Source organism: Aureimonas sp. Leaf427 (assembly GCF_001425485.1).
Lineage (GTDB): Bacteria > Pseudomonadota > Alphaproteobacteria > Rhizobiales > Rhizobiaceae > Plantimonas.
In genome coordinates this window covers 55,510-113,180 of sequence record NZ_LMQW01000003.1, presented here as the reverse complement: position 1 = coordinate 113,180, position 57,671 = coordinate 55,510, and the positions used below count along the sequence as shown (strand labels likewise).

The following is a 57,671-nucleotide window of genomic DNA, read 5'->3' as shown; positions in this document are numbered from 1 at the left end:
TTCGCCTGCCAGTCGGGCGTCGCGGCCTATGTCGCCTCCAAGGGGGCGATCCACGCGCTGACGCGGGCCATGGCGCTCGATTTCGCCAAGGACCGCATTCGCGTGACCTCGGTCAGCCCCGGCTCGGTTCGCACGCCCATCCTCAAGCTCGCGGCCGAGACCTTCGACGGGCCGGACGCGGATGTGGACGCGGTCTTCGCGCGCTTCGGAGCGGCCCATCCGCTCGGCCGGATCGGCGAGCCCGAGGAGGTGGCCGAGCTCGTCGCCTTCCTCCTCTCCGATCGCGCCGCCTTCATCACCGGCACCGATCACCGGATCGACGGCGGACTGACGGCCGGCATCGGAGTCGCCTGAAATTCAAGCGTAGGGAAGGCAGATGCGCCGGACGCCGAGATGGGGAATGTCCAGCTCGCGGACCTGCATCTGCATGCCGTAGATCGCGTGCAGCGCCTCGCTCGTCACGATCTCCTCGGGCGGGCCCTGGCGGCAGACGCGGCCGTTCTTCATGGCGACGATGTGGTCGCAGTAGCAGGAGGCGAAGTTGACGTCGTGGAGCACCACGACGACCGTGCGCCCCAGCTCGTCGGCGAGGCGGCGCACGAGCTTCATCATGGCGCTGGCATGGACCATGTCGAGATTGTTGAGCGGCTCGTCGAGAAGCACGGCCTCGGTGTCCTGCGCGATCAGCATGGCGACGAAGGCGCGCTGGCGCTGGCCGCCCGACAGCTCGTCGAGGAAGCGCTCGGCCAGATCCTTGAGGTCGAGATAGGCCAGGGCGCTCGAGACGTGGACGAGATCCTCGCGCGTCGTGCGGCCCTTGGAATGGGGATAGCGGCCGAAGGCGACGAGGTCGCGCACCGTCAGGCGCGAGCCGACGTGGTTGTCCTGGCGCAGGATCGAGAGGTGGCGCGCCAGGATGTCGCCTCGCGTGGTCGTCACGTCCAGCCCGGCGACCTCGACGCGGCCCGCCGACATCGGCACGAGCCGCGCGACCAGCGAGAGAAGCGTGGACTTGCCCGCCCCGTTCGGTCCGATGATGGCGGTGACGCCGCCGGGTGCAAGGGTCAGCGAGACGCCGGCGACGACGGAGGCCTCGCCGTAATGTTTGCAGACGCTCTCGATCGCGATCAACGGGCGGCTCCGCGCAGGAGGAGGACGAGGAAGACGAGACCGCCGGCGAACTCGACGATGATGCCGAGCGCCGTGTCGAAGGCGAAGACGCGCTCCAGCAGCGTCTGGCCCGCGACGAGGCAGAGGATGGCGACGAGCGCGGCGGCAGGCAGGATGTGGACGTGCCGGTGCGAGGGCGTCAGGCGGTAGGCGAGACTGGCGACGAGCAGGCCGAAGAAGGTGACGGGCCCGACCAGCGCCGTGGAGACCGAGACGAGCACGGCGACGAGCGGGAGCACCATGCGCACGCTCGCGCGGTGATCGACGCCGAGGCCGATCGCGGCGCTTCGGCCGAGCGTCAGCACGTCGAAGGCCGCCAGATTGCGGGCGACCGGCACGAGCGATGCGGCGACGAGGATCGCGGCGACGAGGAGGAGATCGCCCGGCACCGTGTTGAAGCTCGCGAAGAGCCGATCCTGGAGGACGACGAATTCGTTCGGATCGATCAACCGCTGCATCAGGCCGGAAAGGCTGCGGAACAGGATGCCGGAGACGATGCCGACCAGCATGAGCAGATGCAGCGAGCGCACCGCGCCCGAAAAGAGCCCGCGATAGAGGAGGAGCGAGAAGCCCATCATCGCTCCGACTTCGCCGAGGAAGAGGAGCCGCGGCTCGATCGCGCCGACCGCGGCCGAGCCGAGCGTGAAGACCAGGGCCGTCTGGAGGAGCGCGTAGAGCGCGTCGAAGCCCATCAGCGCGGGCGTCAGGATGCGGTTCTCGGATACGGTTTGGAAAAGGACGGACGAGACCGCGATCGCGACCGCGACGATGACGAGAGTGGCGAGCTTCTGCCCGCGATAGGCGAGGACGAAGCTCCAGCTGCCGCGCGCGCCGAGCGTCAGGAAGAGGGCGCAGGCGAGAAGCGCCAGGAGGCCGAGAAGCGCCAGCCGCGCGGCGGGGCTCTGAAGGATCGCGCGCTCAGCCAAGCCTGTCGCGCCTCGCAAGGAGAAGGCCGAGGAAGAGCGCGGCCCCGGCGACGCCGACGACCGTGCCGACGGGGAGTTCGTAGGGCGCCGCGATCAGGCGGCCGGCCATGTCGCAGAGAAGCACGAAGCCGGCGCCGATGAGGGCGACCCAGGGCACCGAGCGCCGGGCGTTGTCGCCGAGGAAGAGAGCGACGATGTTCGGCACGATCAGGCCGACGAAGAGGATGATGCCGACCGTCGCGACGACGACGGCCGTGACCAGCGAGACGATGACGAGGCCGAGGAAGACCGTCCGGCCATGGTCGAGCCCGAGGCCGATGGACAGATCGCGGCCCAGGCCGGCCAGCGTCAGCCGGTCGGCGGCGAGATAGGCGACGACGGTCAGCGCGAAGGCGAGCCACAGAAGCTCGTAACGGCCGCGGAGCACGCCGGAGAAGTCGCCCATCGTCCAGGCCTGCAGCGACTGCATGAGGTCGAAGCGATAGGCGAAGAAGGTCGTCGCCGCGTTGACGACTCCGCCGAGCATGATGCCGACGAGGGGCACGACGAGGGGGGAGCGCAGCGGCACCCGGGCGAGGATCGCGAGGAACAGGAGCGTGCCGGCGAGCGCGAAGGCGGCGGCCGCCAGCATCTTGGCGATGACCGGGGCGCCGGGCGCCAGAAGCATCATGACGAGAAGGCCGGCGCTCGCCGATTCCACCGTTCCGGCCGTCGAGGGCTCGACGAAGCGGTTCTGCGCGAGCAGCTGCATGATGAGGCCCGCCACCGCCATGCCGGTGCCCGCGAGAAGGATGGCGAGCGTGCGGGGCACGCGGCTGACGAGGAGAAGCTCGCCCGCCTCGCCGCCGAACCCCTCCGTCCAGAGGCGCGCGGGCGTGACCTCGCCGACCCCAACGAAGAGGCTGGCAAGCGCCAGCGCGGCGATCGCGATCGCGGCGAGGACAAGGCGCTGCACGGGCGGGCGCTGCAGGGGAGGCGCTTCTGCGACCGATCAGCCGCCGGTTCGGGTGCCGGCCGCGTCCAGCGCTTGGGAGAGCTGATCGACATTGTCCTGAAGCGCGGTCAGCCCGCCGGAGACGAGATACCAGCGGGCGGGATCGAGATAGACCACGCGCTTTTCCCGCCAGGCCTTGGTCTTGGCGACCAGTTCGTTGTCGAGCATGGCGGCCGCCGCGCCCTGGCCGATCGCCGCGTCCCGGTCGATCACGAAGAGCCAGTCGGGATCGACCTTGGCGATGAACTCGAAGGAGACGGCCTGGCCGTGATTGGCGACCGTAAGGGTCGGGTCCGCGGCCTCGAAGCCGAAGGCGGAGTGCACGATGCCGAAGCGCGAGCCCGGCCCGTAGGCGCTCATCTTGTTGCCCGTGGTCAGCACGATGAGCACCTTGCCGGCGCCCGCGGCCTTTTCCTTCAGCGCGGCGACGGAGGCGTTCAGCTTGTCCACATGCGCCTTGGCCTCGGGCTCCTTGCCGAAGATGCGACCGAGCGTCTTCGCATTGCGCTCGGCGCTCGCCAGCGGGTCGGTCGCATCCGTGGTGAGGTCGATGGTGGGCGCGATCCCGGCGAGGTCGTCGAACTTCGGCGCGGAACGGCCGCCGACGATGATGAGGTCGGGCGCGGCGGCGTTCACGGCCTCCAGATCGGGCTCGAAGAGCGAGCCGATCTTGGGCACGGAGGCCTCGCCGTATCGGGCGAGATAGGGCGGATATTTCACGCTCGGCACGCCCGCGACGGAGACGCCGAGCGCATCCAGCGTGTCGAGACTGGTGAGGTCGTAGACGAGGACGGTCTTCGGCTGCTCCGCCACCTTGGCCTCGCCGCGGGCCGTCGCAACGGTGATCTCGGCGGCGCTCGCGGGCAGGGTCGAGGCAAGGCCCGAGCAGGCGAGAAGGGCTGCGAGGACGAGGCGGCGGGACAGGGACAAGCGGGCGCTCCGTGACGATCCAACGGGTTCGGTACAGGGCGTCATAGAATGTTGACCGGTGGCGTCAACAATAAACGCGCTTGAGCATGCCAATTCAGAATCGTTCTAAGTCACAGAGAATGATGTGCTTTTTGAATTATGTCTAAATTGCGCTTCATTCTTGACTCTGAAGTTCATGTTTCCTAGTGCGGTTCCCGTGAACCTGGAGCCGATGATGATCAAGCCTTTCGCAACCATGCGCCCGTTGATGTCGAACGCCACTCTGGCCGCCGGCGTCGCGTTGTCCTTCGGCTCGACGGCCTTCGCTCAGACGGCGCCGGTCGGCGCGGGCGAGCCCATCGTTCTCGACACCGTGACGCTGCAGGGCGGCTCGCTCGCCCAGGTGCCCAACACGAACCGCGCCTCGACGAAGATCGCCCGCCTGCCCGCGACGGTCCGCGAGACTCCCCGCACGGTCAACGTGGTCCCGCAGGAGGTTTTGGAGAAGCAGGGCGTCACCTCGCTGGAGCAGGCGCTGCGCAACGTTCCCGGCATCACGCTCTCGTCCGGCGAAGGCAATGGCGGACAGAACGGCGACCAGTTCCGCATCCGCGGCTTCCAGTCCAAGGGCGACGTCTACACGAACGGCCTGAAGGACTTCGGCGCCTATGTCCGGGACAGTTTCAACACAGAGTCCGTCGAGGTCTTCAAGGGGCCGACCGGCGGCTATTTCGGCGCGGGCAATGTCGGCGGCGTCATCAACCAGTCGACCAAGGGTTCCTTCCTCGAGGACCGCTACGGCGCGGACTATTCGATCGGCTCGGGCCCGACCCATCGCGGCACGTTCGATCTCAACAAGACGCTGAGCGAGACGAGCGCGGTGCGCGTCAACGGCGTCGTCCATCGCCAGGACGTCGAGGACCGCGACCGGGTGGAGACGGACCGCGAGGGCATCGCGGTCGATCTCGGCCTCGGTCTCGGCACGCCGACCGAGTGGCACTTGAACTACAGCTACCAGGGCGGAGACCGCACGCCGGACATGGGCGTGCCCATGCTGCGCCGGCCGGGCACGACCGGCGCGCCGGCGACCGAGTTCGGGCTCGACCGCTCCACCTCCTATTCCCGCGTCTACGGCAATAGCGAGGATCGCGACGAGACGAACGTCCACACGTTCACCTCGAATCTGACGCACACGGTGAACGAGAACATCGCGATCCACAACGACACCCGCGTGCAGTTCTACGACCGCGACTTCCTCTCGACCAATCCGAGTTGCGAGGGCGCCTGCGTCACGACGTTCTTCAACGGCGGCAATCCCCTGATCAGCTACGGCGCCGGCGGCGGCATCGCCTATCGCCAGGACGGCACGGGCGTTCAGAACGTCACCTCGGCCGATGTGAACGGCACGATCGGAGGGCTTCGGAACGAGCTGAAGGTCGGCCTCGACGTCAGCCACCAGAGCGAGGATCGCGAGCGCGGCAGCTTCCTGCCGGCCCGTCCGACGAACGTGCAGCGCCTGCGCGATCCCGTCTACGAGTTCCCGACCGCGCTTCTCACCTACGACAACGCGATCAAGACCGAGGGAACGGCCTTCAATGCCGGCCTCTTCGCCACCGATCGGATCTGGCTGACGGAGGAGTTTTCGCTGCTCGGCGGCGTGCGGGCGGACTATTTCGAGTCCACGTCGGTCTTTTCCGGCGTCGAGGCGAAGGACGACGTCACCGCGCTCAGCCCCTCGATCAGCGCGATCTACGAGCCGACGAAGGCGACGCAGTTCTACGCGACCTTCGCGCGCTCCTATGCGCCGGTCGGCGTCAATCTCTCGACCCAGCAGATGATCTCGACCTCGGAGGCGCCGCGGGCCGGATCGAACTTCGATCCCGAACGAAGCGATCTCTACGAGATCGGCACGAAGATCGATCTTCTCGGAGAGGCGCTCGGCTTTTCCGGCTCGGTCTTCCAGATCGAAAAGAAGAATTCGGTCGACACCGATCCGACCTCGGGCATCGCCTATGCCTTCGGCGACGCCGGCGACACGCGCCGCGTTCGCGGCTTCGAGCTCGGGCTCAACGGCGAGGTGCTCACCGGCTGGACCGTCCATGCCGGATACGCCTATCTCGACGGCGAGATCCTCTCTACCGCCTATCCGGAGGATCAGCGGATCGTCGGGGACGTCGCGCCCTACGTCTCGCGCCACAATGTCACGCTCTGGACCGACTACGACCTGACGCCGCACCTGCCCGATATCGGCGGCGATCTGTCGATCGCGGGCGGCCTGCGCGCGGCATCCTCCTATGCCGTCTACACGCCGACCGTGGACAAGAACATCGTTCCCGACAGCTTCTCTCTCGATGCCGCCATCACCTACGACGCCAAGCACTTCAAGGTCGCGCTGAACGGCTACAACCTGACGGATCATCTGAACTACGATGCGGCCTTCGGCGGGCGCGCGGTGCCGGCCTCCGGCCGCAGCGTGCTTCTGACGATCGGAGCGAAATTCTAAAGCTTCGCTCCTTTATTCGGGGGCGGCCGCTCCCCGCCGTTCAGCGCCGCCCCGTGCCATAGGAAGTCGCCATGCTGATCCACATCCCCGCCGTCCTGACGCCGGACGAGGTCCGGCACTGCCGGCATGTGCTGGAAAGCTCGCAATGGGTCGACGGGCGCGTGACGGCGGGCGACCAGGCCGCCAAGGCCAAGCGCAATCTCCAGATCCCGGAGGATTCGGCGGAGGCGCGCGAACTGGGCGGGCTGATCCTCGGCAAGCTCGCGGCGAACCCGACCTTCAATTCGGCGGCTCTGCCCTTCCGCGTGCTGCCGCCGATGTTCAACCGCTACGATGTCGGCATGACCTTCGGGGCGCATGTGGACGGCGCGATCCGCGCCATTCCGGGCACGGGCGGCATGCGCATGCGCGCGGACGTGTCCTCGACGCTCTTCCTGACCGACCCGGAGGACTACGACGGCGGCGAGCTGGTCGTGGAGGACACCTATGGCAGCCAGGCCGTGAAGCTGCCGGCCGGCGACATGATCGTCTATCCCGCCACCAGCCTTCATCGCGTCGAGCCGATCACGCGGGGCAGCCGCTGGGGTTCGTTCTTCTGGACGCAGTCGATGGTGCGGGACGACGGCCTGCGCACCATGCTCTACGATCTCGACATCGCCATCATCGGCGCGCGCACCAAGCTCGGCGACGCGGACCCGGCGGTGCTCGGCCTCGTCAATCACTATCACAACCTGATCCGCCGCTTCGCGGATCTGTGACGAGGGCACCGGGGCCGCCTCCAGCGAGCCTCGGTGCCCTCTCATCTTTTGTCGGCGCCGGCTCTTGCGGCGAAGCCCGTCCGCTCGACGGGACAGGCTTCAGGCTCAGTCCGTGAGGTCGGCCGGCACCTTGCCGCCGTTCTCGGCGAGCTTCTTCATCAGCGCCTTCTGCAGCCAGACGTTCATCGTCGCGCTGTCGTTCGTGTCGCCGGTATAGCCGAGCTCCTCGGCCAGTTCCTTGCGCTCGGAGAGGCTGCTGTCGAGATGGAGCGCCTTCATCGTGTCGACGATGGACTTGCGCCATTCGAGCTTCTGGCCGCTGTCCTTGACGGCCTTGTCCATGATCGCGGCCACATCGACCGCCGTCGCCGGCGTGGAGGCGGGAGCCGTCCCGGCCGGTTGAGCGCCCGGCGCCGGAGCCGAGGTCGGCGATGCCGGGGTGGGGGAGGCGGGTGCCGGGGCCGCCGTCGTGGCGGGGCCGGCCGGCGGCGGGGCGTTGACCGTTGCGGGCGCGGGCGCTGCAGGCTCGGCGGCTTCCGCCTTGCCGAAGATGGCGTCCTTGATCTTGCCGAAAATGCTCATCGCGTCGATCTCCTCTCGTGTTCACGGTCGTGTGAACGTCGAAGCGCTAACGGTCCGCACGCCATCGGCGTTCCGTCGCGAGACCGATCGACGCGAGAGGATCAGGCCGGCGTGCCGTCGCCCTCGATCATCTGCCGGATCTTCGTCGCCAGCGTCTCGAAGACGAAGGGCTTTGTGACGATGTCCATCCGGTCGCCGAGGAAGTCGCCGCGGACGGCGGCCTTTTCGGCATAGCCGGTGACGAAGAGGATCTTCAGCTCCGGCCGCGCCTCGCGGGCGACCTCGGCGAGCTGGCGTCCGTTCATGCCGGGCAGGCCGACATCGGTCATCAGGAGGTCGATGCGCCCTTCGGCCTTCAGGTAGGGGATCGCCTCGTCGGCGCTGCCGGCCTCGATGGCGCGATAGCCGAGGTCCTCCAGAACGTCGACGACGAGCATGCGAACGAGCGCCTCGTCCTCGACGACGAGCACGGTTTCGCCGTCGCCCTTGGGTGCCTGCATGTCCGCTTCCTCCTCGATGGCCACGGCCCGTTCCGCATAGCGCGGCAGCACGAGCCGGATGACGGTGCCCTGTCCCTCCGTGCTCTCCACGGTGACGTGCCCGTTCGACTGCTTGGCGAAGCCGTAGATCATGGACAGGCCGAGGCCCGTTCCCTGGCCGATCGGCTTGGTCGTGAAGAAGGGCTCGAAGACCTTCTGCAAGGTTTCCGGCGACATGCCGATGCCGGTATCGGCGACCTCGACGATCACGTAGTTTCCGGGCGCGAGGCCCTCCATCTTCAGAACCTGCGCCGGGCCGAAGCAGCGATTGGCCGTCGTCACCGTCAGCTTGCCGCCTTCGGGCATGGCGTCGCGCGCATTGATCGCAAGGTTGAGCAGCGCGCTTTCTAGCTGGTTGGCGTCGGTCCAGCCGGGCGACAGGTCCGGCGCAAGCCGCGTCTCGACCTGCACGTTCTCGCCGAGCGTGCGGCGCATCAGCTCCTCGAGCCCCGCGACGACGCCGTTCACGTCCGTCGCCTTGAGGTCCAGCGACTGGCGGCGGCCGAAGGCGAGGAGGCGCGCGGTCAGGCCTGCGGCGCGCTGGGCCGAGGTCATGGCGGCGTCGAGATAGCGCGGCACGCGCTCCATCTCGCCATTGGCGATCCGCCGCTTCATGAGGTCGAGCGAACCGACGACGCCGGCCAGCATATTGTTGAAGTCGTGCGCGATGCCGCCGGTGAGCTGGCCGATCGCCTCCATCTTCTGGCTCTGGCGAAGCGCCTCTTCGGTCGTGCGCTGTTCGGTGATGTCGCGGCCGATGGCGTAGACGTTTCCCGCGTCTGGCGAGGCGGTCCAGGAGATCAGCCGATAGACGCCGTCGCGGGAGCGGAAGCGGTTCTCGAAGCGCAGCGTCGTCGTCCCGCGTTCGAGCCGCTTCATCTTCTCCTGAGTCGCATCCACGTCGTCGGGATGGACGAGGTCGAGAAAGCTCGAGGCCAGCAGTTCCGCCTCGGTCCAGCCCAGCATCGCGGTCCAGGCATGGTTGACGGCGATCAGCCGGCCCTCCCGGTTGCAGACGTCCATGAGGTCGGTGGAGAGGTGCCACATGCGGTCGCGCTCGGCCGTGCGCTCGGCGACGCGCTGTTCCAGCGTCTCGTTGAGGTCGCGAAGGTTCGCCGCCGCCGTCTCCTCGGTGGCGAGCATGGCGCGCGCCTGATACTGCCGCCGCCGCCCGCGGATGGCCGAGCGCGCCGCGCTCATCAGCGTCTCCGCGTTGATCGGGCGCTCCAGGAGGATGACGTTGCCGAGCCGCTCGATGATCTGCGAGGCGCGGGGCGGGCGCGGCCCCGTGCGCTTGGTCGCGAGCACGACGACCGGCAGGTCCGACCAGGGCGGCTGGCGGTCGATCCAGGCGAGAAGCTCTTCGAGGCCTTCGGCCGCCAGCACCTCCTCGGTGATCAGGATCCCGCCGGCGTCGCCGTGGAGCAGCCCGCAGAGCGAGGCGAGATCCGGGCAGGCGAGCGCCTCGACGCCGCCCTGCGCCAGCACACGGCTCGCCACTTCGCCGTCCCGGCCCCGAGGCGCCAGGATAAGGACACGCTCGCTCAACCCGTCTACTCCGTCCGGCTGCCCGTATCGCCGTCGTTCAGCATTCTCATGATGCCTTTGTAGGACGGAAGGCCGGTCAGGACACCCTCGAAGTCGTGCAATGCCTCGCCGACGGCAAGGCCGTTCTGCCCGAGACGGAACTCGCGGATCGTTCTCTCGTGCGCACTCGTCCGGCTCTTCACCACCGAGACGGCCGTGCGCACCTCTCCGTGCGCCTCGAAGAAGCGGAAGAGGAGGATGGCGTCGCTGAGATAGCTGAGATCGACGTCCGAGCGCATGTCGCCGACGAGCCCGTGCTGCCCGAGGACGAGGATCGCGGTCACGCCCTGCTGGCTGAGATAGGTCAGGATCTCGTGCATCTGGAGGATCAGGAACTGCTCCCCGGGCATGGCATGGAGATAGGCGTTGAGACTGTCGATCACGAGGAAGCGAGAGCCCTTCTCCTCCACGGCCTTGCGCACGCGGCTCGTGAACTCGCCGGGCGACAGTTCGGCCGGATCGATCTGCTGGAGCGAGAGCTGGCCGCTGTCGATGAAGGGCCGGATGTCCATGCCGAGCGTGGTCGATCTCGACAGAAGCGTGCCCAGCCCCTCGTCGAAGAGGAAGTAGGTCGCGGTTTCGCCGCGCTCGAGAGCGGCCATCATGCAGCGGATGGCGGTCGTCGTCTTGCCGACGCCGGACGGGCCGGAGAGGAGCGTGTTCGTTCCGGGCGCGAGGCCCCCGCCGAGAAGGGCGTCGAGCCCCGTGTTGCCGGTAGATACCGGGCTCGCGTCGAAGGCGAGATGGTGCTCGGCCGCGACGAGACGCGGGAAGACGGTCAGGCCGCCCGTGTCGAGATTGAAGTCGTGATAGCCGCCGCGGAACTTGATCCCGCGCATCTTCATGACCCGCAGGCGCCGCCGCTCGGAGCCGAAGTCGCGCGCCGCCTGCTCCAGCGAGATTACGCCGTGGGCGATCGAATGGAGCTGGAGATCGTTGGCCTCGGAGGTGCGGTCGTCCAGCATGAGGACCGTGCAGCGCCGGCTGGCGAAGAACTGTTTCAGCGTCAGGATCTGCCGACGATAGCGCAGCGGGTTCTGGGCGAGCAGCCGGAGTTCGGACAGGCTGTCGAAGACGACGCGGCGCGGGCGCATCTCCTCGACCATGCGCATGACGCCCTTGGTCGTCTCGCCGAGTTCGATCTCGGACGGGTGCAGGATCGACTGCTCGGCGTCGGGATCGAGGCCCTCCTCGCCCACGAGCTCGAAGATCGACAGCGCGTCGAGCGTCCAGCCATGTGTCGCGGCCACGGCGCGCAGCTCTTCGGCGGTCTCGGACAGGGTGATGTAGAGCCCGCTCTCGCCGGCCTCCACGCCCGCCAGGAGAAACTGCAGCGACAGCGTGGTCTTGCCCGTGCCGGGCGTGCCCTCGACGAGATAGAGGCGATCCGCCGTGAAGCCGCCGCCGAGAATGTCGTCGAGACCGGGAATGCCGGTCGAAATGCGGCCTTCGGTGGAGATCGCGCGTGTCTCTGGCATGGCTTGACTCGTGATGGAACCCAAGGTTCCCTAACATGGCTTTTTGCCGGTTCCGCATGAAGGGTTACGACGAGAAGGCTCGTTTTCGTAGCCAGCAACCAGTATCCGTGCGGTTTCGTGCGGTCGGCTCCGCCGCTCTTCCGGCGAAGAGGCCGTGCGGATCGGACGTCCCTTCGATCTTTCCGCCTTGCGCCGGAGCCGGCGGAGGGGCATCGACGGGCCTGTCCGACCGTCCTTCCGGAGCGCCGAACGTGACCCTCGATCCTGCCCCCGCTTCGCCCGCCGCCCCGGATGCCGCCTTCGCCTCCATTCATGCCCATGGCTTCGTGCGCGTCGGCGTCGCGACCCCGCGGGCCTACGTGGCCGATCCCGGCCGCAATGCCGAGGCCGTGCTGGAGTTCATGGCGCGGGCGGAGGATGAGCGGATCGATCTCCTGATCTTTCCCGAACTGAACATCTCCGCCTATGCGATCGACGATCTGCACCTTCAGGAGGCGCTGCTCGACGGGGTGGAGAGCGCCATCGCGCGGATCGTCGCGGCCAGCGCCTCGCGGGACGCCGTGCTTCTCCTCGGCGCGCCGCTGCGCCGCAACGGGCGGCTCTACAACTGCGCCGTCGTGGTCAAGGGCGGCGCCATCCTCGGCGTGGTGCCGAAGACCTTCCTGCCGAACTACCGGGAATATTACGAGAAGCGCTGGTTCGCATCCGGCGCAGGGCTGGCGGGGCTCTCCATCGACGTCGCCGGCCACACGGCCCCCTTCGGCACCGACCTCGTCTTCGCCTGCCGCACGCTGCCGGGCTTCGTCTTCCATGCGGAGATCTGCGAGGACTACTGGGCGCCGACGCCGCCTTCGACGCTCGGCGCGCTCGCGGGGGCGCTGATCCTCTGCAACCTCTCGGGCTCGCCGATCGTCGTCGGCAAGTCGGAGGATCGCCATCTCCTCGGCGCCTCGCAGGCCATGCGGACCTTCTCGGCCTATGCCTATTCGGCGGCGGGGGCGGGCGAGAGCACCAACGATCTTTCCTGGGACGGGCAGGGGATGATCTACGAGATCGGCGACCGTCTCGCCGAGACGCCGCGCTTCCAGCGCGAGCCGCAGCTGATCGCGGCCGATATCGATACGCAGCGCTTGTCGCAGGAGCGGCTGCGCGTGCCGACCTTCAACGACGCGGCTGCTCTCGCCGGCCATCCCGAGACGCGCTTTCGGCGCATCGGCTTCGACCACGCGCCCGCATCGCCGCCGGAAGACCTGCGCCGTCCGCTCCGGCGCTTTCCCTATGTGCCGAACGCGCCGGAGCGGCTCGACGCCGATTGCTACGAGGCCTTCAACATCCAGGTGCACGGGCTCATCCGGCGCTTCGAGGCGACGGCCGGCGAGCACATGGTCATCGGCGTGTCGGGCGGTCTCGACTCGACCCATGCGCTGATCGTCGCCGCCAGGGCCTGCGACATGCTGGGCCTGCCGCGAACGACGATTCTGGGCTTCACCATGCCGGGCTTTGCGACGGGCGAGGGCACCAAGGCCAATGCCTGGACGCTGATGCGCGCGCTCGGCATCCAGGCGGACGAGATCGACATCCGCCCCGCCGCCCGGCAGATGCTGGCCGATATGGGCCATCCCTTCTCGGCGGGCGAGCCGGTCTACGACATCACCTTCGAGAACGTGCAGGCGGGCCTTCGCACCGACTATCTCTTCCGCCTCGCCAACCAGCGGCGCGGCTTCGTGATCGGAACGGGCGATCTCTCGGAGCTGGCGCTCGGCTGGTGCACCTACGGCGTCGGCGACCAGATGAGCCATTACGGCGTCAATTCCGGCGTGCCGAAGACGCTGATCCAGTATCTCATCCGCTGGACCGCGGCGACGGGGCAGTTCGACGAGGCGACGGGGCGGGTGCTCACGGCGATCCTCGCCACCGAGATTTCGCCCGAACTCGTGCCGGCCGATGCGCAAGGGGCGATCCAGAGCACGGAGGCCAAGATCGGCCCCTACGAGCTGAACGACTTCTTCCTCTTCCACACGATGCGCAACGGCGCCCCGCCGGCCAAGGTCGCCTTCCTCGCCTGGCAGGCGTGGCGCGACGTCTCGGCGGGGGAGTGGCCCGCGAACTTCCCGGAGGAGAAGAAGAACCGGTACGATCTCTCCACGATCCGCCTCTGGCTGGAGCGCTTCCTCGTCCGCTTCTTCCAGACCAGCCAGTTCAAGCGCACGGCCATGCCGAACGGGCCGAAGGTCTCGGCCGGCGGGAGCCTCAGCCCGCGCGGCGACTGGCGGGCGCCCTCGGACGGAACGGCGACGGTCTGGCTGGAGGATCTGGTGCGCGTGCCGAAAGGCTGATGGTCACGGAGACGGCGTGAGAGGCCGTCAGGCGACGAGCGACTGCGAGACCTCGTCGAGATCGAGCGCGATATCCTCCACCGGAGTGGAGTCCGAGAAGGTCTGCGTGAAGCGCAGCACGTCCTTGGCGGGCATGGGGCGGCTGATCAGGTAGCCCTGGCCGGCGTCGCAGCCGATCTCCTGAAGGCGGCGCAGCTGCGCATGGGTCTCGATGCCCTCGGCCGTGACCTTCGTGCCGAGCCGGACGGCCAGATCGCGCACGGTCTGCACGATCACGGCCGCCTCCTTGTTGTCCACCATCTGGGCGACGAAGGAGCGGTCGATCTTGATGCGGCCGAAGGGGAAGCTGCAGAGATAGCTCAGCGACGAGTAGCCGGTGCCGAAATCGTCGAGCGAGATGGAGACGCCGAGCGCGACGAGACGGTGGAGCGTCTTCTCGGCGGAGGGGTGGTCGAGCAGCACGCTCTCGGTGATCTCGATTTCGAGGCGCGATGGAGCAAGGCCAGTTTCGGCCAGGATCTCCTCGACATCGGCCGCCACGTCGGAGAGCTGCATCTGGACCGCGGAGAGATTGACCGCCACGCGGATGTCGTCCGGCCAGGTCGCGGCCCGCCGGCACGCCTCGCGCATGACCCAGCGCCCGAGCGGCCCGATGGCGCCGGTTTCCTCGGCGATGGGGATGAAGGTCGAGGGCGAAACGGGGCCGCGCACCGGGTCGTGCCAGCGCAGAAGCGCCTCGAAGCCGGTGAGGCGGCAGCTGCGCAGATCGACGATCGGCTGGTAGTAGAGCTGCAGCGTCTCCTCCAGGACGGCTTCCTGCAGATCCTGGGCCAGCGTCTTGCGCTCGACCTTTTCCGCCTGAAGCTCGGCCGAGAAGAAGCGGATCGTGCCACGGCCGAGCGCCTTGGATTGGTAGAGCGCCATGTCGGCGTGGTCGAAGAGAAGATCGGCGCCCTCGTTGGCCGCGCCGAGCGCGATGCCGAAGCTCGCGCCGACATTGACCTGACGCTCCCGGATCGGGAAGGAGGCGTGGAACGTGGCGAGCGCGGCCGCGGCAAGACGCTCGACGTCTTCGCGGCCCTTGATGCCGCGCTGGATAATGGCGAACTCGTCGCCGCCGAGGCGCGCCAGCGTGTCGGAGGGGCCGAGGCAGCCTCTCAGCCGCGCGGAAACGAGCTTCAGGAGCAGGTCTCCGGCCTGGTGGCCCTGGTTGTCGTTCACCTCCTTGAAGTTGTCGAGGTCGATGAGGACGAGGCCGAAGGGAACATCGTCGGCCTCGGCGAGTGCTTCGTCCAGCGCCTCCTGGAAATGGGCGCGGTTGGGCAGGCCCGTCAGGATGTCGTGACGCGCCGAATGCCGCTCGGCCTCGCCCGCCCGTCGGCTCTGGCGCAGGTGGTGGAAGCCGAGCATGCCGGCGACGAGCACGCTGAGATCGACGAGGATCACGAGGGCGGCGACGAAGAGCGCCCGGTTGTACCAGTCGCCGAGCACCAGGCCGACGTCGTACTGCGCCATGACGAGGACCGGGTAGGCTTCGAGGCTCGCCGTCGCCGTCCTGTAGGGGGCGCCATCCTCGCTCATCGGCACCATGCCGGAGCTTTGCTGCTTTTTCGCCAGCGCGCCGTAATAGTCGACGATCGAAGCCGCGTCCGGCTCGCCCTCGCTCTTTCCCTGGTTGGAGAGGACGACGCCGTCGGCGCGGGCGAGGACGATCGTCCGCGTCGTGTCGAGATCGATGCCGCGATAGAGCTGCTGGAAGGACTCGATGGCGATCCCGGCGATGAGGATGCCGCTGAAGTCGCCCTTCGCATCCGACAGCCGCCGGGCGAGGTAGATCGTCGGCTGTCCGGTCCGGCTGTTGACGATCGGTTCGCTGACGAAGGTCTCCGGGGCACCCTTCACGGACAGGGCCTTGAAGTAGTCGCGCTGGCGCAGGTCGAATTCGGGGGCGGGGAAGGCGAAGGAACTGGAGACGAGCCGGCCCTTCGTATCGACCAGCGAGATCCAGTTCACGAAGTTCAGCGGCGCGGCATCCGCGACGAGCATGTCGTGGACGTAGCGCTGGCGCCCTTGCCCGCTCAGGGTTTCCGCGTCGTTCAGGCCGAGCCTCGACAGGTGGTCGACGACGTTGCGCTGGATCGCGTCGATGGCCTGGAAGGAGCGGTCGGTCTGCTTGGCGAGGAGGACGGCGAGGTTCTGGATGTCGCGGTCGGAATGGACGAGCATGTCGTTGCGCTGCGAGGCCATGACGGCCACCGCGCCGATGTTGATGCCGAAGGTCACAAAGGCCACGAGCGCCAGGATGACCGCGATGGTCGGCGTCATGTACGACATGCCGTTTTCGGACTCAGGTCCTCCGCTCGCCGCCTCCGCCGTCTTGTCCGATGCCAACGCTCCGCCCCCGAGCCAACCGCAACCTTGAGCGGAACATGACGGATGAAACCTGAAGGCCGCCTTAAATTACCGTCTGGGTGCCCTTTTAATTAGACGAGACGCGACCGATCGGCTCGCCTTCGGGGCCGGACTCGAGCGATGCGAGGAAAGCGATCAGGCGCTCGTTGAAGGCGGCGGGATCGTCGAGCTGCGCGACATGGCCGACGTCGAGCACGATGCGGCGGGCCCGCCGGAGCCGTCCGGCGAGGTCGCGCCCCTGGCTGCGGATGGAGCCGGCATCCTCGGCGCCCTCCACGACGAGCGTCGGGCAGCGGATGCGGGCGGGATCGACGGGGTGGTAATCGACGATCGCGCCGTAGGTCGCGACGATCGCCTCGTCCGGCATGGTGGCGAAGCCCTTGATGAAGTGGTGCCGTGCCGTCCGGCCGACCCATTGCGGCCCGACGAGGACGCGGGCGAGGGCGAGGCCCGCCCGGGCGCTGCGCTCGCGCCCGATGAGGCGGAAGATCGGAAAGAGAAGCCGCTGCGGATCGAGCGCGGCGAGGCTCTTGCGAAGCCAGGGAAGGGCGGTGAGGGAGCGCGGCGTGTTGGCGAGGACGAGGCCCGCGATCCGCTCGGGCGCCCGCGCGGCCATGTCCAGCGCCACCATGCCGCCGAGCGACACGCCGCAGACGGCGGCGCGCTCGAGGCCGAGATCGTCCATCAGTCGGAGCACGTCCTCGGCCATGCCGCCGATGGTGAGCGGAGCCTCTCCGAGCGGCGTCTCGCCATGTCCGGCAAGGTCGGGCACGACGATGCGGCGCGAGCCGGCGAGCGCCTCGACCTGCGCCGCCCAGACGGCGCGCGTCTGAACCGCGCCGTGGACGAGGAGGACCGGCAGCGCCGATCCGGCGCCGGCGGCGGCCGGATGGTCGTCGCGGCGCAGAGCCCGGTCGCTCAATCCTCCACGAGGATCGTGCCGGCCACCTCGATGCCGAAGCCGGTGAGGCCGACATAGGAGCGCTCGTGCGTGGCGAGGACGGAGATCGAGCGGACGTCGAGATCGCGCAGGATCTGCGCGCCGATGCCGACCTCGCGCCAGCGCTGCATGCGCTTCTGCGCGCTCACATGGCGCTCGCCGTCGCGCGGGCCTTCCTCGGCGTCGGCGAGCGGCGTCGTCTTGGTCTCGAAGTCGTCGACATGGGGCTGGCGCAGCAGCATGAGGACGCCGTGGCCCTCGACCTTCAGCCGCTCCAGCGCGATCTCGACCCAGGACTTGGCGCCGCCCGAGCCGAAGAGATCGACCACCGGCTGCTCGCGATGGATGCGCGTCGGCACCCGTTCGCGGCCCTTCACGTCCCCGAAGACGGCGACGACGTGCTGCATGTCGTCGAAGGGCGTCTCGTAGATGCGCACGACGCCATCGACGCCGCGCACGGTCGTCTTCTCCTCGCGCACGCAGGTGACGAAGGATTCGCGCCGGATGCGGTAGGAGATGAGATCCTCGATCGAGACGATCTTCAGCCCATGCTCGCGGGCGAAGGGGATCAGCTCCGCCATGCGCTTGACCGTGCCGTCGTCGTTGACGACCTCGGCGAGGACGCCGAGCGGTTCCAGGCCCGCCAGTTGCGCCAGATCGCAGCCGGCTTCGGTGTGGCCGGAGCGCGTGAGGACGCCGCCGGCTCGCGCGATCAGCGGAAAGATGTGGCCGGGCTTGATGAAGTCGCCGCCGGTGCAATTGTCGTTGGCGAGCGCGCGCACCGTGTTGGTGCGCTCTTCGGCCGAGATGCCCGTCGTCATTCCGACCCTGTAGTCGACCGAGACGGTGAAGGCGGTGCGCATCGGGTCGATGTTGTTGGCGACCATGGGCGGCAGGTTCAGCTTCTCCGCGCGGTCGGCCGTCATCGGCACGCAGATGATGCCGCTCGTGTGGCGGATCATGAAGGCCATCTTCTCCGGCGTCGCCTTGGCGGCGGCCATGATGAGATCGCCCTCGTTCTCGCGGTCGGTGTCGTCCACCACGACCACGAGTTCGCCCGCCGCGATGGCCGCGATCGCGTCTTCGATGCTGTCGAGTTCCATGGTCATGTCCGCCCCCGGGGTGCCTCCCGCTGCCGCAGTCCTTAGTCCCGTGGCGACCCTTGAATCAATCGCCGGGGTGGTGAAAGGCCCGTTCATGCTAGAAATGCGCCCATGATCGACAAGCTCGACTACTTCATAGCGCTTGCCGCCGAACGCCATTTCGGGCGCGCGGCCGAGCGGCTGGGCGTGACGCAGCCGACTCTCTCCGCCGGCATCCGCCAATTGGAGGAGCGGCTCGGCGTGACGCTGGTCAATCGCGGCTCGCGCTTCCAGGGGCTGACCGAGGAGGGCATCCGGGTCCTGAGCTGGGCCCGGCGCATCGTCGACGACGTGCGCACCATGCAGGACGAGATCCGCGCGGTCCGGCTCGGCCTGTCCGGGCACCTGCGCATCGCCGTCATTCCGACCGCGCTCGCCGTCGTCTCGCGCCTGACGACGCCCTTCTTCGAGAAGCATCCGGGCGTCACCTTCGAGATCCAGTCGCGCACCTCCTCGGAGATCGTGACGGGCCTGGAAGATTTCGCCATCGATCTCGGCATCACCTATCTCGACGACGACCGGCTGGCGCGGCTGGAGACGCGGGCGCTCTACGAGGAGCGCTACTGTCTCGTGACGACGGCGGGCAATCCCTTCGCGGATGCGGCGCGCGTCACCTGGGCCGAGGCCGCCTCGATCCCGCTCTGCCTTCTCTCGGCCACGATGCAGAACCGCAAGATCCTGAACGGCCTTCTCGGCCGGGACGGCCAGCCCTTCCGCACGGTCCTGGAATCCAATTCGATGATCGCGCTGATCGCCCATGTGCGCACGGGACGCTTCGCCACGATCATGCCCTTCCGATCGGCCGAAATCCTCGGCTTCGGCGAGCCGATGCGGGCCATTGCCATCACCGAGCCGGATGCGAGCTACACGATCGGCCTCGTCGTCACCCGCCGTCATCCGCGCCCGCCGCTGGTCGAGGCCTTCTGGAAGGAGACGGACGCGGCGCTTCTCTCTTGATAGAAATCCTCTATCGTTGGACGAAGGTTGCGCATTGATCTTTGCGTGAGACAGGTGTCCTCTGGTTTGAAACGGTTCCAAAAACCGCCGGGGAGGCCGAGCTTGACTCTGCATGTGGCATTCGACGCCGAGGACGCTGCCGAGATCATCGAGGAGCACAAGGATCTCGAAGGTCCGCTGCTGCCGATCCTCAACGCGCTCCAGGCGCGGTTCGGCTTCGTCGGCGAGGCGGCGGTGCGGCAGATTTCCGCGGCGCTGAACCTGTCGCGTGCCGAGGTCTACGGCGTCGTCTCCTTCTACCACGACTACAAGGCCGAGCCGCATGGGCGCCATGTGCTGAAGGTCTGCCGCGCCGAGGCCTGCCAGTCGCGCGGCTCGGACGCGGTGGCGGACGCCGCCGAACGCGCGCTCGGCATCGCCTTCGGCGAAACCACGGCGGACGGGCGCGTGACGCTGGAGGCGGTCTACTGCCTCGGGCTCTGCGCCGCCGGCCCCTCCGCCATGATCGACCATGGTCGCATCGTCGGCCGGCTGACGCCCGACAAGGTCGCGGCCCTTGCCGAGGAGATCCGGCTGTGATCCGCATCTTCGTTCCGCTCGACAGTTTCGCCGTCGCCTGCGGGGCTGACGAGATCGCCGAGGACATCCGCCAGACCGCCGCTCACAAAGGGCTCGACGTCGCCGTCGTGCGCAACGGCTCGCGCGGCTTGGCCTGGCTGGAGCCGATGATCGAGGTCGAGACGCCGGAGGGGCGCATCGCCTACGGGCCGATCGAGCCGGAGGACGTGGCCGGGCTGTTCAAGGCGGGCTTCCTGGACGGCAAGGCGCATGAGAAACGTCTGGGCCGGCCGGAGGACATGCCCTTCCTGGCGAACCAGACGCGCCTGACCTTCAGGCGCTGCGGCATCACCGATCCGCTGTCGCTCGACGACTATCGGGCGCATGGCGGGCTGAAGGGCCTGGAGCGCGCCGCGGCCCTGCAGCCGGCCGAGATCGTGGTCGAGGTTACCGCGTCCGGCCTTCGCGGACGCGGCGGCGCGGGCTTCCCGACCGGCATCAAGTGGAAGACCGTCCTCGAGACCGAGGACGCGCGCAAGTACATCGTCGCCAATGCCGACGAGGGCGACAGCGGCACCTTCGCCGACCGCATGATCATGGAGGGCGATCCGTTCTGCCTGATCGAGGGCATGGCGATCGCGGGCCTTGCGACCAAGGCGACAAAGGGCTTCGTCTATCTGCGCTCGGAATATCCGGTCGCGATCCGCGTCATGAACGAAGCCGTTCGCATCGCGCGTCAGGCCGGCGTGCTCGGCGCTTCGGTCCTCGGATCGGGCCGCGCCTTCGACATGGAAATCCGCGTCGGCGCCGGCGCCTATGTCTGCGGCGAGGAGACCTCGCTTCTGGAAAGCCTGGAGGGCCGGCGCGGGCAGGTCCGCGCCAAGCCGCCGCTGCCGGCGCACAAGGGCCTCTTCGGCAAGCCGACCGTCATCAACAACGTGATCACGCTCTCTTCCGTGCCGGTGATCATGGGCGAGGGGGCGGAGGCCTACAAGAATTTCGGCATGGGCCGGTCGCGCGGCACGATCCCGCTGCAGATCGCCGGCAATGCCCGGCATGGCGGGCTTTACGAGACGGCCTTCGGCCTGACGCTCGGCGAGATCGTGGACGGGATCGGCGGCGGCACGGCTTCGGGCCGTCCGGTGCGCGCCGTGCAGGTGGGCGGACCGCTCGGCGCCTACTTCCCGCGCGAGCTCTTCGACACGCCCTTCGACTACGAGGCCTTCGCGGCTCGGGACGGGCTGATCGGCCATGCCGGCATCGTCGTCTTCGACGACACGGTGGACATGCTGAAACAGGCCCGCTTCGCCTTCGAGTTCTGCGCGGTGGAATCCTGCGGCAAGTGCACGCCCTGCCGCATCGGCGCCGTGCGCGGACGCGAGACGGTCGACCGCATCATCGCCGGCGACCGCCCGGCGGAGGCGCTGACGCTGGTGGAAGACCTCTGCAACACGATGAAGTTCGGCTCGCTCTGCGCGCTCGGCGGCTTCACGCCTTATCCCGTGATGAGCGCCATCACGCATTTCCCCGAGGACTTCCACGGCCGCGAGCCGATGCGCGAGGCGGCGGAGTGATGGGCATGGTCATGGGCGGACGGTCGATCCGTGGGCTGACGCAAAGGGCGGGGATCGGCGCCCCCCTCTGCCTCCCGAGTCCTGGACGAGGGGCGGCATCTCCTCCTCAAGGGGGGAGATCAGGCTTGTCTCTGCCGTCGCAACTGCCGATCTCCTCCCTCGAGGGGGAGATGTCCGGCAGGACAGAGGGGGGCGCCTCGCGCCTTCCTTTCCGCTCTGCCTCTGAAACACACCGGAACGGAGCCTCCCGATGAGCCTGATCCACGAGACCGACTACGGCACCCCGAAGTCCAAGGCCGAGGCCGAGGTCACGCTGTCCATTGACGGGTTCGACGTGACCGTGCCGGAGGGCACGTCGATCATGCGGGCGGCGATGGATGCGGGCATCCAGGTGCCCAAGCTCTGCGCGACCGACATGCTGGAAAGCTTCGGCTCCTGCCGCGTCTGCGTCGTCGAGATCGAGGGCCGGAACGGCACGCCCGCCTCCTGCACGACGCCCGTCATGGCCGGCATGAAGGTGTCCACGCAGAGCGAGCGGCTGAAGCGCATCCGCAAGGGCGTGATGGAGCTCTACATTTCCGACCATCCGCTCGACTGCCTGACCTGCGCGGCCAACGGCGACTGCGAGCTGCAGGACATGGCCGGGGCCGTCGGCCTGCGCGACGTGCGCTACGGCTACGAGGGCGAGAACCATCTCAAGAAGGAGAAGGACCAGTCCAATCCCTACTTCCAGTTCGATCCCGCCAAATGCATCGTCTGCTCGCGCTGCGTGCGCGCCTGCGAGGAGGTGCAGGGCACGTTCGCGCTGACGATTTCGGGCCGGGGCTTCGGCTCGGAAGTCTCCGCCGGCGTCATGTCGGACAATTTCTTCTCCTCCGAATGCGTCTCCTGCGGCGCCTGCGTGCAGGCCTGCCCGACCGCGACGCTGGAGGAGAAGTCGGTCATCGAGATCGGCCTGCCCGAGCATTCCATGGTCACGACCTGCGCCTATTGCGGCGTCGGCTGCTCCTTCAAGGCGGAAATGCGCGGCGAGGAGCTCGTGCGCATGGTCCCCTACAAGGACGGCAAGGCGAACCGGGGCCATTCCTGCGTGAAGGGGCGCTTTGCGGTCGGCTACGCCACGCACAAGGACCGCATCCTGAAGCCGATGATCCGTGAGACCTATAAGGACGAGTGGCGCGAGGTCTCCTACGAGGAGGCGATCGCGTTTGCCGCCGCCAAGATCAAGCACATCCAGGCGAAGTACGGGCGCGGTTCCGTCGGGGCCATCTCCTCCTCGCGCTGCACGAACGAGGAGGTCTATCTCGTCCAGAAGCTGGTGCGCGCGGGATTCGGCAACAACAACATCGACACCTGTGCCCGTGTCTGCCACTCGCCGACGGGCTACGGCCTCTCCACCACCTACGGCACCTCGGCGGGCACGCAGGATTTCGACAGCGTCGAGGATAGCGACGTCATCCTCGTCATCGGCGCCAATCCGACGGACGGCCATCCCGTCTTCGCCTCGCGCATGAAGAAGCGCCTGCGCGAGGGCGCACGCCTGATCGTCATCGATCCCCGCCGGATCGACCTCGTGCGCACGCCCCATGTGAAGGCGGACTACCACCTGCCGCTGAAGCCCGGCACGAACGTCGCCATGATGACCGCGCTCGCCCATGTGATCGTGACGGAGGGCCTCGTCGACGAGACCTTCGTGCGCGAGCGCTGCGAGTGGGACGACTTCCAGGACTGGGCCGCCTTCGTCGCCGACGAGAGCCGCTCGCCGGAGGCGGTGGAGGCGATCACCGGCGTTCCCGCCGCGGACGTTCGGGCCGCCGCACGGCTCTATGCGACCGGCGGAAACGGGGCGATCTACTACGGCCTCGGCGTCACCGAGCACAGCCAGGGCTCGACGACTGTCATGTCGATCGCCAATCTCGCCATGGCGACCGGCAATATCGGCCGCCGCGGCGTCGGCGTGAATCCCTTGCGCGGGCAGAACAACGTCCAGGGCGCCTGCGACATGGGCTCCTTCCCGCACGAGTTCACGGGCTATCGCCATGTCAGCCGGGACGACGTGCGCGAGACCTTCGAGAACCTCTGGAACGTTCAGATCGACGACGAGCCGGGCCTTCGCATCCCCAATATGTTCGACGCCGCCGTCGAGGGCACCTTCAAGGGGCTTTACGTCCAGGGCGAGGATATTCTCCAGTCCGATCCCGACACGCGCCACGTCTCGGCCGGCCTCGACGCGCTGGAGCTTCTGATCGTCCAGGATCTCTTCCTCAACGAGACCGCGAACTACGCCAACGTCTTCCTGCCCGGCTCGTCCTTCCTCGAGAAGGACGGCACCTTCACCAATGCCGAGCGGCGCATCAATCGCGTCCGCCGCGTGATGAAGCCGAAGAACGGCTATGCCGACTGGGAGGTGACGCAGCTGCTCGCCCGCGCGATCGGCATGGACATGGACTACAAGCACCCGTCCGAGATCATGGACGAGGTGGCGAAGGTCACGCCGACTTTCCAGAACGTCTCCTACGATCTTCTGGAGCGCGTGGGATCGGTGCAGTGGCCCTGCAACGAGGCCCATCCCGAGGGCACGCCGACCATGCATATCGGCGAGTTCATGCGCGGCAAGGGACGGTTCATCGTCACCGAATATGTCGCGACGGACGAGCGCACGGGCCCGCGCTTCCCGCTGCTCCTGACGACGGGGCGCATTCTCTCGCAGTACAATGTCGGCGCGCAGACGCGGCGCACGCAGAACGTCGTCTGGCACGACCAGGACCTCATCGAGATCCATCCGCACGATGCCGAGAACCGGGGCATTCGCGACGGCGACTGGATCAAGCTGGAAAGCCGGGCCGGCTCGACCTCGATCCGCGCCAAGATCACCGATCGCGTGGCGCCGGGCGTCGTCTACACGACCTTCCACCACCCGCTGACGCAGGTGAACGTCATCACCACCGACTTCTCCGACTGGGCGACCAACTGCCCGGAATACAAGGTGACGGCGGTGCAGATCTCGCCCTCCAACGGCCCGACGGAGTGGCAGGAGGAGTATCGCGAGCTGACCGAGGAAAGTCGCCGCATCGCCGTTCTCGACGCGGCGGAGTAGGGCGATGGACGTCCCGGTGCGCGATGAGGTGGAGGATGCGGGGGAGGGCGGCGCCCGGCGGGTGCCCGCGCTCGCCTTTCGCGGGCAGCGCTTCATCCTCTCCCAGCGCGCCGTGCCGGAGGAGACCGCCATCGCCGTCTCGATCGACGGCTCCACCCATGCCGTGATGATGGCGACCCCGGTCCATGTCGAGGAGCTCGGCCTCGGCCTCGCGCTCGCCGAGCGCATCGTCGCCTCGCCCGCCGAGATCGAGCGGATCGAGGTCGTGGAGACCGAGGCCGGCCTCGACTGCCAGATCCGGCTCGTGCCCGAGCGCGGCCGCACCTATGTCGCGCGGCGCCGGCAGATGACCGGGCCCGTCGGCTGCGGTCTCTGCGGGGTCGAGAGCCTGGAACTGGCAGCGCCCGCGCTCCCCGTCGTCTCGGCGGGAACCGTGGTGACGCCCGAGGCGATCTCGGCGGCGGTGGAGGCCATGGCGCGCGAGCAGGCGCTCGGCCGCGAGACGCGGGCCGTGCATGCGGCGGCGTTCCACCTCTTCGACGGCGGGCTCGTCGTCGCGCGCGAGGATGTCGGCCGGCACAACGCGCTCGACAAGGTGGCCGGCTATCTCGCCCGAAACGGCTTCGACCCGGCTTCCGGGTTCATCACCATCACCAGCCGCGTGTCGGTCGAGCTGATCCAGAAGGCGGCCATCATGGGCTCGCCGCTGATCGCCGCCGTCTCAGCGCCGAGCGCGCTCGCCATCCGCATGGCGGAGGCGTCGGGCGTGACGCTCGTCGCCGTCGTGCGCGGGGCCGAGTTCGAAATCTTCACCCATGCAAACCGGATCGCCGGCGCTCCCGGCGCCGACGAGACCGGCTATGCGGAGGCCGCCAGCGATGCAGCATAGTGACCGCCTGACCACCATGGCGAACCAGATCGCGGCCTTCTTCGGCTCGTCCCCGACGGGCGGGCGCGGCCAGGACGAGGGCGGGGCCAAGGGCGTCGCCGACCACATCAACAAATATTGGGAACCGCGCATGCGCAGCCAGCTGATGGATCGCATCCGCAAGGGCGACACGGCCGGCCTCTCGCCGCTCGTCGTCGAGGCGCTTCCCGATATCCGCCTGCCCTCGCGGCGCCTGGAGCAGCGCACGACGACCGAAGCGCAGGAGAGGGGGCTCGAAGCCCCGCAGGTCTGAGGGCCGACCCGAAACTCGCGCGGGCCGGCTCGACATGATCGGTCGGTCTCCGCCGATCGATCTCCGGCCGTCGAATGTCGATCCGCGCTCCGGGCATCGCCTCTCTGGAGCGATGCCGGAAGCGTTTGCGGATCAGAAATCCTGCCAGTCGTCCGCGGCCTCGGCGGGAGCGGCCTTCGTCTGGCCGGTCGCGCGCATCTGCGGCACGGGCTTTCTCGGGGCGGTTGCTGCGCGGGGAGCCGCCTTGCGGGCCGGGCTCTGCGCCGCCGCCCGACGGTTCGTCCGGAAGCTCGAAACGAGGACCGCCAGTTCCTCGGTTTCGCCGGACAGGGTCTGCGCGGCGGCCGTCGTCTCTTCCACCATCGCGGCGTTCTGCTGGGTCACCTTGTCCATCTGGTCGGCGGCGGCGGAGACTTCGCGAAGGCTGGTCGCCTGTTCGCGTGCGCTCGTCGCGATCTCGCCGACGACCGTGTCCATCTTGCCGATCTCCTCGACGATCTCGTCGAGTGAGCGGCCGGAAGCCGTGACGAGCTCGACGCCCTCGGCGACCTGAGCCGAAGAGGTCGCGATCAGGCTCTTGATCTCCTTGGCCGCCTCCGCCGAGCGCTGGGCGAGGCCCCGCACCTCCTGCGCGACGACCGCAAAGCCCCGGCCCGCCTCGCCCGCGCGGGCCGCCTCGACGCCGGCATTGAGGGCGAGGAGGTTGGTCTGGAAGGCGATCTCGTCGATGACGCCGATGATCTTGCCGATCTCGTCCGAGGAGGTCTCGATCTCGGCCATGGCCGCGACGGCGCGTCCGACGACCGTGCCGCTCTTCTCGGCGAGACGCCGGGTCGCGGTGGCGCCGGTCTGTGCGCGGCCGGCCCGGTCGGCCGTGGCATTGACGCCGCGCGTCACCTCCGAAAGGGCGGCGACTGTCTGCTCGAGGCTGGCCGCCTGCTGCTCGGTGCGCTGGGCGAGATCGTTCGAGGCCGTCGAGATCTCGCCGAGGCCGACCCGCATGGAATCGATCGATCCGACGACCGTGCCGATCGTCTCCTCCAGCTTTGCGACGCTGTCGTTGAACTTCGCGCGGATCGGCTCGAACGCCTCGGCCACCTCGGCGGTCATGCGGATCGTCAGATCGCCCTTCGACAGCGCATCGAAGCCGTTGTCGACCGCCTGGACGAAGGCTCGGAGGTCTTCGGCCTTGGCATTGTCGATGGCCGACTGGCGCTCGCGCTGGGCGGCGCGCTCGGCTGCGGCGGTCTCGGCTTTCGCGGAAAGGACGCGGTTCTCCTCGCCGCCCTGGCGGAAGATGTCCACGGCCCGGGCCATGGCGCCGATCTCGTCGCTTCGCCCGGTGAAGGGAACCTGCTGCGTCAGGTCGCCCGATGCCATCGACTGCATCAGCTTGGTGATGCGCTGGAGAGGGCGGGAGATGCTTCGCGAGATCGGCAAGGCGCAGCCGACAAGAAGGAGCATCACCGGCACCATGAAGACGCCGACCTTCAGGAGATGGGTCCGGAAGATCGTTTCGAGGTCGTCCATGTAGACGCCGGTTCCCACGACCCAGCCCCAGCTGGGCACGAGCGTCGTGTAGCTGAGCTTGGCGATCGGCTCGGTGCTCCCGCTGCGGGGGAAGAGATAGGAGGTGAAGCCGCCGCCCTCCTTCGCCCGCTTGACGAGCTCTTGGAAGAAGAGAGTGCCGGCGGAGTCGGGCTTGTCCCAAAGGGTCTTGCCGATCAGGCTCTCGTTCGGGTTCACGATCATCGTGGCCTTGTCGTCCATGATGAAGACGTAGTCGTTGGCGCCGAAGCGGATGGACTTGATGGACTCGATCGCCCGGGCCTTCGCCTCGGCTTCCGACTGGCGTTTGGCTGCGACCTCGTCGACGAAATGGGCGGCGATCGCGGCTGCGGCCTGCGTCTGGGCCGTCAGCATCGTCTCTCGTTCGGCATGGATGGCCTGCCGGAGGCCATAAAGCTGCAACGCCGAGAGAAGAAGCGCGCCGGTAACGGCGATGGCGACGAGGGCACCAAGCTTACGGCTTACGGTCAAGGTCATGTCGGGGCCTTCCCCTGCGGAATATCCGTGCAGCCTGCAGGCCTGACGTTAAAAACCCGCTACTATAAGCGCGCGATACCTCGAAATTCGTCTGCGACGGGAACAGGGAGCGAAGGCGCCAACTGGAACGAGCGCGGGCGTAGGCTGGAACGCCGTGCGAACGGTGGCGGCGAAGCGGGTAGCATCGACCACCCAGCCCCGACGCTCTCGGCGCCATTGGGCCCGACCCCGCGGGAAGCGGCATGCTGGCCGCCCGATTCCGTTCACGAACCGGCTTGCCGCCCCTGTCCGCCGGATGGCGATACGGGGAATGGTTCGAGGATCAGAAGTCCTGCCAGTCGTCGGCAGCCTCTGCCGGAGCTGCCTTCGCCTGGCTCGTCGCGCGCATCTGCGGCGCGGGTCTTGCAGGCGTCGTGCGGCGGGCGGGAGAGGGCTGGCGGGCGGCCGGGGCGGCCGGGCGGTGGCTCGTGCGGAAGCGCTCGACGAGACCGGCCAGATCGGCGGTCTCGCTGGACAGGGTCTGCGCGGCGGCCGTCGTCTCCTCGACCATCGCGGCGTTCTGCTGCGTGACCTTGTCCATCTGGTCGGCGGCCGCGGCGATCTCGCGAAGGCTCGTCGCCTGTTCGCGGGCGCTGGACGCGATCTCGGTGACGACGGTGTCCATCTTGCCGATATCCGCGACGATCTCACCGAGCGACGCGCCGGAGGCGGTGACGAACTCGACGCCGGTCGCGACCTGCGCGGCGGAGGCCGAGATCAGGATCTTGATCTCCTTGGCGGCTTCCGCCGAGCGCTGGGCGAGCCCGCGCACTTCCTGGGCGACGACGGCGAAGCCGCGTCCAGCTTCCCCCGCGCGGGCCGCCTCGACGCCGGCATTAAGGGCGAGGAGGTTGGTCTGGAAGGCGATCTCGTCGATGACGCCGATGATCTTGCCGATCTGGTCGGAGGAACGCTCGATCTCGCTCATCGCCTCGACGGCCTTGCCGACGATCTCGCCGCTCTTCTCGGCGGTGCGGCGGGTGAGGGTGGCCGCGTCGCGCGCGCGGCCCGCGCTGTCGGCGGTCGTGTTGACGCCGCGCGTCACGTCGGCGAGGGCCGCGACGGTCTCCTCGAGGCTGGCGGCCTGCTGCTCCGTGCGCTGGGCGAGATCGTTCGAGGCGACGGAGATTTCGCCAAGGCCGTTGCGGATCGTGCCGATGGCGCCGACGACGGAGCCGAGAGCCTCCTCGAGCTTGCCGACGCTGTCGTTGAAGGTGCGCCGGATCGGCTCGAACTCCGGCGCGACGGTTGCGGTGATGCGCACCGTCAGGTCGCCGTCCGACAGCGCCTCGAAGCCGGTCTCCACGGCCTGCACGAAGGCTCTGAGATCCTCGGCCTTGGCGTTTTCGAGAGCCGACTGTCGGTCGCGCTGCGCGATCTGGGCGGCGCCCGCGACCTCCGCCTCGCCTGCCAGCCGCCGCCCGTCGGCGAGCTTTCCGCGCAGGTTCTCCAGCGCGCGGGCGATCGTGCCGAGCTCGTCGGTCTTCTGCGTGCCGGTCACGGGCTTCTCGTAGTGCCCGCCTGCGAGCATTTCCACGGCGCTCGTCAACTGGACGAGCGGCTTCTGCACGAGAGCCCGGATCGAGCCGTAGAGACTGGCCAGAACCGCCAGGATGATGCCGAGGCCGGCGATCATGAGGCTCTTGGACAGCGCGCGGGCCGGCGCCATGACGGAGGCGTCGGGCGCGTCGATGACGACGGCCCAGGTCGCGTTCATGCCCTTGATGACGAAGGGACTGACGATCCGGGTCATCGGGACGCCGTCGTCCACGATCTCCTTGATCTCCTGCGGCTCGCCGCTTGCAAGCGCCTCCCGCACGAGATCGGCGCCGGCGTCGGAATAAGGCTGCATGCGCAGCGCCGGATCGGAATGGGCGACCCACTTGCCGTTGCCGGAGACCAGCATGACGCGCCCGTCGCCGAAGGGGCGGATGCCGGAGAGGATCGAGGTGAGATTGTCGAGCGCGATGTCGAGACCGGCGCTGCCGACGAACTTGCCCTTGGAGACGACGGGGAAGGCGACCGAGGTCATCATCACCGACTTGCCGCCGACCATGTAGGCGTAAGGGTCGATCATCGCGGCCTGGCCCGTCGTCTCCGGCGCCGTGTAGAAGGCCTCGGGATAGACCTGCCCGTCTTCGGCGGGCTCCATTCCGATCTGACCGTCGACCCGGGCCCAATAGGGCATGAAGCTGCCGGTGCTGCTGGAGCCGAGCGCCTTCTTGCCCGCCATTTCGCCGCCCTTGGCGTCCCAGGCGCCGGGGGCCTCGAAGAACCAGCTTCCCATCACGTAGTCGGAGGATTCGACGTTGGGACGCAGGATGTCGAGCGCGGTCTGGCGGTCCGTCACGCCCCTGGCATGAACGGCCGCAAGCGCCGAGGCCATGGAGCGTCCGGTCGATTCCACCCGCGCCAGATCGGTCGATATGGCGTTCGCCGTGCGCGCCGCGAGTTCGGTTCCATAGCGGCCCGAGAGATCGGAGACCGTCGCCTCGACCCGGTGCATGACGAAGAAGGACGCGCCGATCAGAAGAATGCCGATCGTGCCGCCGCCCAGCATCAGAAGCTTATGGCCGATGGAACTCTTGATCGACATGCCCGACTCCTTGGCAAAAATGCGAACATCCTCACTTTGGCGACTGCCTGGTAAAAGAAGACACAACAAGTTGACGGAAGGTCTTGCCGGCCGTCCCGTCATCCCGAAAGGTTGGAGGACGCTGCGCATCGGCGTATGGAGGCGGCGAAGGCGAGAGCTTCGAAGAGCCGGCCCCCTGCGAGAGGCAATGCGTATGACATCGAGGGAAGCGCCCGCCGCCGGCGGCCAGAGCGCGGCGGACGAGGCTGCGGCGATCGCCGCCAAGCTCGTTTCCGCCGAGGAGTATCGTGCCCTTCTCGACGGCGAGGAGCGCCTGTCCGACTGGCTGCTCGTCGATCAGCGGATGATCGACACCTTCGCCGAGGCCACGCACGACCACCAGTTCATCCACGTGAACCCCGAGCGCGCCGCGGCCGAGACGCCCTTCGGCGGCACGATCGCGCATGGGTTTCTGACGCTGTCGCTCCTGTCGCGCCTCGCCTTCGACGCGCTGCCGGGCATCGTCGGCACCAAGATGGGCATCAATTACGGGTTCGACAAAGTGCGCTTCGTCAACACCGTGAAGAGCGGCGCACGGGTGCGGGGACGGTTTCGGCTGGTCGGTCTCACCGAACGCGCCGTCTCCGTCCAGTCGGCCTGGGAGGCGACGGTCGAGATCGAGGGCGCGGCCAAGCCGGCGCTCTCGGCGCATTGGATCACGCTCGCCATCATCGAACCGCCGGCCTGATCCCCACTTCGCCCCATCGACGCTCCGAATGACGTCGCCGCACGACACGACACCTATCCAAGGCTGATCACAGCCTCTAGGCTCGTGTCGGGCGCCGGACGATCATCTTGAGACGAGTGACGATGGCGGCTTCCTATCCTTCCTTCGACGATCCCGGCCTCCTTGCGACGGGGCGATCCCGCGACCGGCGGCCCCTGCCTCTCAGCAAGGACTTCGCGCGATGACCGGCTCCCTTCCGTCCTGGCCCCGCGCCATTCTCTTCGATCTCGACGGCACGCTGATCGATTCCGCGCCGGACATTCACGAGTCGCTGAACCTGACGCTGGAGAGCCTCGGCCATCCGCCCTTCACGCTGGAGGCGGTGATCGGGATGATCGGGCGGGGAGTGCCCAAGCTGATCGAGCGCGCCCACGAGGCGCTGCAGATCGAGCTGGACCCGGCGACGCGCGACCGGATCGTCGACCGCTTCCTCAAGATCTACAATCCGCGCGCGACCGAGCTGACCACGCTGAACGCGGGGGCCAGCGACACGACGCGGAGCTTCCACCACCAGGGCCTGCCGCTCGGCGTCGTCACCAACAAGCCGGAAGCCGAGACGCTCGAAATCCTCCAGCATTTCGGCATTCTCGACCTCATGGCCGTCGTCGTCGGCGGCGATGCGGGACCGGCCAAGAAGCCGGCGCCCGACCTCCTCATCCTCGCCTGCGAAAGGCTGTCGATCGCGCCGGCCGACGCGCTCTTCGTCGGCGACAGCGAGAACGACGTGGAGGCGGCCAAGGCGGCGGGCATGAAGGTCGTCGCCGTGCGCGGCGGCTATACGACGATCGGGACGGACGCGCTCGGGGCCGATCTTGTGATCGACCGTCTGGATGCCTTGCTGGAGGTGCTGGCCGGCCTCGCGCCGGACGGGACGCCATGAGCGCCTTCATCTTCGACGTCGACGGCACGCTCGCCGACACGGAGGAATTGCACCGCGAGGCCTTCAACGAGGCCTTCGCGGCGGCGGGGCTCGACTGGAGCTGGGACCGGGCGCTCTACAAGCGCCTCCTCTCGGTTTCCGGGGGCAAGGAGCGGCTGCTCCACTTCCTCGATCTGGAGGGCATCGATCTTCCGGATGCCGAGGCGCGGGTGGCGGGGCTTCACGCGGAAAAAACCGGGATCTATGCGGGGGCCGTTGAGGCCGGCCGGCTGGCGCTGCGGCCCGGCGTCGCCGATCTTATCGCGCGCGCGGAGGCCGAGGGCATCCGCCTTGCCATCGCGACGACGACGACGCGGGCCAATGTCGATGCGCTGCTGAGCGCGGCCGACATCGATCCCGCACGCTTCGAGACCATGGTCTGCGGCGATGCCGTGCCGAGGAAGAAGCCCGCGCCGGACGTCTATCTCGCGGTGTTGGAGGCGCTCGGCCTTTCGGCCGGAGTGTGCCTTGCCTTCGAGGATTCGTGGAACGGGCTGACCTCCGCCAAGGCGGCGGGCCTGCGCTGCGTCGTGACGCCGGCCTTCTACACCGAGGGCGAGGACTTTTCCGCCGCCGATCTCGTCGCCGTCGATCTTCAAGATGCCGACCGCTTCGTCGCCATGGTCGCGGCGGCGCGCTGACGAGGCGAGGAACGACGCGCTGCGAGCGTCGTTTCAGCGATGAACCCCCGGCTCGAACGAGCCGGGCCTGTCCGATGGATCAAGGGGAGAGAGACATGAGCGGACTGACCTACGAGATCGTCCAGCACGATGGCGGATGGGCCTACAAGGTCGGTACGGTCTTCTCCGAGACCTTCCCGAGCCACGATCACGCGCTGGCCGCCGCCAAGGATGCCGCCGCGCGTCAGTCGCTCGCCGGCGAGACGGACGGCATCACCTATCAGGACCAGGACGGCGCCTGGCACGAGGAAGTGGCCGACGGCCGCGATCGCCCGGAGACGGAGGTCGTCGACCAGCCGCCGGGCGGCCGCTCGTAAGATCGGCTACAGACAGACCGTAGGTTTCGAACAGGCGCCGCACGATGCGGCGCCTGTTTCGTTTTCGAGACTTACATCGGGGGCACGACGCCGTTCGTGCCGACCACGACGAAGCCCGTCGAGAGCGTTCCGTCGGCGGCCTTCTTGGCGGGAACGAAGACGGTCGCGCCCTTGACGAGATCGGCCTTGGTCGCTTCCGCGAAGGTCACGACCGGAATGCCGTCGGGGAGGGCGATCGTCTTCGAGCCCTCGGGATAGGTCAGCGTCAGCGAGCGGCCGTCCACGCCTTCGACGGCGTTGGAGACCGTGGCATTGGTCATGGTCGAGCCCTCCTGGAGATCCCAGGGGTAGCTGCCCTCGCCGGTGCCCTTCATGGCGGCCGGGAAGATCAGCACCTCCAGCGCTCCGTCGCCGCCGGCCGCGGCCGGAACGGAGGCGACGCCGACGAAGTCGCCGGCCTTGATGTCCTCGGCCTTGGCGGCCTTCACGCCGCGCACGGCCGTTTCCGGCGTGATCGCGATGGAAACGGTCGGGCCCTCGCGCGAGACGACGGAAAGGCTGGTGTCGGACACGCTCTCGATCGTGCCGCGCACGCGCGCGGGTTCGCCATCGGCGGCGAGCAGCGGAGAGGCGCCAGCAAGGATGATTGCGACGGTTGCAAGGAGACGGCGCATGGAAGGACCTTTCGTTCGTCGGGCGGGCACAGAGCCCAGCTCACGAGCCGGCATGTCGGAGGCCGAACCGTCGCGGCAAGCGCCGAACGCGCGAACGTGATGCGAGGGGGCCCGCTGGTGCATCCCTTTCGCCTGCGCGGAGCTTGAGACGGCGGTGTTCATGCACCTCCGAGCCCCGGTTCTTTTAGGGCCGCTTAACCGCAATGTGGCGAAGACATGGCGATGAAACTCGGCGGAAACGGTCGAGCGCTAGGACGGAGATCTCGTCACCCGGAACCGGACCCGCCATGCGCATCGAGACCTTCGTTTCTCTTTTCGTGCCCACCGTCGCCCTCGGACTGCTGGCCAGCGCCACGAGCTTCGCGCTGATCATTCTCTTCCCCTGATCCATCGGCCGGGCCGGCTGCCATGGCACCGGCCCGGCCGATTTCGCGAGGGCCCGGGCGGACGATGCGTCGCGCCTGCTGCGGCGCAACCTTCGCCGGGGTCCCGCGTCTTCCTGACAGCCCAGTTCAGGAAGGACATTTCATGCCCAAGACAGTCGTGATCACCGGCGGCACCGCCGGGATCGGCCTTGCCAGCGCCGAGGCCTTCGCCCGCAAGGGCTGGAACGTCGCCGTCGTCGCCCGCGAGCCGGAGCGCCTGCGCCAGACCGAGGCGCGGCTTGCCGCCTTCGGCGTCAAGGCGCTGGGCATCGAGGCCGACGTCGCCGATCCCGCCGCCGTCGATGCGGCCGCCGAGCGGGTGGAGCAGGAGCTCGGCCCCATCGACGCCTGGGTCAACAATGCGATGGCGACCCTCGTCGCGCCGGCCGGCGAGATCACGCCGGACGAGTTCCAGCGCGTGACCGACGTCACCTATCACGGACAGGTCTATGGCACGCTGGCGGCGCTGAAGTTCATGCGCAGGCGCGGGCGAGGGTCGATCGTGCAGATCAATTCCGTTCTCGGCATCCGGCCCTTTCCGCTCCAGTCGGCCTATGCCGGCGCGAAGGCGGCGGCGCTCGGCTTCACCAACGCCCTGCGCTCCGAGCTCGATCACGAAGGCGTCCCGGTCACGCTGTCCACCGTCTTCCTGCCGGCGGTGAACACGCCGCAATTTGCGGGTTGGGCGCGCAACAAGATGGGCCGCCGGCAGATCGCGCCGGACCCGGTCTACGATCCGCGCCTGGCGGCCAATGCCATCGTCTTCGCCGCCGAGAACCCGCGCCGCGACATCTGGGTCGGCCGGACCACCTTCATGGCGAGCATACTCCAGCGCATCTGGCCGAATGCCGGCGACTTCTCGGCCAAGAGCGGCTGGGAGGGGCAGCTCTCCGATGAAAAGATCCCGCGGATCGAGGGCAATCTCTTCGCGCCGGCCAAGGGCTCGGCCGTCATCGACGGACCGTTCCGCAACCGGACCCTCTCCAGCCGCCACACGTTCGTCACCAGCCGGCAGCGCGACATCGCCGTTCTCGGCGGCGCGGCGGTTCTGGCCGCCGGCATCGCCCATCTGATCGCGCGGCGGACGGGGATTTGAGGCGCGGCCGGTCGGCCGGGGGCGCGGCATGAGGCTCCTCGTCGCGGGAAGCGAGACGCCGGACGAGCGGGAGGCTCGGCGCGAAGGCGCCGGTGCCTCTTCGGCGGAGACCTACGCCGAAACGCTGCGCGATCTGCGCCCGGGCGCCTCGATCGACATCGTCTCCTGCGTGGACGACGATGCCGAGCCGAACGTCTGGGACCTCGCACGCTACGATGCGGTTTTCTTCGCCGGCTCGCCCCTGCAGATGCAGGACGAGACGACGGAGGCGCGGCGGGCGGCGCGTTTCATGGAGGGCGTGTTCGAGGCGGGCGTTCCGGCCTTCGGCTCCTGCGCGGGGCTGCAGATCGCGGCCGTCGCGGCGGGCGGCACCTGCCGTCCGCGGCAGCCGCGCATGGAGGCCGCCTTTGCCCGGCGCATCACCGCCACCGAGGCGGGCCGGGCCCATCCGCTCCTCGCCGGCCGTCCGGCGGCCTGGGATGCGCCGGCGATGCACTCGTCGGAGATCGTGGACCTGCCGCCCGGCGCGACGGTGCTCGCGAGCACGCGCACGACGCCGGTCCAGGCGATCGAGATCCGGCGCGGCAACGGCGTCTTCTGGGGCGTCCAGTACCACCCGGAACTGACCCTAGCCGAGATCGCCGCCTCCCTGCGGCGGCAGGCGGAGGATCTCGTCGAGGAGCGACTGGCGACGAACAAGGCGGCCGTCGAGACCTATGCCGGCTTCATCGACGCGCTCGACCGCGATTCCGGCCGGCGCGATCTCGCCTGGCAGCTCGGCCTCGACGACGAAGTGCTCCTGCCCGAACGGCGCATGACGGAAATCCGCAACTTCCTCGATCGGTTCGCCTGACGGGTGGCATCCTTCCTGCGGTCGACAGACAGGCGAGCCGATCAGGGCCGACGTCGGTCTTCGAAAGCCATGGGCGGAAGGCTGCAGGGCGGCGGCGGGCTTTCGTCTTCGGCGCCCCGGCAGGCCTTCGTTCGCCGCCCTGACGGGTTGACTTGAACACGCTCCATCCCACCTAGCGAAAATCGGTCCGTTACGCCGCCGTCCTCTTGGGCGCGCCGATCGGCGGATGGGGCCGGAAGGGTCTTCCGCGTCGCGGGGGCGAGGTTTGCCATGAGCCAGGTCCACTATCTGGAGCCGCCACCGAACTGGACGGCGGACGAACGGCCGACGCTGCCCGGATCGCCCTCGACGCCCTATCACCGGCCGCCCGTCCGCGTCGCCTATGGTCTCGTCTCGGTGCTGGTCGGCCTCACGGGCGGCCTCGGCAGCGCGCTGATTGCGGCGAACCTGCCGCAGATCCAGGGGCAGCTCGGGCTGACGCCGGTGGAAGGCGCCTGGCTTCAGGCGGCCTATGTGATGGTCAACGTCTCCTCCAACCTCATCCTCGTGAAGTTCCGCCAGCAGTTCGGCGTGCGGCGCTTCGCCGAGATCGGGATCGGGGCCTTCGTCCTCGTCACGCTGCTGCACGTCATGGCGAACGATTATTCGACCGCGCTCCTGGCGCGCGCCGTCTCCGGCTTCGCGGCGGCGCCGCTGACATCGCTGGCGCTCTACTACATGCTGCAGGCCGTGCCGAAGCGGCATATGGGGGCGGGCATCTGCATCGGCTTCGCCTTCTCGCAATTCGCCGTGCCGATCGCCTGGATCATCTCGCCGCCGCTGCTCGATATCGGCGACTGGCGCGGGCTCTATCTCTTCGAGCTCGGCATGGCGCTCTGCTGCATGGCGGCGATCGTCATCCTGAAACTGCCGCCGGGCGTGCGCATCCGCGTCTTCGAGCCGCTGGACGCCGTGACCTTTCTCCTCTTCGCGCCGGCCATCGCGCTCGTCGCCGCGGTTCTGGCGGAGGGGCGCACGGAGTGGTGGCCGGATCAGCCGTGGATGGCCTGGGCGCTGATCACGGCGCTCGTCCTGTTTCTCGCGGCCTTCTTCGTCGAGCACCATCGCGCGCGGCCGCTGATCCAGACGCGCTGGCTCGCGAGCGCGGAGATCGCCCGCTTCCTCTTCGGCGCGCTCGGCCTGCGCCTGCTTCTGTCCGAGCAGACCTATGCGGCGGCGGGCCTCCTGCGCACGCTCGGCATGGGGCCGGACCAGCTCCAGTCCTTCTATGCCGTCGTGCTGCTCGGCACCGTGGCGGGGGCGGGGCTCGCTGCGCTCCTGTTTCGCGCCGACCGCTTCATCTGGCTTCTCGTCGCCTCCACGGCGCTGATCGTCGTCGCGAGCTTCCTCGACCAGCACGCCTCCAGCCTGACGCGGCCGAGCGATCTCTTCCTCAGCCAATTCATCATGTCGGTGGCGAGCGGGCTCTTCATCGGGCCGCTGGTCTTTCTCGGCATCGGCGTCGCGCTGAGCAAAGGCACCGACCACGTCATCACGCTCTTCGTGCTCTTCTCGATCACGCAGAGCGTCGGCGGCCTTGCCGGTCCCGCGCTCTTCGGCACGTTCCAGCAATATCGCGAGCAGGAATATTCCGCGCAGATCGTGGAGGCGATCGATCCGACCGATCCCGTCGTCGCCCAGCGCCTCCAGGCGCAGAACCAGATCTATGCCCGCTACATCACCGACCCCGTCCGCCGGAACGCGGCGGGGCTCCAGCTCCTGTCGCAGACCGCAACGCGCGAGGCGAACGTGCGCGCCTTCAACGACGTCGTCGTCCTGAACACGATCATGGCGGTCGTCCTTCTCACATGGTCCCTCCTGCGGGCCGTCATTCGAACGCGCGCCGCCAGGGCGGCGCAACGCGCCGCAAAGGGAGCGGTCTGAGCTTCATGGACGACAATCAACGCCCGGACATCGAACCGAACGCAGCCGCTTCGCCCGCCGATGCCGCGACGGACCGGATCGCCAGCGCCACGATGCCGCTCGCGACCGACGCCCAGCCGCCCGGCGCGAGGGCCCCGGCGCCCCTGCCGGACTCCTCGCCTTCGAGCGCCCCGCCGGCCACCCAGCCGGCGTCAGCGGTGCCGGTCGATCCAGGGCCGCCGAAGAAGCTGAAGGCCAAGCCCTCCACCGTGCTTTGGATGATCCTCGTCGCCCTCGTCGGCGCCGGCATCATCCTCTACGCGTGGCGTCTCGGGCCCTTCGCGAGCCCGATCGTCACGACCGAGAACAGCTATGTGCGCGGGCAGATCACGGTGCTCGCGCCGCAGGTCAACGGCTACGTGACCGATGTCCTCGTCACGGACTTCCAGGAGGTGAAGGCCGGTGATCCCTTGGTGAAGATCGACGACCGGATCTATCGCCAGCAGCTCGACCAGGCGGAGGCCTCGCTCGATCAGGCGAGGGCGAACCTTTCCAACGCCGACCAGACGATCGCGCAGAACGAGGCGGAGATCGGGGCACGGCAGGCCGATCTCTTCCAGGCCGAGGCCGTGCTGCAGGTGGCGCAGGCGTCGTCCGATCGCTCGATCGAGCTGGGACGGCAGGGCCTTGCCCCGAGATCGGAGACGGACCAGACGCGCTCGACGCTGCGCACGGCCGAGGCCGGGATCGCGCGGGCGAATGCCGCGATCAACATCGCCCAGCAGACGCGTCGCTCGACGGAAGTGTCCAAGCGCGTCTTGGAGGCCGCCATCCGGTCGGCGGAGGCGCAGGTGGATCTCGCCCAGATCAATCTCGACAACACGATCGTGCGCGCGCCCCGGGACGGGCAGGTGAGCGAGGCCTCGGTCAGGCCCGGCCAGTATGTCTCAGCCGGCTCGCAGCTCCTCTTTCTCGTGCCCCGCACTCTCTGGGTGACGGCGAACTTCAAGGAGACGCAGACCCACTATCTCTTCACCGGCCAGCCCGCCGCCTTCGAGGTGGACGCGCTGGGCGGGGCTCGCTTTACCGGCAAGGTCGTGGAGGTCTCGCCGGCGACGGGGTCGGAATTCGCGGTTCTGCGGGCCGACAATGCCAGCGGCAACTTCACCAAGGTGGTGCAGCGCCTTCCCGTGCGCATCGCGATCGATCCCGGCCAGCCGGGGATCGATCGCTTGAGGCCGGGAATGTCGGTCCTCGCCCATGTCGACACAAGCTCGGCCGCGCCGGCCGCGTCCGGCTGGTGGTCGGGCCTCGACTGGCCCGACCGGGTGAAGGGCTGGTTCGCCGGCGCGTCCTGACGAGGCGCCGGAGTTCGGTCAGACCGGCGGCCGGATCAGCCCCATCTGCGTCGGCAGCCAGAGGCTGACGGCCGGGACGAAGGTGATGATCAGGAGCGCGATGAAGAGCGGCACCAGCCAGGGGATGATGGCCATGGTCGTGCGCTCCACCGAGAGCTTGGCGACGCGCGAGAGCACGAAGAGCACCATGCCGAGCGGGGGATGGAGGAGGCCGATCATCAGGTTCAGCGTGATGACGAGGCCGAACTGCACGGGATCGATGCCGAACTTCAGGACGATCGGCAGAAGGATCGGCACGAGGATCGAGATGGCCGCGATCGTGTCGAGGAAGCATCCGACGATGAGCACGAGGATGTTCACGAGGATCAGGAAGACCCACTTGTTGTCCGTGATCGACAGGATGAAGTCCGACAGCGCCTGCGCGGCCTGACTGACGGTGAGGAGCCAGGCGAAGATCGAGGCGGCCGTGACGATGAAGAGCACGGAGGCCGTGGTCTCGATCGTGTCGAAGCCGGCTTTGGCGAGCGACTTGAAGCTCATGGAGCGGTAGCGCACGAGGCCGAGGAAGAGCGACCAGATGACGGCGGCCATGGCCGCTTCCGTCGGCGTGAACCAGCCGAGCGTCATGCCGCCGATGAGGATGACGGGCGTCATCAGCGCCATGACGGCGGAGAAGTCGAAATACCAGTCGAGCGCGATCAGCGCGACGAGGGCGATGGAGATCGAGATGTTCAGCGACAGGCCGAGCTCGACCAGGATGTAGACCGAGAGCGGGAAGGCGATGACGACGAGGACCTCGACCGAGGCCGCCATCAGCTTGCGGATCTCGAAGGGCGCGTCGGAGCCCCAGCCGTATTTGCGGGCGAAATAGGCGACCGTTCCCATCATCAGGAGCGTCATCACGATGCCGGGCAGGATGCCCGCCATGAAGAGCGCGCCGATCGAGACGTTGGCCATCATGCCGTAGATGACGAAGGGCAGGGACGGCGGGAAGATCGGCCCGAGCGTCGCGGAGGCGGCGGTCACGCCGACGGCGGCCTCCACGGGATAGCCGTGGTCCTTCATCGCCTTGATCTCGATCGTGCCGATGCCAGCGGCGTCGGCGAGCGCGGTGCCGGACATGCCGGAGAAGATCACGGAGCCGATGATGTTCACCTGGGCGAGACCGCCCTTCATCCAGCCGACCAGGGCGATGGCGAAGGTGTAGATGCGGCCCGTGACGCCGGCGATGTTCATGAGATTGCCGGCGAGGATGAAGAAGGGAACCGCCAGGAGCGGGAAGCTCTCGACGCCCGCGATCATGCGCTGGGCGAGGATGATCTCCGGCGCGACGTTGTAGGCCGCGATGTAGAGGAGCGAGGCGACCGCCATGGAGACGGCGACCGGAATGCCGACCAGCATGAGGACGAGGAAGGAGCCGATGAGAAGGGCCATGACTTATTCTCCGATGCCGTCGAAGGCGCCCGGTCGCTCCAGCACCGAGTAGCCGCGTCGCAGATTCTGGATGAAGACCTGCACCGAGCGCAGGGCCATGAGGGCGAAGGCGGCGAAGATCGTGTAGAAGACGATGTTGCGCGGCAGATCGACCGTCACCATCCGTTCGCGCCGCACGATCCCGGCATAGCGCCAGAAGAGATAGGCCGCGTAAAAGAAGAAGCCGATGCGCACGAGGTCGACGAAGAGCGCGAGCCCGCGTCCGACCTTCGGCGGAATGTAGTGGTAGATGATGTCGACATGGATGTGCCGCGACTGGCGCACGCACATGACGGAGCCGAGAAAGACCACGACGACGAGACCGTTGATCGCGATCTCCTCGGTCCAGGCGAGGCTGTTGTTCATGATGTAGCGGGTGAAGAACTGCAGGAAGACGCAGACCGCCATGCCCCAGAAGACGGCCTGGGTGATCCAGTCCTCGACGGCATAGGGTTTCAGGTCGACCTCGGGATTGGCGTCCTCGAAGGCGTGGGCGAGTTCTTCGGCGCTCACCGGCGCATGGGGCGTCTGCGACATCTCGTTCCTTTCTCGGTGGCGCGTCTGGCTCGGTGGCGCGTCTGGCTCTGCGGCGCGTCTGGAGACCCGGCGGGCACCGCTCGGCCGGCCGGGTCTCGTCAAGGACCGGGCGGGGCCCCTGCGGGCGCCGTCCGGCTCGTCTCGCGCGGCTTTCGCCGGGCGCGCGTTACTTGACGGCGCGGATCTCGTCGTAGTCGGCCTTGACGTAGCCGAAGTCCTCCAGCGGGACCTTCTCGACGACGGTCTTCTCGAAGTCGGCCTTGTCGACCTCGTTCACCGAGACGCCGCGATCCTTGAAGGTCTGGACGAGGGCGGTCTCGCGCTCGACGATGATCTTGGCGGTGCGCGCGGCCGCTTCCTGCGTGACCTCGGTGAAGATGGCCTTGTCGGCATCCGAGAGCTGGCCCCAGAGCGTGCCCGAGACGACCGTGTTGAGATGGTCGACGATGTGGCCGGTCAGCGCGATGTTCTTCTGAACCTCGTAGAACTTCTTCGCCTCGATCGTCGTCAGCGGGTTTTCCTGGGCCTCGACCGTGCCGTTCTGCAGGGCGAGATAGACCTCGGCGAAGGCGATCGGCGCGGTGTTGGCGCCGCAGGCGCGCGGCATGGCGAGATAGGCCGGCACGTCCGGCACGCGGATCTTCAGGCCCGCCATGTCGGCGCAGGTGTTGATCGGCTTGTTGGAGGTCGTGTGGCGCGCGCCGTAGTAGCTGACGGCCGTGATGTGATGGCCGGAGGCCTCCTCGTAGCCGGCGGCCAGACGCTGGAAGACGGGGGACTTGGTGTAGGCGATCAGATGATCGGCGTTGCGGAAGATGTAGGGATAGTAGGTCACGCCGATCGGCGCGTATTCGCGCGCGGCGAAGCTCGAGCCGGAGATGATCATGTCGACCGTGCCGAGCGTCAGGCCCTGGTTGAGATCGGCTTCCTTGCCGAGCTGGGAGGCCGGATAGACGTCGATCTTGTAGCGGCCTTCCGTGCGCTTGGCGATTTCGCCGGCGGCCCAGACGCTCTCGGTGTGGAAGGGCTCGGACGTCTCGTAGACATGGGCCCATTTCAGCGTGGTCTGCGCGCTGGCGGGCAGGGCGCCGAACGCGAAGCTCGCGGCGAGGCCAAGGGCGGCGATGAGGCTGGTCTTCATGATGGTTGGTCCTCCCGGTTGGGTTCTTGGCAAGGAACGGCCGCCTCCCAGCGCCCGCGATCGAAGGGTCAGGCGAAGGCGGCGCGCTCCTCTGCGCCGGCTCCCTCGCCGAAATTGCGCGAGAAGCGCTTCTGCGACTCCTGCAGGTGGCGGCGCATGGCCGCCTTGGCCGCCTCGCCGTCGCCGGCCGCGATGGCGTCGCGAACGGCGCGGTGCTCGATCAGCGCCTCGCTCCAGGTGTGGTCGTTCTCGAAATAGGTCGAAAGCCGCTCGAAGAAGGGATTGATGCGCTGGTCGAACAGCTCCCCGATGAAGCGCACGAGCACCGCGTTGCCGAGGATGCCGGCGATGGCGCAGTGGAACTCCCGGTCGAGATCGATCGTGGCCTGCGAGGCGTGGGCGCCGCCCTCCATCTGCGCGAGCAGCGCATCGAGCAGCGCGATGTCGGCGGAACTTGCCAGCGTGGCGGCCTCCTGAACGAGCGCACCTTCGATCAGCGCCCGGGCGCGCAGAAGCTCGAACGGCCCCTCGATCGAACCCGGCGTCAGCGCAGGGCCGGCTTTCGGCGCGGCGACGAAGATGCCCGAACCCACGCGGATGCGGATGCGGCCCTCGACCTCGAGCGCGATCAGCGCCTCTCGCACGGTCGGGCGGGAGATGCCGAGCTGCTCGGCGAGATCGCGCTCTGACGGCAGCCGGTCGCCGATGGCGAACTCGCCGCCTTCGATCAGCGCGCGCAGCTGTTCGGCGACCTGCTGATACAGGCGCCTGGGTTGGATCGCCGTGATCGGCATCGTTCCCTCGTCTCCCCCCGATCCGCCCATCTTCAGATTGGTCAGACCATTTGACCGGTAGAGTGACGAGGGTTCCGAGCGGCGTCAAGATCAATCATGTCATCATTTCGGCGAAGGCGTGGCCGTCCGAAGCCATCCCCGCATTCGCCCGGCGGCGTCAGGATGAGGCGCCAGATGATGTCCCGCCGCGTCTATCGTCGCAACAGTCGAAGTCGAAACGGCTCCCGGACCGCTCGTCTTCTGCTGAAAAGTTGCTGCAGTGCGGTATGGCATGTCTCGTCTCTATTGAGCCGTGTGCGGTTCGTTTCGGTGCGGCCCGCCGGGAACGAAACCTCATGGTCTCAGGTTGGCCCAAGGGACAATCGAAACTCTGGAGATCGGATATGCGCATCCTTTGGAAACCGGCCCTCGCCCTCGGGGCCATCGTCGCGGTCTCGTCGGGCTGCACGACCGGCGAGCGCACGGTCGGCGGCGCGCTGATCGGCGGCACGGGCGGCGCGGTTCTTGGCAATGCGGTCGGCGGATCGGGCGGGGCCGTGGTCGGCGGCCTTGCGGGCGGCACGGCCGGCGCTCTCGTCGGGCGCAACACCGGCCGGCGGTACTAATGCCTCGAAGCGCCGGCTACGCCATGCCCGACCCCCGGTCGGCGCTTCGCACTGCACAATCGATCGTTGTGGACCTTGCGGCGCGTTTGGTGCCGAAGTGCCTTGTCATCGTCGGACGAACCGGGAATGGCTGCGGCCGGACGACGATACGCATGGTTTGATCGAGGGCACCCGAATGGCATTGGACGATACGAAAAAGGCGGCGGACGAGACGAAGAAGGCGGCGGATCGGCAGGCGGCGCTCGACTACCACGAGTTTCCAAAGCCCGGTAAGCTCGAGATCCGCGCGACCAAGCCGATGGCCACGGGTCGCGATCTGTCGCGCGCCTATTCGCCCGGTGTCGCCGACGCCTGTCTGGAAATCGAGAAGACCCCGTCCGATTCGTATCGCTACACGGCGCGCGGCAATCTCGTCGCCGTCATCTCCAACGGCACGGCCGTTCTCGGCCTCGGCAATATCGGCGCCGAAGCCTCCAAGCCCGTGATGGAGGGCAAGGCGGTCCTCTTCAAGAAGTTCGCCGGCATTGACTGTTTCGACATCGAGGTGAACGAGCCCGATCCCGAGAAGCTCGCCGATCTCGTCTGCCGGCTGGAGCCGACCTTCGGCGCGATCAACCTCGAGGACATCAAGGCGCCCGACTGCTTCCTCGTCGAGAAGATCTGCCGCGAGCGCATGTCGATCCCGGTCTTCCACGACGACCAGCACGGCACGGCCATCGTCGCCGCCGCCGCCGCGACCAACGCGCTGAAGGTCGCGGGCAAGAGCTTTGCCGATATCCGCATCGTCGCGCTCGGCGCGGGCGCGGCCGGCATCGCCTGCCTCAAGATGTTTCTCGTGATGGGCGCCAAGCTCGAGAACATCACGATGCTGGACTCCAAGGGCGTGGTGCACGACCGGCGCAACGACCTGACGGCCGAGAAGCGCGAGTTCGCGCGGCAGACCGAGAAGCGCACGACGCTGGAGGCCATGGAGGGCGCGGACCTCTTCCTCGGCGTCTCCGGCCCCGGCCTTCTGACGCAGGAGATGGTGGCGCGGATGGCGCCCTCGCCGATCATCTTCGCGCTGGCCAATCCGACGCCGGAAATCATGCCGGAGCTGGCCCGCGAGGTCAGCCCGAACGCGCTGATCGCGACGGGCCGCTCGGACTATCCGAACCAGGTCAACAACGTCCTCTGCTTCCCCTTCATCTTCCGCGGCGCGCTCGATGTCGGGGCGAAGCAGATCAACGACGAGATGAAGGTCGCCTGCGTCGAGGCCATCGCCGAACTCGCGCGCGCCACGACTTCGGCGGAGGTGGGCCTTGCCTATCAGGGCGAGCGGCTGACCTTCGGGCCGGACTATCTGATCCCCAAGCCCTTCGATCCGCGGCTTCTTTCCACGATCGCGCCGGCCGTCGCCAAGGCCGCGATGGAAAGCGGGGTCGCGACGCGCCAGCTCGATCTCGTCGCCTATAAGGAGAAGCTGCAGGGGCAGGTCTACAAGTCCGCGCTCATCATGCGCCCGGCCTTCGAGGCTGCCCGTCTCGGCCAGCGCCGCGTCGTCTTCGCGGAGGGCGAGGAGCCGCGCGTGCTCGGTGCCGCCCAGGCGATGGTGGAGGAGGGGATGGCCATGCCGATCCTCATCGGCCGCCCCGAGGTCGTCGAATCGCGCATCGAGCGCGACGGCCTGACGCTGCGCCCCGGCGTCAACGTCGAACTGGTGAACCCGGAAAACGACAGCCGCTTCCGCGATTACTGGACGAGCTATCACCAGCTGATGCGCCGCAACGGCGTGACGCCCGATCTCGCCAAGACGATCCTGCGCACGAACACGACGGCCATCGCCGCCGTCATGGTCCATCGCGGCGAAGCGGATTCGATGATCTGCGGCACGATCGGCGAGTATTTCCGCCATCTCAGCGACATCAGGCAGATCCTGTCCTCGCCGACGCTGCATCCGGTCGGCGCGCTTTCGCTGATCCTTCTCGACAAGGGGCCGCTCTTCGTCGGCGACACGCATGTCCATGTCGAGCCGTCGCCCGAGCAGATCGCCGAGACCATGGTCGCGGCCGCGCGGCACGTCCGCCGGTTCGGGCTGGAGCCGAAGGTGGCGCTGTGCTCGTCCTCGCAGTTCGGCAATTTCGATTCCGCGCCGGGCCGTCTCGCCCGCGAGGCGCTGGCCGTGCTGGACGCGCGCCAGACCGACTTCGAATACGAGGGCGAGATGCACACGGACGCGGCGCTCGATCCCGAGCTTCGCGCCCGGCTCTTCCCCGACGGGCGGCTGACCGGCGCGGCGAACGTCCTCGTCTACGTTAATGCCGATGCGGCGGGCGCGGCGCGCAACATCCTGCGCTCGGTCGCGGAAGGGCTCGAGGTCGGCCCGATCCTGATGGGCATGGGCAACCGTGCCCATATCGTGACCGCCGGCGTCACGGTTCGAGGTCTCCTCAACATCGCCGCGCTCGCGGGCACGCCGGTCTCGAGCTACGGCTGATCTCGGCTTCGAGGAGGGTTCCGCGCCGGTCGGGTGCGGAACCCATTCCTGTGGGCCGTCAGGGCGCCGGGGGCAGGGCCTTGGCGATGCTGGAGGCGGGAACGGCGATGCCGAAGCTGCGCGCTCCGATCTGGCTGATGGCGACGCTGATTCCGGCAAGCTCGCCTGTCGCGCCGTCGATCATCGGGCCGCCGGAAAACCCGTGCGACAGAGGGCAGTTCGTGACGAGAAGCGCGTCCTCGACGCCGCCGAAGACCTTGCAGGGCTCGGTCGCCGTCAGGACCTCGCTCCGCTCCTGGGCAAAGCCCGCCGCCCGGACGCTCGATGCCGGCGGCTCGCCCGCATGGGGCATGGCCATCGGCGGGAAGGCGGCGGGCGCCGCCTCCGCGAGGCGAAGGATCGCCCAATCCTGCGAAGCGGAGGCGGCCTTGCCGCCGGGCTCGTAGCCCTTGGCGATCGTGATCTCCGACGCGGTCGTGTGAAAGCCGTACCGCCCTTTCGAGAAACCGAAGAGGATGTGGATCGAGGCCGGCTGGAGGAAGCGCCGGCTGGCCGGGTTGTAGAGGCAGTGCGCCGCCGTCACCGCGATGTCGCGCCGAACGAGGACCGCCGAGCACCGGCCATAGGCGCTGTTGTTGATCCGCCCCACCGCCGACCACGGCGCCTTGCCGATATCGACGGCGATCCGGTCCGCGGGCGCGCCCGGCTCGCCGCCCGCAGCGGGCGAGGCGAGGAGGACGAGAAGACCGGTGAACGTTCGCAGAATCTGAATCAGCCGCATGCGTCAGCATAGGACGAGGAGCCAGCGATCGCACGCGGGGATCGAGCTTTGTCCACCATGAGCACGCGTTCCGCGCGTATGGCGCGTGTCACGGAGCTGCGGAAGCTTCAGACGGATTTCCACAACCTTTCGTCAACTACGGTTCGATCCATGCCGCGGATCGACGGTGGTCTCTTCTGCTCCGTAGCCCCGCCTCAAGCCCATGAAAGGACAGGGACGGACGCGCGCTCGCGCCCCTGTCGTCGATCACTTCCGGCAGCTCGATCGAGGCGCTCCCGGTGCGCTGCAGCATTTCATTCCCGGCAGGGGCTTCCGCAAGCGGTGGAATTGGTGCAACTGTTGCGGCTCGCAAACCTGCCGCTACGGCATATCGAGAACGAGGGTCCCCATCAGGAACCGCGATCGAACGGGTGACTTGTCTGCACATGACAATTTCGAAGCCTCCCGTATCGCCTTTGCGTCTCGCCGAGCTCGCCCTCGAAAACGGCTGGCCCGTCGATGAGGTCGCAGGCGCGCTGTTCGCCATGCTCGGCGCGACAGACCGGGCCGAGACGGTCGTGATCGAGACATCGTCGCCCAGCGACAGGCGGTCGGACGTCGTGCGCGGGGCGTTCGAGCGCCGATCGTCGGGAAAGGGCTGAGTCCGGGCATCCCCGAACTCTCTGCTTCGCTCCGGGAGACCGCTCCGGCCTCAGAACGCCGGCGTCTTTCCCGGCAACGTGGCATGGCCCAGCCCGCTCGCCTCGCTCTCGGCATCGTCCAGCCGCACGAAACTCGCGCCGGCCTGCTTCAGCGCGAGAAGGCCGGCCGCGATGCCGGCGCCTGCGGCATGGGTGGGCTGGTTGATATGGGCGATCACGACGTCGCCGTTCTTGGCGGCCCGCAGGCGCTTCTCGGTCGCGGCCGCCGAGAGCGAGGCGCCGACATCCGCGTTGAGCGAGTAGCCGGCGATCTTCAGGCCCTTGGCCTCGATGGCCTCCACCGCGTCCGCGCTGTAGCGCGCCGTCGCGCCGCGGAACCAATGCGGGGTGGCGCCCGTGGAAAGCCGGATCGCCTCGCTGCCGCCCTCGACCTCGGCCCTGACCGCCTCCAGCGTTCCCGCCGTCACGAGGCCAAAGACCTTCGCCTCGTCCGTTACCGCAGGAATGTGGCGCGCGCCGTGGTTCTCGATTTCGAAGAGATTCCCATGGGCCCGGATGACCGCGAGCGCCTCGGCATTGCGCTTCAGCCATCGCGCGGTCACGAAGAAGGTCGCGGGAATGCGTTCGGCCACGAGGAGATCGAGGATACGGTGATCGACCGCGCCCGAGCAGGCGTCGAAGGTCAGCGCGATCTCGCGCGGCGCGGCGGTGTGGACGAGCCGCAGCCCCGGCTCGAGATCGCGTGCGAGGACCGGCGCGGACAGGGCCGAGGGTATCAGCGCGAGCAGGATCAAGGTGCGGAAGGGCGTCATCGAAGGCTCCGGGGCGAATGCCGGAGCGATAGACGACCGGAGACGAAGGCGGAAGAGCGGACGCTCGGCATCACGTCGGTCGCCCGCGTCCTTCGACGCCATGGTCCGCAGGGCGCTTCGATGCCGAAGCGCCCTGCGAGCTCTGACAGTCGGCCGGGACTGGCCGACCTCCGGGCGCGGACCGTCAGGCCAGCCCGTCGTCGTGAAGCGTGAAGGACTGGACACCGACGCCCATCAGCGAGAGGCGTGCGTCCGAGACGTCCACGCCGTTATACGTGGCGCCGTCCAAGTAGAGGTTGCGGTCCGTGCCGGCCGTGCCGTCATAGGCATCGTTCAGGAAGTCGATGCTGACCTTGTGGTCGCCCGACGCCCAATTGCCGTTGACGGTGATGAGTTCGGACTGGCCGGCGGCATGCGAAGCATGGGCGGTCATCACGCCGCCGACCTGCTTGCCGTCGACCGAGATGGTGAACTGCGCGTCGCCCTTGTAGGCATCCTCGCTGATCTTCAGGACCAGCTTGTCGGAACCGGTCCCGATCGTCGTGCCGGCCGGTGTCGCCGCCTGGACGGATGATGCCGAAACCTCCGCCGTGTCGCGCAGGGTGAAATCCTTGGCGCCCGCGCTGTTCAGCGAGAACTCGCTGCCCGCTATCGCCTTGCCGTTATAGGTGGCGCCGTCGACATAGAGATTGCGGTCGGTCTTGACGGTGCCGTCATAGGCGTCGTTCAGGAAGTTGATGCTGACCTTGTGGTCGCCGGGCGCCCAGTTGCCGTTCACGGTCACGATGTCGGACTGCTTGTCGGCATGCGAGGCATGGGCCGTCATCACGCCTCCGACCTGCTTGCCGTCGACGGAGATGGTGAACTGCGCATCGCCCTTGTAGGCGTCCTCGCTGATCTTCAGAACCAGCTTGTCCGGCCCCGTGCCGATGGTCGTGCCGGCGGGCGACGGCGACGGTGCCGGGGTGGCCGGGGTGGCCGGGGCCGTCGCCTCCGCGGTGTCGCGCAGCGTGAAGTCCTTGGCGCCCGAGCTGTTCAGCGAGAACTCGCTGCCCGCTATGGCCTTGCCGTTGTAGGTGGCGCCGTCGACATGGAGATTGCGGTCCTTGCCGGCCGCGCCGTCATAGACGTCGTTCAGGAAATTGACGGTGACCTTATGGTCGCCGGGCGCCCAGTTGCCGTTCACGGTGATCGTGTCGGACTGTTTGGCGGCGTGCGAGGCATGGGCGGTGAGAACGCCGCCGATCTGCTTGCCGTCGACGGAAATGGTGAACTGCGCGTCGCCCTTGTAGGCGTCCTCGCTGATCTTCAGAACCAGCTTGTCCGGCCCTGTCCCGATCGTCGTGTGCGACGGCGCCGGGGTGGTCGGTGCCGTGGGCGCTGCCGTGTCGCGCAGGGTGAAGTTCTGGGGGCCGCCGACCTTCAACGCGATCTCGCTGCCGGCGATGGCCTTGCCGTTGTAGGTGGCGCCGTCGACGTAGAGGTTGCGGTCCGTCTTGGTGCTGCCCTCGGAATAGTCGTTGAGGAAGTTGACGGTGACCTTGTGGTCGCCGGGCGCCCAGTTGCCGTTGACGGTGATCGTGTCGGACTGCTTGGCGGCGTGCGAGGCATGGGCGGTGAGAACGCCGCCGACCTGCTTGCCGTCGACCGAGATGGTGAACTGCGCGTCGCCCTTGTGAGCGTCCTCGCTGATCTTCAAAACCAGCTTGTCCGGTCCCGTGCCGATGGTCGTGTCGACGGGTTTGGGCGTCGTCGTCGGGGGCGGCGTTGGCGTCGGTGTCGGAGCCGGGGTGACGGGAACGGTCGGAGGCGTCTGGACGCCCGTGGCCCCGGACACCTGAAGCACCAGCGGGTGATCGGTCAGGCCGAGCTGGACGGACGAGACGTTGTGGAGCGTCTGGATGGCTCCGGTGCCCTTCAGCGGATCGAAGACCTGCACGGTCTCGAACGTCTTGCCGAGGCTGACGGTGACGGTGCTCGTCGGGGCCGCGATCGCGCGGTTGGCGGCCTGGTCCCAGATGTCCGGCTCGTTCCAGGCGATGATCTGGAAGGAGGCATCCGACTTCTGCATGAGATAGGTGTGCCCTGTGCTCGGCAGGCCGCTGACGGAATAGTCCAGCGAGCCCGCCTTGAAGCCGCCGGCGCTGCCGCCGGCATCGCGCAGGATCGTCGTGAAATTGTGGATGGCCGTCGCGACGGGCTTGGCCGAGCCGTCCAGCCGGAACATGCCGAAATGGCTTTCCTGGTCGCCGCCGCCCTTGTGGTCGGGATAGGCGTCGAGCAGCTGGTAGAGATTGGTGATCTTGGAGCCCTGCTGGGCCGCGTCCATGTACATGTTGAGGGTCAGCTTGGCCTGGGTGGCTTCGTCGACGCCCTCCCAGCCGCCGTTCCGGTCCGCGCTGAGCGAGGTGTGGTAGCCGCCCTCGGTGATCGCGAAGCCCTTGCCGGGATCGATCGCCGCTTGCGCCTTGGCTTCCGCCACGACCGTGTCGCGCGGCTGGTCGCCGTTCTTGGGATAGGGATGGATGTTGTTCCAGTCCGAATCGGACGCATGGACCGGGTAGTCGGTGAAGCCGAGAACGGGGATGTTCTTCAGGAGAGGATCGGCATTGACCGCGTCGAAGAGGGCCGCCTGATAGGCCTGGGCGCCCGCCGTGCCGGTCAGTCCGCGATAGGTCACGGGCCAGTTGTTGACCTCGTTCGGCCCCTCGATGCCGGTGATGGCGCCCGGATGGGCGGCGGCGAACTGGTGGAGGCGGCCGACGACGACCTCGGGATCGACATTGCCCTGAACGACGAAGGTGAACTTCAGGCCCGCCTTGGCGGCATCGGCGAGATGCCCCTGGCCGAACGCGTCTGAGGCCGGATTGGGCGCGGCGTCGCGGACATGGTTGATCCCGAGAAACTTCAGCGCGGCGATGTCGGCGTCGATGTCGCGGTACTGGCCGTCGGTGTAGTCGATATGGGTTGCGACCCCCATCGTGTCGATCAGATCGGACACGCGCACAGCGTTCTGAAGAGGCATTTTGCCCACTCTCCCCGTTGTCGCTCAGCTGGGTTGGCTAACTCTAGGACATTTCAAGGCGATCGTTAGCTAAGCAATGAATATAATTAACGCTTACCGTCTCGGGAGTCTGGCGGTCAACCCTTATCCGAACCTGTCGAGGCGGGCTCGGTCCCGCTCGGCCGGGGGCGGGCGAAATCTCTCCCCGGTCTCGGGCGAACAGAAGGGCGGCCCCGTGACCGGCCTCGAAGAAATGGCGCAGCCCCTATAGGGCAGGGGAAAGCGGCCCCGCCTCCGGCGCCGTCGACGCCTCGTCTCGATCAGAAAAAAGCGGCTGTCGGCGCCCGGATTTATCCGGCGGACGTCGTCGTTCAGGCGGGGAAGAAAAATGCTGAGGAGGGTAAGCGTCCAGCCCGCAAGTGTCCGCAAACGCAAAAGGCGCCTTCCGGCGCCCAAGGTTATCGAATGCTGATTGCTTGAAAGGAAATGGTGCCGCTTAGGTGACTCGAACACCTGACCCCGTCATTACGAATGACGTGCTCTACCAACTGAGCTAAAGCGGCCTGCCCTGGCGAAGCGCTGCTGCGCCGGACGAGGGGTCTGATAGACGCAATCGCGGCCGGGTTCAAGCGGCAATCGTCGTCAAGCTGTCCTCAGGCTTGCGGAAAGAGGCGGCGGCGGGCGGCGGCGTATTCGTCGGCGAGGCGGTCGACGAGGGCGGCGGCCGGCACGACGGCGTCGACGGAGCCGATGCCCTGGCCGGAACCCCAGATGTCCTTCCAGGCCTTGGCCGCGCTGGAGCCGCCGAAGTTCATCGCGGAGGGATCGCTCTCGGGCAGCTTGTCGGGATCGAGGCCCGCGGCTTCGATGGAGGCCTTCAGGTAGTTGCCGTGAATGCCGGTGAAGAGATTGGTGTAGACGATGTCGGAGGCGGAACCTGCTACGATGCCCTCCTTGTAGGCGGGGGCGGCGCGGGCCTCCTCCGTCGCGATGAAGGCCGAGCCGATATAGGCGCCGTCGGCGCCCATCGCCTCGGCCGCGAGGACGGCGCCGCCCGTCGCGATCGCGCCGGAGAGGAAGAGCGGGCCGTCGAACCAGCGGCGGATCTCGGAGACGAGCGCGAAGGGCGAGAGCGTCCCGGCATGGCCGCCCGCGCCCGTCGCCACCGCGATCAGCCCGTCCGCGCCCTTGCGGATCGCGCTTCTGGCGAAGCGGTCGTTGATCACGTCGTGAAGGACGATGCCGCCATAGGAATGGACGGCCTCGTTCACCTCCGGCACCGCGCCGAGCGAGGTGATGACGATCGGCACCTTGTGCTTCACGCAGACCATGAGATCGGCCTGGAGCCGGTCGTTGGACTTGTGGACGATCTGATTGACGGCAAAGGGCGCGGCCGGCCGGTCGGGATGCTCGCGGTCGTGTGCGGCGAGGCCCTCTTTGATCTCGTGCAGCCATTCGTCGAGCTGGGCGGCGGGGCGTGCGTTGAGCGCGGGGAAGGAGCCGACGATGCCGGCCTTGCACTGCGCCATGACGAGGGGCGGATGCGAGATGATGAAGAGCGGCGCGGCGACGACCGGAACGCGCAGCCGGTCTTTGAGGATGATGGGCAGGGCCATGAAGAACTCCGCTTCGCTTTGACGTTTACGTCAATCGGGCTCTTGCCTAGCGGGATCGCGGGTTCGGATCAAGCGGCTTGGCGCCGGCCGGAGCGGCGCGACAGCGAGCGACCTCATCCATTGGCGAGCGTGCGCCGCGGCCACAGTCGCGCGTGAAACGAAGAATTTCTCTGGACAGGTTGGGGAGCGCGACGATGCGCGCGGGCGGGGGGCTTGCCAAGCGCGCCGCCAGAACCGACCTTGAACCCGATGCTCGACCTCTTTCCGCTCGCGCCCGTAACGCCGTCCCTCTTCGCCGATTGCGTGCCCTCGCTCGTGCGCGTCATCGACACGGAGACGGCCGGGCAGAGCTTCGAGAAGGATGCGGTCATCGAGATCGGATCGGTCGATTTCGATCTTTCCACCGGCGCGATCTTCAATCCGCTCCAGTCGCTCTGCGATCCCGCCGGCGTCGAGATCAATCCGCATGCCCGCCGCGTGCACCAGATCTCCGACGAGATGCTGACGGGCGCGCCGTCCTTCGAGGAGGCGGTCCAGCGCTTTGCTGGCGCCCCGGCCTATGCCGCGCAGCGCTCGGATTTCGACCGGCCGCGCCTGAAGCTCGCGGGCCGCTGGCTCTGTACCTACAAGCTGGCGCTGCGGGCCTTTCCCGAGGTTCGGGCGCACGGGCTCCAGAGCTTGGTCAAGTATGTCCCGCTGGACCTGACCGAGGTCCGGCCGCTGATGGCGGGGCTGCATCCGCACAGGGCGCTCTACGACGCGCTGGCGACCGCCGTGCTGCTTCGCCGGATCGCGGATGTGCTGATGCCGCGCTGCCGCGACGTGGAGGATTTCCTCGACCGGGCGGAGCGCGTGACCAAGCAGCCGGCGCTCCTGGCCAAGCTGCGTTTCGGCAAGCACAAGGGCGTGCCGCTCGCCGAGGTGCCGGCGGACTATCTGGAATGGCTGGTGGCCGAGCCCGGCATGGACGCCGACGCCGTCTTCACCGCGCGGCATCATCTCGCACGTCAGACGATTCGCGGCGCCCGACCTCTTCCCGTCGCCGCAACGCTCTAGGTTCTCCGGGCGGCATCACGCTGCGCGCCGGAGATCATGCAGCCCTTCGCCGAACTTCTCGACCGCCTCGTCCTCACGCCGTCCCGCAACGGCAAGCTGCGGCTGATGGCGGATCATTTCCGCGACGTGCCGGACCCCGAGCGCGGCTATGCGCTGGCGGCGATCACGGGCGGGCTCGACATCCGCTCGGTGAAGCCCGCCATGCTGCGCGCGCTGATGGCGGACCGGATGGACGAGGTGCTCTTCGGCTATTCCTACGACTATGTGGGCGATCTCGCCGAGACGATCGCGCTCGTCTGGCCGGCGCCGCACGACGGCGACCGCGAGACCGATCCGCCGACGTTGGAGGAGGTGATCTCGGAACTCGACGCGGCGACGCGGGCGGAGGGGCCGAAGCTCGTGGAGGCTTGGCTGGACCGACTGGATTCGTCCGGCCGCTACGCTCTTCTAAAGCTCGTCACCGGCTCCATGCGCATCGGCGTGTCCTCGCGCCTCGCCAAGCAGGCTCTGGCCGATTTCGGGCAGAAGGACGTGTCGGAGATCGAGGAGCTCTGGCACGGGCTGGACGTGCCCTATCTCGAGCTCTTCGCCTGGCTGGAGGGCCGCGCGGAGAAGCCCGTCTCGGCGGCGGCCTCGCCGTTCCGGCCCGTGATGCTCTCGCAGCCGCTGGAGGCGCCGGATTACGGGCGCATACTGCCCGCGGACTACGCGGCGGAGTGGAAGTGGGACGGCATCCGCGTGCAGGCGACGGTGGAGCGCGGCGTGCGCCGGCTCTATTCGCGCACCGGCGACGACATCAGCCACGCCTTCCCCGATCTCCTGGCGGCCATGGACTACGAGGGCTCGCTCGACGGCGAGCTCCTCGTGGCGCGACCGGCCGCGAAGGGCCGCGCGAAGGTGAAGCCGCATGAGGGACCGCCGGAGGACGACATCGTCGTCGGCACCTTTTCCGATCTCCAGCAGCGGCTGAACCGAAAGGCGGTCTCGGCGGCCGTCATGGACAAGCATCCGGTGTTCCTCCGGGCCTACGATCTCCTGCAGGACGGGCCGGAGGATCTGCGCGCGCTGCCCTTCGCCGAGCGGCGCCAGCGGCTGGACCCGTTCGTCGCTGCGCTGGAGTCGACGCGCTTCGACATCTCGCCCTTCGTGCCCTTCGAGAGCTTCGAGGATCTCGGGCGCCTGCGCGTGAACCCGCCTCATCCGGTGATCGAGGGCGTGATGCTGAAGCGGTGGGACAGCGCCTACGTGCCGGGGCGGCCGAAGGGGCCCTGGTTCAAGTGGAAACAGGACCCGCATCTGATCGACGCGGTGCTGATGTATGCCCAGCGCGGGCACGGCAAGCGGTCGAGCTTCTATTCCGACTACACGTTCGGCGTCTGGGCGGGCGAGGCGGACCAGCCGGAGCTGGTGCCGGTGGGCAAGGCCTATTTCGGCTTCACCGACGAGGAGCTGAAGCTGCTCGACAAGTACATCCGCGACAACACGATCCAGCGCTTCGGCCCCGTGCGCTCGGTGCGGGCCGAGCCCGACCACGGGCTGGTGCTGGAGGTCGCCTTCGAGGGGCTGCAGCGCTCGACGCGCCACAAGAGCGGCGTCGCCATGCGCTTTCCGCGCATTTCGCGCCTGCGCTGGGACAAGCCCGCCTTCGAGGCCGATCGCATCGAGACCTTGCAGGCCATGCTCGGCGAAGGGTGATTCGTCAGGCGACGGCTTGCGCGGCGCGCCGAGATCGCCCACCTCCTGTCCGGCAAGGCAGAGCAGAGGAACGACCCCATGTCCGGCATCGAAAGCTTTCTCGGCGGATCGCCGCTCTCCGTCGCGATCCGCCTGATCATCCTGTCCGTCGTGGTCGGCGTGCTCCTCTCCTGGCTCGACTGGAGCCCGCGCGACGTCTACGACGCGGCGGAGGATTTCGTCCGCTGGGCTTGGGTCTCGGTCTTCGGCTCCTTCCGCCGGGCGACCGACTATTTCCTGCTCGGCGCCGCCATCGTGATCCCGATCTTCCTGATCTCCCGTTTTCTGAAGGTCGGGCGCAGCGGCAGCCGCTGAGACGACCTCACCAGCGCCCGCTGCGCTCCGCGCGGCGCTGGAGGAAGGTGAGGAGAAGGGCCGCGGGCACGGCGACGGCGAGCGAGCCGATGGCGGCGCCCTCGCGCCTGCCTTGCGCCCGGCCTCGCCGACGGGCGGCGCCATTGACGGTCTCGTCCCGCGCCGTCTCGTCGATGCCCGCGACGCTGTCGGCCATGATCGCGCCGCGCGATCCGAGCGGGCGCTCGGCGCCGGTCGTGGAGTCCGTGCTGATCTGGTGCTCCAGTTCCGAGTTCAGCTCGGCGCCGACGATGAGCAGCGTCGAGGTCAGCCAGATCCAGGTCATGAAGCCGATGAGGGCGCCGAGCGAGCCGTAGGTGGCGTTGTAGGAGCCGAAATTCGCCGCGTACCAGGAGAAGAGCGCGGAGACGACGATCGTCGCGACGAGCGCGAGAGCCGCGCCCGGCGTGATCCAGCGCCATTTGGCGGCCGACCGGTCGGGGCCCCAGCGGTAGAGCGCGGCGATGCCGAGCGACAAAACGAGGAGAAGCGCCGCGAAGCCCGCGATGCGGATCAGCCACTCCGTGCCTTCGGCAAGGCCGACGAAGGCGAGGGCGGCGGGCAGGACGACGATGACGCCGAGCATCAGCATCATGGTCACGATCGCGCCGAAGGTGAAGAGCAGCGACACCGCGTTCAGCTTGATGAAGGAGCGCTTCTCGACCTCGTCATAGGCGACGTTCATCGATTCGAAGAGCGACTTCACGCCGGCATTGGCGCTCCAGAGCGCGATGGCGAGCGAAATGGCGAGCGTGATGCCGAGCGTCGCCTGACCCTCCGAGGCGAGGCGCTTCAGCTGCTCGTCGAGGATCTGGAGCCCGCCCTCCGGAACGATTCCGCGAAGCTGGCCGACATGCTCGGCCACCGTGGCGGGATCGGCGACGAGGCCGTAGAGCGAGAGGAAGGCCGAAAGGCCTGGCACGAAGGCGAGCAGGAGATAATAGGTCACGCCCGCCGCGGTCAGCATGACGCGGTCGCCGTTGATCTCGCCATAGACGCGCCACAGCACGTCCTTCCATCCGGATGTCGGGATCTGCAGCGGACCGTGGGCCTCGCGGCCGCGCGTCGTGGATGCGGCGCTCGATTGGGACGGGGAAGATGGCATGGCGGGGCTCGTTTCACGTTTTCGCTACCGAGGTGAAATGAGCCGGGGCGTCTGCGGTTGCCCGGCTTTTGCCATCTTTCCCGACAGCCGCCGAAACAGTTGATCTTTCAGGCGAACTCGCTCGCCACCCGGTGGAGGATCGTGTGCCGGCGGGACAGGGCTTCGATGTCGCGCGAATAGCCGCCGCCGATGACGCAGGCGACGGGCACGTCGCGCTCGCGGAAGAAG

At 68.0% G+C, this 57,671-nt stretch carries 47 protein-coding genes and 1 tRNA gene (2 of these 48 only partly in view); 24 read left to right on the top strand and 24 right to left on the bottom strand.

Features of this window, described 5'->3' with window-relative positions; translation table 11 throughout:
* Window positions 1–354: the 3' end of an SDR family NAD(P)-dependent oxidoreductase gene (locus tag ASG62_RS04390; RefSeq protein ID WP_056700084.1), read on the top strand. It extends 447 nt beyond the left edge of the window; only the last 354 of its 801 coding nucleotides appear in the window; its start codon lies beyond the left edge, outside the window; the stop codon is at window positions 352–354.
* A gap of 3 nt (window positions 355–357) precedes the next feature.
* Here ASG62_RS04390 and ASG62_RS04385 read toward each other — a convergent pair whose 3' ends face one another.
* Genes ASG62_RS04385 through ASG62_RS04370 form a run of 4 tightly spaced genes read right to left on the bottom strand, consistent with a single transcriptional unit; the run spans window position 358 to window position 4,065 of the window.
* Entirely contained in the window at window positions 358–1,131 is a 774-nt protein-coding gene (locus ASG62_RS04385) for an ABC transporter ATP-binding protein (protein ID WP_056700080.1), read from the bottom strand.
* Window positions 1,128–2,081, bottom strand: coding sequence for an iron chelate uptake ABC transporter family permease subunit (locus tag ASG62_RS04380; protein ID WP_056700197.1), 954 nt, complete (start codon window positions 2,079–2,081; stop codon window positions 1,128–1,130). The genes ASG62_RS04385 and ASG62_RS04380 overlap by 4 nt, the downstream gene beginning before the upstream one ends.
* A gap of 7 nt (window positions 2,082–2,088) precedes the next feature.
* On the bottom strand, window positions 2,089–3,051 hold the full coding sequence (locus tag ASG62_RS04375; RefSeq protein ID WP_056700071.1) for an ABC transporter permease: 963 nt from the start codon (window positions 3,049–3,051) through the stop codon (window positions 2,089–2,091).
* Between the two features lie 36 nt (window positions 3,052–3,087).
* Complete coding sequence (locus ASG62_RS04370; protein WP_056700070.1) at window positions 3,088–4,065, bottom strand: siderophore ABC transporter substrate-binding protein; 978 nt, start codon at window positions 4,063–4,065, stop codon at window positions 3,088–3,090.
* A 202-nt stretch (window positions 4,066–4,267) separates the two neighbouring features.
* Between ASG62_RS04370 and ASG62_RS04365 the strand changes: the two genes are divergently transcribed.
* Together ASG62_RS04365 and ASG62_RS04360 are read left to right on the top strand one after the other, a co-directional pair.
* The gene (locus ASG62_RS04365) at window positions 4,268–6,502 is read left to right on the top strand and encodes a TonB-dependent receptor (protein WP_200944788.1); all 2,235 of its coding nucleotides are present in this window, start codon (window positions 4,268–4,270) and stop codon (window positions 6,500–6,502) included.
* 71 nt (window positions 6,503–6,573) lie between these two features.
* Window positions 6,574–7,260 carry a Fe2+-dependent dioxygenase gene (locus tag ASG62_RS04360; protein ID WP_056700068.1) on the top strand — a complete coding sequence of 229 codons (687 nt, stop codon included), beginning with the start codon at window positions 6,574–6,576 and terminating at the stop codon, window positions 7,258–7,260.
* A gap of 105 nt (window positions 7,261–7,365) precedes the next feature.
* Here ASG62_RS04360 and ASG62_RS04355 read toward each other — a convergent pair whose 3' ends face one another.
* From ASG62_RS04355 to ASG62_RS04345, 3 genes are all read right to left on the bottom strand, one after another.
* On the bottom strand, window positions 7,366–7,842 hold the full coding sequence (locus tag ASG62_RS04355; protein WP_056700059.1) for a DUF3597 domain-containing protein: 477 nt from the start codon (window positions 7,840–7,842) through the stop codon (window positions 7,366–7,368).
* A 101-nt stretch (window positions 7,843–7,943) separates the two neighbouring features.
* Window positions 7,944–9,929: a PAS domain-containing sensor histidine kinase gene (locus tag ASG62_RS04350; protein ID WP_244487696.1), complete on the bottom strand. Its 1,986-nt coding sequence runs from the start codon at window positions 9,927–9,929 to the stop codon at window positions 7,944–7,946.
* Window positions 9,930–9,934: 5 nt separating this feature from the next.
* On the bottom strand, window positions 9,935–11,446 hold the full coding sequence (locus tag ASG62_RS04345; protein WP_056700051.1) for an ATPase domain-containing protein: 1,512 nt from the start codon (window positions 11,444–11,446) through the stop codon (window positions 9,935–9,937).
* A 251-nt stretch (window positions 11,447–11,697) separates the two neighbouring features.
* Between ASG62_RS04345 and ASG62_RS04340 the strand changes: the two genes are divergently transcribed.
* A complete protein-coding gene (locus ASG62_RS04340; protein ID WP_056700049.1) occupies window positions 11,698–13,782 on the top strand; it encodes an NAD(+) synthase in 2,085 nt (694 codons plus the stop codon).
* A gap of 27 nt (window positions 13,783–13,809) precedes the next feature.
* Here the strand turns inward: ASG62_RS04340 and ASG62_RS04335 are convergent, their stop codons facing one another.
* From ASG62_RS04335 to ribB, 3 genes are all read right to left on the bottom strand, one after another.
* Complete coding sequence (locus ASG62_RS04335) at window positions 13,810–16,116, bottom strand: putative bifunctional diguanylate cyclase/phosphodiesterase (RefSeq protein WP_056700046.1); 2,307 nt, start codon at window positions 16,114–16,116, stop codon at window positions 13,810–13,812.
* 145 nt (window positions 16,117–16,261) lie between these two features.
* Window positions 16,262–17,116, bottom strand: coding sequence for an alpha/beta fold hydrolase (locus tag ASG62_RS04330; protein ID WP_056700042.1), 855 nt, complete (start codon window positions 17,114–17,116; stop codon window positions 16,262–16,264).
* On the bottom strand, window positions 17,113–18,243 hold the full coding sequence (gene ribB, locus ASG62_RS04325; protein WP_056700040.1) for a 3,4-dihydroxy-2-butanone-4-phosphate synthase: 1,131 nt from the start codon (window positions 18,241–18,243) through the stop codon (window positions 17,113–17,115). The genes ASG62_RS04330 and ribB overlap by 4 nt, the downstream gene beginning before the upstream one ends.
* A gap of 105 nt (window positions 18,244–18,348) precedes the next feature.
* Between ribB and ASG62_RS04320 the strand changes: the two genes are divergently transcribed.
* From ASG62_RS04320 to ASG62_RS04295, 6 genes are all read left to right on the top strand, one after another.
* On the top strand, window positions 18,349–19,233 hold the full coding sequence (locus ASG62_RS04320; RefSeq protein ID WP_056700039.1) for a LysR family transcriptional regulator: 885 nt from the start codon (window positions 18,349–18,351) through the stop codon (window positions 19,231–19,233).
* Between the two features lie 102 nt (window positions 19,234–19,335).
* Window positions 19,336–19,812, top strand: coding sequence for a formate dehydrogenase subunit gamma (locus ASG62_RS04315; protein WP_056700036.1), 477 nt, complete (start codon window positions 19,336–19,338; stop codon window positions 19,810–19,812).
* On the top strand, window positions 19,809–21,365 hold the full coding sequence (locus ASG62_RS04310; protein ID WP_056700033.1) for a formate dehydrogenase beta subunit: 1,557 nt from the start codon (window positions 19,809–19,811) through the stop codon (window positions 21,363–21,365). Before ASG62_RS04315 ends, ASG62_RS04310 begins: the two co-directional genes overlap by 4 nt.
* 250 nt (window positions 21,366–21,615) lie before the next feature.
* Entirely contained in the window at window positions 21,616–24,462 is a 2,847-nt protein-coding gene (fdhF, locus tag ASG62_RS04305) for a formate dehydrogenase subunit alpha (protein WP_056700030.1), read from the top strand.
* Between the two features lie 4 nt (window positions 24,463–24,466).
* Window positions 24,467–25,351: a formate dehydrogenase accessory sulfurtransferase FdhD gene (fdhD, locus tag ASG62_RS04300; RefSeq protein WP_056700027.1), complete on the top strand. Its 885-nt coding sequence runs from the start codon at window positions 24,467–24,469 to the stop codon at window positions 25,349–25,351.
* Complete coding sequence (locus ASG62_RS04295) at window positions 25,341–25,643, top strand: formate dehydrogenase subunit delta (protein WP_056700024.1); 303 nt, start codon at window positions 25,341–25,343, stop codon at window positions 25,641–25,643. Before fdhD ends, ASG62_RS04295 begins: the two co-directional genes overlap by 11 nt.
* Window positions 25,644–25,775: 132 nt before the next feature.
* Here ASG62_RS04295 and ASG62_RS04290 read toward each other — a convergent pair whose 3' ends face one another.
* Window positions 25,776–27,689, bottom strand: coding sequence for a methyl-accepting chemotaxis protein (locus ASG62_RS04290; protein ID WP_056700021.1), 1,914 nt, complete (start codon window positions 27,687–27,689; stop codon window positions 25,776–25,778).
* Window positions 27,690–28,011: 322 nt separating this feature from the next.
* Window positions 28,012–30,324 carry a methyl-accepting chemotaxis protein gene (locus tag ASG62_RS04285; protein ID WP_056700018.1) on the bottom strand — a complete coding sequence of 771 codons (2,313 nt, stop codon included), beginning with the start codon at window positions 30,322–30,324 and terminating at the stop codon, window positions 28,012–28,014.
* Between the two features lie 193 nt (window positions 30,325–30,517).
* Between ASG62_RS04285 and ASG62_RS04280 the strand changes: the two genes are divergently transcribed.
* The 4 genes from ASG62_RS04280 to ASG62_RS04265 all read left to right on the top strand — a co-directional run bounded on the left by ASG62_RS04280 (window position 30,518) and on the right by ASG62_RS04265 (window position 33,006).
* Window positions 30,518–31,051, top strand: a complete 534-nt coding sequence (locus tag ASG62_RS04280; protein WP_082537528.1) for a MaoC family dehydratase — start codon at window positions 30,518–30,520, stop codon at window positions 31,049–31,051.
* 220 nt (window positions 31,052–31,271) lie between these two features.
* On the top strand, window positions 31,272–31,970 hold the full coding sequence (gene gph, locus ASG62_RS04275; protein WP_056700016.1) for a phosphoglycolate phosphatase: 699 nt from the start codon (window positions 31,272–31,274) through the stop codon (window positions 31,968–31,970).
* Window positions 31,967–32,650: an HAD-IA family hydrolase gene (locus ASG62_RS04270; RefSeq protein ID WP_056700014.1), complete on the top strand. Its 684-nt coding sequence runs from the start codon at window positions 31,967–31,969 to the stop codon at window positions 32,648–32,650. Before gph ends, ASG62_RS04270 begins: the two co-directional genes overlap by 4 nt.
* Before the next feature lie 95 nt (window positions 32,651–32,745).
* Entirely contained in the window at window positions 32,746–33,006 is a 261-nt protein-coding gene (locus ASG62_RS04265; protein ID WP_056700007.1) for a DUF2188 domain-containing protein, read from the top strand.
* 71 nt (window positions 33,007–33,077) lie between these two features.
* On the opposite strand, the gene ASG62_RS04260 is transcribed toward ASG62_RS04265, so the two are convergent.
* Window positions 33,078–33,680, bottom strand: coding sequence for a DUF5666 domain-containing protein (locus ASG62_RS04260; protein ID WP_156381955.1), 603 nt, complete (start codon window positions 33,678–33,680; stop codon window positions 33,078–33,080).
* 528 nt (window positions 33,681–34,208) lie between these two features.
* On the opposite strand from ASG62_RS04260, the gene ASG62_RS04255 reads away from it, so the two are divergent.
* The 4 genes from ASG62_RS04255 (at window position 34,209) to ASG62_RS04240 (ending at window position 39,314) form a co-directional block, all read left to right on the top strand.
* The gene (locus ASG62_RS04255; protein WP_056700005.1) at window positions 34,209–35,201 is read left to right on the top strand and encodes an SDR family oxidoreductase; all 993 of its coding nucleotides are present in this window, start codon (window positions 34,209–34,211) and stop codon (window positions 35,199–35,201) included.
* A 28-nt stretch (window positions 35,202–35,229) separates the two neighbouring features.
* Window positions 35,230–36,054 carry a type 1 glutamine amidotransferase gene (locus tag ASG62_RS04250; protein WP_056700002.1) on the top strand — a complete coding sequence of 275 codons (825 nt, stop codon included), beginning with the start codon at window positions 35,230–35,232 and terminating at the stop codon, window positions 36,052–36,054.
* Between the two features lie 270 nt (window positions 36,055–36,324).
* On the top strand, window positions 36,325–37,977 hold the full coding sequence (locus ASG62_RS04245) for an MFS transporter (RefSeq protein WP_056699998.1): 1,653 nt from the start codon (window positions 36,325–36,327) through the stop codon (window positions 37,975–37,977).
* 5 nt (window positions 37,978–37,982) lie between these two features.
* Complete coding sequence (locus tag ASG62_RS04240; protein ID WP_244487695.1) at window positions 37,983–39,314, top strand: HlyD family secretion protein; 1,332 nt, start codon at window positions 37,983–37,985, stop codon at window positions 39,312–39,314.
* Window positions 39,315–39,332: 18 nt separating this feature from the next.
* Here the strand turns inward: ASG62_RS04240 and ASG62_RS04235 are convergent, their stop codons facing one another.
* The 4 genes from ASG62_RS04235 to ASG62_RS04220 form a co-directional block, all read right to left on the bottom strand.
* Window positions 39,333–40,748: a TRAP transporter large permease gene (locus ASG62_RS04235; protein ID WP_056699995.1), complete on the bottom strand. Its 1,416-nt coding sequence runs from the start codon at window positions 40,746–40,748 to the stop codon at window positions 39,333–39,335.
* Between the two features lie 3 nt (window positions 40,749–40,751).
* On the bottom strand, window positions 40,752–41,324 hold the full coding sequence (locus ASG62_RS04230; protein WP_056699992.1) for a TRAP transporter small permease: 573 nt from the start codon (window positions 41,322–41,324) through the stop codon (window positions 40,752–40,754).
* Window positions 41,325–41,490: 166 nt separating this feature from the next.
* Window positions 41,491–42,465 carry a sialic acid TRAP transporter substrate-binding protein SiaP gene (locus tag ASG62_RS04225; RefSeq protein WP_056699988.1) on the bottom strand — a complete coding sequence of 325 codons (975 nt, stop codon included), beginning with the start codon at window positions 42,463–42,465 and terminating at the stop codon, window positions 41,491–41,493.
* A gap of 68 nt (window positions 42,466–42,533) precedes the next feature.
* Window positions 42,534–43,259: a FadR/GntR family transcriptional regulator gene (locus tag ASG62_RS04220; RefSeq protein ID WP_056699985.1), complete on the bottom strand. Its 726-nt coding sequence runs from the start codon at window positions 43,257–43,259 to the stop codon at window positions 42,534–42,536.
* 383 nt (window positions 43,260–43,642) lie between these two features.
* On the opposite strand from ASG62_RS04220, the gene ASG62_RS04215 reads away from it, so the two are divergent.
* Window positions 43,643–43,864, top strand: coding sequence for a YMGG-like glycine zipper-containing protein (locus ASG62_RS04215; protein WP_056699982.1), 222 nt, complete (start codon window positions 43,643–43,645; stop codon window positions 43,862–43,864).
* Window positions 43,865–44,039: 175 nt separating this feature from the next.
* A complete protein-coding gene (locus tag ASG62_RS04210; protein WP_056699979.1) occupies window positions 44,040–46,340 on the top strand; it encodes an NADP-dependent malic enzyme in 2,301 nt (766 codons plus the stop codon).
* 58 nt (window positions 46,341–46,398) lie between these two features.
* Here the strand turns inward: ASG62_RS04210 and ASG62_RS04205 are convergent, their stop codons facing one another.
* A complete protein-coding gene (locus tag ASG62_RS04205) occupies window positions 46,399–47,121 on the bottom strand; it encodes a trypsin-like serine peptidase (protein ID WP_056699974.1) in 723 nt (240 codons plus the stop codon).
* Between the two features lie 425 nt (window positions 47,122–47,546).
* Between ASG62_RS04205 and ASG62_RS04200 the strand changes: the two genes are divergently transcribed.
* Window positions 47,547–47,762, top strand: a complete 216-nt coding sequence (locus ASG62_RS04200) for a hypothetical protein (protein ID WP_210168391.1) — start codon at window positions 47,547–47,549, stop codon at window positions 47,760–47,762.
* Between the two features lie 50 nt (window positions 47,763–47,812).
* Here ASG62_RS04200 and ASG62_RS04195 read toward each other — a convergent pair whose 3' ends face one another.
* From ASG62_RS04195 to ASG62_RS04180, 4 genes are all read right to left on the bottom strand, one after another.
* Window positions 47,813–48,574: a polysaccharide deacetylase family protein gene (locus ASG62_RS04195; RefSeq protein WP_056700189.1), complete on the bottom strand. Its 762-nt coding sequence runs from the start codon at window positions 48,572–48,574 to the stop codon at window positions 47,813–47,815.
* 184 nt (window positions 48,575–48,758) lie between these two features.
* A complete protein-coding gene (locus ASG62_RS27475; RefSeq protein WP_056699967.1) occupies window positions 48,759–51,599 on the bottom strand; it encodes a carbohydrate-binding domain-containing protein in 2,841 nt (946 codons plus the stop codon).
* Window positions 51,600–52,065: 466 nt separating this feature from the next.
* Window positions 52,066–52,141 (bottom strand) — tRNA-Thr (locus ASG62_RS04185).
* Between the two features lie 90 nt (window positions 52,142–52,231).
* Window positions 52,232–53,194 (bottom strand): NAD(P)H-dependent flavin oxidoreductase, encoded by a 963-nt coding sequence (locus ASG62_RS04180; protein ID WP_056699966.1) that lies wholly within the window; start codon window positions 53,192–53,194, stop codon window positions 52,232–52,234.
* Window positions 53,195–53,443: 249 nt separating this feature from the next.
* Here ASG62_RS04180 and ASG62_RS04175 point away from each other — a divergent pair, with 249 nt between their 5' ends.
* The 3 genes from ASG62_RS04175 (at window position 53,444) to ASG62_RS04165 (ending at window position 56,299) form a co-directional block, all read left to right on the top strand.
* Entirely contained in the window at window positions 53,444–54,250 is an 807-nt protein-coding gene (locus ASG62_RS04175) for an exonuclease domain-containing protein (RefSeq protein ID WP_056699963.1), read from the top strand.
* Between the two features lie 36 nt (window positions 54,251–54,286).
* Window positions 54,287–55,945, top strand: coding sequence for a cisplatin damage response ATP-dependent DNA ligase (locus tag ASG62_RS04170; RefSeq protein WP_056699961.1), 1,659 nt, complete (start codon window positions 54,287–54,289; stop codon window positions 55,943–55,945).
* A gap of 78 nt (window positions 55,946–56,023) precedes the next feature.
* Window positions 56,024–56,299, top strand: a complete 276-nt coding sequence (locus ASG62_RS04165) for a DUF6460 domain-containing protein (RefSeq protein ID WP_056699958.1) — start codon at window positions 56,024–56,026, stop codon at window positions 56,297–56,299.
* Between the two features lie 7 nt (window positions 56,300–56,306).
* Here the strand turns inward: ASG62_RS04165 and ASG62_RS04160 are convergent, their stop codons facing one another.
* Window positions 56,307–57,443 (bottom strand): YihY/virulence factor BrkB family protein, encoded by a 1,137-nt coding sequence (locus ASG62_RS04160; protein ID WP_056699953.1) that lies wholly within the window; start codon window positions 57,441–57,443, stop codon window positions 56,307–56,309.
* A gap of 107 nt (window positions 57,444–57,550) precedes the next feature.
* Window positions 57,551–57,671, bottom strand: partial view of a histone deacetylase gene (locus tag ASG62_RS04155; protein WP_056699950.1) — the end only. It continues 782 nt past the right edge of the window; 121 of the gene's 903 nt are visible here — the last part of the coding sequence; its start codon lies off the right edge, out of view — the gene reads right to left on this strand; it ends in the stop codon at window positions 57,551–57,553.

Bases quoted from the DNA above. Each gene is read 5' to 3' on its own strand.
- ASG62_RS04195 (WP_056700189.1), bottom strand. From the start codon at position 48,574: ATGACGCCCTTCCGCACCTTGATCCTGCTCGCGCTGATACCCTCGGCC.
- ASG62_RS04280 (WP_082537528.1), top strand. From the start codon at position 30,518: ATGACATCGAGGGAAGCGCCCGCCGCCGGCGGCCAGAGCGCGGCGGAC.
- ASG62_RS04270 (WP_056700014.1), top strand. From the start codon at position 31,967: ATGAGCGCCTTCATCTTCGACGTCGACGGCACGCTCGCCGACACGGAG.
- ASG62_RS04255 (WP_056700005.1), top strand. From the start codon at position 34,209: ATGCCCAAGACAGTCGTGATCACCGGCGGCACCGCCGGGATCGGCCTT.
- ASG62_RS04265 (WP_056700007.1), top strand. From the start codon at position 32,746: ATGAGCGGACTGACCTACGAGATCGTCCAGCACGATGGCGGATGGGCC.
- ASG62_RS27475 (WP_056699967.1), bottom strand. From the start codon at position 51,599: ATGCCTCTTCAGAACGCTGTGCGCGTGTCCGATCTGATCGACACGATG.
- ASG62_RS04320 (WP_056700039.1), top strand. From the start codon at position 18,349: ATGATCGACAAGCTCGACTACTTCATAGCGCTTGCCGCCGAACGCCAT.
- ASG62_RS04175 (WP_056699963.1), top strand. From the start codon at position 53,444: ATGCTCGACCTCTTTCCGCTCGCGCCCGTAACGCCGTCCCTCTTCGCC.
- ASG62_RS04365 (WP_200944788.1), top strand. From the start codon at position 4,268: ATGTCGAACGCCACTCTGGCCGCCGGCGTCGCGTTGTCCTTCGGCTCG.
- ASG62_RS04345 (WP_056700051.1), bottom strand. From the start codon at position 11,446: ATGCCAGAGACACGCGCGATCTCCACCGAAGGCCGCATTTCGACCGGC.
- ASG62_RS04215 (WP_056699982.1), top strand. From the start codon at position 43,643: ATGCGCATCCTTTGGAAACCGGCCCTCGCCCTCGGGGCCATCGTCGCG.
- ASG62_RS04180 (WP_056699966.1), bottom strand. From the start codon at position 53,194: ATGGCCCTGCCCATCATCCTCAAAGACCGGCTGCGCGTTCCGGTCGTC.
- gph (WP_056700016.1), top strand. From the start codon at position 31,272: ATGACCGGCTCCCTTCCGTCCTGGCCCCGCGCCATTCTCTTCGATCTC.
- ASG62_RS04335 (WP_056700046.1), bottom strand. From the start codon at position 16,116: ATGTCGTACATGACGCCGACCATCGCGGTCATCCTGGCGCTCGTGGCC.
- ASG62_RS04240 (WP_244487695.1), top strand. From the start codon at position 37,983: ATGGACGACAATCAACGCCCGGACATCGAACCGAACGCAGCCGCTTCG.
- ASG62_RS04210 (WP_056699979.1), top strand. From the start codon at position 44,040: ATGGCATTGGACGATACGAAAAAGGCGGCGGACGAGACGAAGAAGGCG.
- ASG62_RS04360 (WP_056700068.1), top strand. From the start codon at position 6,574: ATGCTGATCCACATCCCCGCCGTCCTGACGCCGGACGAGGTCCGGCAC.
- ASG62_RS04225 (WP_056699988.1), bottom strand. From the start codon at position 42,465: ATGAAGACCAGCCTCATCGCCGCCCTTGGCCTCGCCGCGAGCTTCGCG.
- ASG62_RS04285 (WP_056700018.1), bottom strand. From the start codon at position 30,324: ATGTCGATCAAGAGTTCCATCGGCCATAAGCTTCTGATGCTGGGCGGC.
- ASG62_RS04290 (WP_056700021.1), bottom strand. From the start codon at position 27,689: ATGACCTTGACCGTAAGCCGTAAGCTTGGTGCCCTCGTCGCCATCGCC.
- ASG62_RS04355 (WP_056700059.1), bottom strand. From the start codon at position 7,842: ATGAGCATTTTCGGCAAGATCAAGGACGCCATCTTCGGCAAGGCGGAA.
- ASG62_RS04295 (WP_056700024.1), top strand. From the start codon at position 25,341: ATGCAGCATAGTGACCGCCTGACCACCATGGCGAACCAGATCGCGGCC.
- ASG62_RS04220 (WP_056699985.1), bottom strand. From the start codon at position 43,259: ATGCCGATCACGGCGATCCAACCCAGGCGCCTGTATCAGCAGGTCGCC.
- ASG62_RS04230 (WP_056699992.1), bottom strand. From the start codon at position 41,324: ATGTCGCAGACGCCCCATGCGCCGGTGAGCGCCGAAGAACTCGCCCAC.
- ASG62_RS04165 (WP_056699958.1), top strand. From the start codon at position 56,024: ATGTCCGGCATCGAAAGCTTTCTCGGCGGATCGCCGCTCTCCGTCGCG.
- ASG62_RS04370 (WP_056700070.1), bottom strand. From the start codon at position 4,065: ATGACGCCCTGTACCGAACCCGTTGGATCGTCACGGAGCGCCCGCTTG.
- fdhF (WP_056700030.1), top strand. From the start codon at position 21,616: ATGAGCCTGATCCACGAGACCGACTACGGCACCCCGAAGTCCAAGGCC.
- ASG62_RS04235 (WP_056699995.1), bottom strand. From the start codon at position 40,748: ATGGCCCTTCTCATCGGCTCCTTCCTCGTCCTCATGCTGGTCGGCATT.
- ribB (WP_056700040.1), bottom strand. From the start codon at position 18,243: ATGACCATGGAACTCGACAGCATCGAAGACGCGATCGCGGCCATCGCG.
- ASG62_RS04200 (WP_210168391.1), top strand. From the start codon at position 47,547: ATGACAATTTCGAAGCCTCCCGTATCGCCTTTGCGTCTCGCCGAGCTC.
- ASG62_RS04170 (WP_056699961.1), top strand. From the start codon at position 54,287: ATGCAGCCCTTCGCCGAACTTCTCGACCGCCTCGTCCTCACGCCGTCC.
- ASG62_RS04160 (WP_056699953.1), bottom strand. From the start codon at position 57,443: ATGCCATCTTCCCCGTCCCAATCGAGCGCCGCATCCACGACGCGCGGC.
- ASG62_RS04205 (WP_056699974.1), bottom strand. From the start codon at position 47,121: ATGCGGCTGATTCAGATTCTGCGAACGTTCACCGGTCTTCTCGTCCTC.
- ASG62_RS04245 (WP_056699998.1), top strand. From the start codon at position 36,325: ATGAGCCAGGTCCACTATCTGGAGCCGCCACCGAACTGGACGGCGGAC.
- ASG62_RS04250 (WP_056700002.1), top strand. From the start codon at position 35,230: ATGAGGCTCCTCGTCGCGGGAAGCGAGACGCCGGACGAGCGGGAGGCT.
- fdhD (WP_056700027.1), top strand. From the start codon at position 24,467: ATGGACGTCCCGGTGCGCGATGAGGTGGAGGATGCGGGGGAGGGCGGC.
- ASG62_RS04260 (WP_156381955.1), bottom strand. From the start codon at position 33,680: ATGCGCCGTCTCCTTGCAACCGTCGCAATCATCCTTGCTGGCGCCTCT.